This window comes from Fructilactobacillus florum 8D, from assembly GCF_000512295.1.
In the GTDB taxonomy this organism is placed as follows: domain Bacteria; phylum Bacillota; class Bacilli; order Lactobacillales; family Lactobacillaceae; genus Fructilactobacillus; species Fructilactobacillus florum.
In genome coordinates, this window is the sequence record NZ_ALXG01000049.1 from 1 (window position 1) to 57671 (window position 57671).

Annotated in this window: 55 protein-coding genes (1 of these 55 running past the window's edge); 48 read left to right on the plus strand and 7 right to left on the minus strand. The window is 43.0% G+C overall.

The annotated features are described in order from the left end of the window. Nucleotides 1-30 precede the first annotated feature (30 nt). Together B808_RS05895 and B808_RS05900 are read right to left on the minus strand one after the other, a co-directional pair. A complete protein-coding gene (locus B808_RS05895; RefSeq protein WP_035422497.1) occupies nucleotides 31-735 on the minus strand; it encodes a type 1 glutamine amidotransferase in 705 nt (234 codons plus the stop codon). After that, nucleotides 735-2087, minus strand: coding sequence for a Mur ligase family protein (locus B808_RS05900; protein ID WP_035422498.1), 1353 nt, complete (start codon nucleotides 2085-2087; stop codon nucleotides 735-737). The genes B808_RS05895 and B808_RS05900 overlap by 1 nt, the downstream gene beginning before the upstream one ends. A 173-nt stretch (nucleotides 2088-2260) precedes the next feature. On the opposite strand from B808_RS05900, the gene B808_RS05905 reads away from it, so the two are divergent. The 22 genes from B808_RS05905 to B808_RS06010 all read left to right on the plus strand — a co-directional run bounded on the left by B808_RS05905 (nucleotide 2261) and on the right by B808_RS06010 (nucleotide 21345). After that, nucleotides 2261-2875 carry a thymidine kinase gene (locus B808_RS05905; protein WP_035422500.1) on the plus strand — a complete coding sequence of 205 codons (615 nt, stop codon included), beginning with the start codon at nucleotides 2261-2263 and terminating at the stop codon, nucleotides 2873-2875. A gap of 1 nt (nucleotide 2876) precedes the next feature. Beyond that, a complete protein-coding gene (gene prfA, locus B808_RS05910) occupies nucleotides 2877-3983 on the plus strand; it encodes a peptide chain release factor 1 (RefSeq protein ID WP_009166509.1) in 1107 nt (368 codons plus the stop codon). Further along, nucleotides 3964-4824: a peptide chain release factor N(5)-glutamine methyltransferase gene (gene prmC, locus B808_RS05915; RefSeq protein ID WP_009166510.1), complete on the plus strand. Its 861-nt coding sequence runs from the start codon at nucleotides 3964-3966 to the stop codon at nucleotides 4822-4824. Before prfA ends, prmC begins: the two co-directional genes overlap by 20 nt. 14 nt (nucleotides 4825-4838) lie before the next feature. Further along, complete coding sequence (locus tag B808_RS05920; protein WP_009166511.1) at nucleotides 4839-5858, plus strand: L-threonylcarbamoyladenylate synthase; 1020 nt, start codon at nucleotides 4839-4841, stop codon at nucleotides 5856-5858. A gap of 46 nt (nucleotides 5859-5904) precedes the next feature. After that, complete coding sequence (gene glyA / locus B808_RS05925) at nucleotides 5905-7146, plus strand: serine hydroxymethyltransferase (protein ID WP_009166512.1); 1242 nt, start codon at nucleotides 5905-5907, stop codon at nucleotides 7144-7146. A 59-nt stretch (nucleotides 7147-7205) separates the two neighbouring features. Continuing rightward, nucleotides 7206-7832: a uracil phosphoribosyltransferase gene (upp, locus tag B808_RS05930; protein WP_009166513.1), complete on the plus strand. Its 627-nt coding sequence runs from the start codon at nucleotides 7206-7208 to the stop codon at nucleotides 7830-7832. A 219-nt stretch (nucleotides 7833-8051) separates the two neighbouring features. Next, a complete protein-coding gene (gene atpB, locus B808_RS05935; protein ID WP_009166514.1) occupies nucleotides 8052-8762 on the plus strand; it encodes a F0F1 ATP synthase subunit A in 711 nt (236 codons plus the stop codon). Nucleotides 8763-8777: 15 nt separating this feature from the next. After that, a complete protein-coding gene (atpE, locus tag B808_RS05940) occupies nucleotides 8778-8990 on the plus strand; it encodes a F0F1 ATP synthase subunit C (protein WP_009166515.1) in 213 nt (70 codons plus the stop codon). Between the two features lie 39 nt (nucleotides 8991-9029). After that, nucleotides 9030-9545: a F0F1 ATP synthase subunit B gene (gene atpF / locus B808_RS05945; protein WP_009166516.1), complete on the plus strand. Its 516-nt coding sequence runs from the start codon at nucleotides 9030-9032 to the stop codon at nucleotides 9543-9545. Beyond that, the gene (gene atpH, locus B808_RS05950) at nucleotides 9532-10077 is read left to right on the plus strand and encodes an ATP synthase F1 subunit delta (RefSeq protein ID WP_009166517.1); all 546 of its coding nucleotides are present in this window, start codon (nucleotides 9532-9534) and stop codon (nucleotides 10075-10077) included. Before atpF ends, atpH begins: the two co-directional genes overlap by 14 nt. A gap of 29 nt (nucleotides 10078-10106) precedes the next feature. Further along, a complete protein-coding gene (atpA, locus tag B808_RS05955; protein ID WP_009166518.1) occupies nucleotides 10107-11633 on the plus strand; it encodes a F0F1 ATP synthase subunit alpha in 1527 nt (508 codons plus the stop codon). 20 nt (nucleotides 11634-11653) lie between these two features. Then, nucleotides 11654-12568 (plus strand): F0F1 ATP synthase subunit gamma, encoded by a 915-nt coding sequence (locus tag B808_RS05960; protein ID WP_009166519.1) that lies wholly within the window; start codon nucleotides 11654-11656, stop codon nucleotides 12566-12568. A 22-nt stretch (nucleotides 12569-12590) separates the two neighbouring features. Next, nucleotides 12591-14000, plus strand: a complete 1410-nt coding sequence (gene atpD / locus B808_RS05965) for a F0F1 ATP synthase subunit beta (RefSeq protein ID WP_009166520.1) — start codon at nucleotides 12591-12593, stop codon at nucleotides 13998-14000. Nucleotides 14001-14012: 12 nt separating this feature from the next. Continuing rightward, nucleotides 14013-14438, plus strand: a complete 426-nt coding sequence (locus B808_RS05970) for a F0F1 ATP synthase subunit epsilon (protein WP_009166521.1) — start codon at nucleotides 14013-14015, stop codon at nucleotides 14436-14438. Nucleotides 14439-14621: 183 nt separating this feature from the next. After that, nucleotides 14622-14849: a DUF1146 family protein gene (locus tag B808_RS05975; RefSeq protein ID WP_009166522.1), complete on the plus strand. Its 228-nt coding sequence runs from the start codon at nucleotides 14622-14624 to the stop codon at nucleotides 14847-14849. Nucleotides 14850-14870: 21 nt separating this feature from the next. Beyond that, the gene (gene murA / locus B808_RS05980; protein ID WP_009166523.1) at nucleotides 14871-16145 is read left to right on the plus strand and encodes a UDP-N-acetylglucosamine 1-carboxyvinyltransferase; all 1275 of its coding nucleotides are present in this window, start codon (nucleotides 14871-14873) and stop codon (nucleotides 16143-16145) included. 64 nt (nucleotides 16146-16209) lie between these two features. Beyond that, nucleotides 16210-17244 carry a rod shape-determining protein gene (gene mreB, locus B808_RS05985; protein WP_009166524.1) on the plus strand — a complete coding sequence of 345 codons (1035 nt, stop codon included), beginning with the start codon at nucleotides 16210-16212 and terminating at the stop codon, nucleotides 17242-17244. An 8-nt stretch (nucleotides 17245-17252) separates the two neighbouring features. Beyond that, entirely contained in the window at nucleotides 17253-17522 is a 270-nt protein-coding gene (gene yidD / locus B808_RS05990) for a membrane protein insertion efficiency factor YidD (RefSeq protein ID WP_009166525.1), read from the plus strand. 4 nt (nucleotides 17523-17526) lie between these two features. After that, nucleotides 17527-17742 (plus strand): DUF2969 family protein, encoded by a 216-nt coding sequence (locus B808_RS05995; RefSeq protein ID WP_009166526.1) that lies wholly within the window; start codon nucleotides 17527-17529, stop codon nucleotides 17740-17742. A gap of 24 nt (nucleotides 17743-17766) precedes the next feature. Then, nucleotides 17767-18963 carry an FtsW/RodA/SpoVE family cell cycle protein gene (locus B808_RS06000; RefSeq protein ID WP_009166527.1) on the plus strand — a complete coding sequence of 399 codons (1197 nt, stop codon included), beginning with the start codon at nucleotides 17767-17769 and terminating at the stop codon, nucleotides 18961-18963. 119 nt (nucleotides 18964-19082) lie between these two features. Then, the gene (locus B808_RS06005; protein ID WP_009166528.1) at nucleotides 19083-20216 is read left to right on the plus strand and encodes a D-alanine--D-alanine ligase family protein; all 1134 of its coding nucleotides are present in this window, start codon (nucleotides 19083-19085) and stop codon (nucleotides 20214-20216) included. Nucleotides 20217-20454: 238 nt separating this feature from the next. Further along, entirely contained in the window at nucleotides 20455-21345 is an 891-nt protein-coding gene (locus tag B808_RS06010; protein WP_009166529.1) for a helix-turn-helix transcriptional regulator, read from the plus strand. Nucleotides 21346-21388: 43 nt separating this feature from the next. Here the strand turns inward: B808_RS06010 and B808_RS06015 are convergent, their stop codons facing one another. The 5 genes from B808_RS06015 to rpsD form a co-directional block, all read right to left on the minus strand. Next, the gene (locus B808_RS06015; protein ID WP_009166530.1) at nucleotides 21389-21877 is read right to left on the minus strand and encodes a universal stress protein; all 489 of its coding nucleotides are present in this window, start codon (nucleotides 21875-21877) and stop codon (nucleotides 21389-21391) included. A gap of 61 nt (nucleotides 21878-21938) precedes the next feature. Then, entirely contained in the window at nucleotides 21939-22226 is a 288-nt protein-coding gene (locus tag B808_RS06020) for a hypothetical protein (RefSeq protein WP_009166531.1), read from the minus strand. A 4-nt stretch (nucleotides 22227-22230) separates the two neighbouring features. Then, the gene (locus B808_RS06025) at nucleotides 22231-23505 is read right to left on the minus strand and encodes a replication-associated recombination protein A (protein WP_009166532.1); all 1275 of its coding nucleotides are present in this window, start codon (nucleotides 23503-23505) and stop codon (nucleotides 22231-22233) included. 12 nt (nucleotides 23506-23517) lie between these two features. After that, nucleotides 23518-23970 (minus strand): YueI family protein, encoded by a 453-nt coding sequence (locus tag B808_RS06030; RefSeq protein WP_009166533.1) that lies wholly within the window; start codon nucleotides 23968-23970, stop codon nucleotides 23518-23520. Between the two features lie 95 nt (nucleotides 23971-24065). Beyond that, nucleotides 24066-24671, minus strand: coding sequence for a 30S ribosomal protein S4 (gene rpsD / locus B808_RS06035; RefSeq protein ID WP_009166534.1), 606 nt, complete (start codon nucleotides 24669-24671; stop codon nucleotides 24066-24068). A gap of 326 nt (nucleotides 24672-24997) precedes the next feature. Here rpsD and ezrA point away from each other — a divergent pair, with 326 nt between their 5' ends. The 26 genes from ezrA to alaS form a co-directional block, all read left to right on the plus strand. Beyond that, nucleotides 24998-26713, plus strand: a complete 1716-nt coding sequence (ezrA, locus tag B808_RS06040; RefSeq protein ID WP_035422502.1) for a septation ring formation regulator EzrA — start codon at nucleotides 24998-25000, stop codon at nucleotides 26711-26713. Nucleotides 26714-26759: 46 nt separating this feature from the next. Further along, entirely contained in the window at nucleotides 26760-27905 is a 1146-nt protein-coding gene (locus B808_RS06045; RefSeq protein WP_009166536.1) for a cysteine desulfurase family protein, read from the plus strand. A gap of 22 nt (nucleotides 27906-27927) precedes the next feature. Continuing rightward, on the plus strand, nucleotides 27928-29151 hold the full coding sequence (gene thiI, locus B808_RS06050) for a tRNA uracil 4-sulfurtransferase ThiI (RefSeq protein ID WP_009166537.1): 1224 nt from the start codon (nucleotides 27928-27930) through the stop codon (nucleotides 29149-29151). Nucleotides 29152-29435: 284 nt separating this feature from the next. Then, on the plus strand, nucleotides 29436-32099 hold the full coding sequence (locus B808_RS06055; protein ID WP_035422503.1) for a valine--tRNA ligase: 2664 nt from the start codon (nucleotides 29436-29438) through the stop codon (nucleotides 32097-32099). 70 nt (nucleotides 32100-32169) lie between these two features. Further along, nucleotides 32170-33459, plus strand: coding sequence for a bifunctional folylpolyglutamate synthase/dihydrofolate synthase (locus B808_RS06060; protein ID WP_035422504.1), 1290 nt, complete (start codon nucleotides 32170-32172; stop codon nucleotides 33457-33459). A gap of 118 nt (nucleotides 33460-33577) precedes the next feature. Continuing rightward, nucleotides 33578-34582 carry a rod shape-determining protein gene (locus B808_RS06065; protein ID WP_035422537.1) on the plus strand — a complete coding sequence of 335 codons (1005 nt, stop codon included), beginning with the start codon at nucleotides 33578-33580 and terminating at the stop codon, nucleotides 34580-34582. 60 nt (nucleotides 34583-34642) lie between these two features. Beyond that, complete coding sequence (mreC, locus tag B808_RS06070; RefSeq protein WP_009166542.1) at nucleotides 34643-35488, plus strand: rod shape-determining protein MreC; 846 nt, start codon at nucleotides 34643-34645, stop codon at nucleotides 35486-35488. A gap of 12 nt (nucleotides 35489-35500) precedes the next feature. Next, nucleotides 35501-36031 (plus strand): rod shape-determining protein MreD, encoded by a 531-nt coding sequence (gene mreD, locus B808_RS06075; protein WP_009166543.1) that lies wholly within the window; start codon nucleotides 35501-35503, stop codon nucleotides 36029-36031. Between the two features lie 5 nt (nucleotides 36032-36036). Next, entirely contained in the window at nucleotides 36037-36714 is a 678-nt protein-coding gene (locus B808_RS06080; protein ID WP_009166544.1) for a septum site-determining protein MinC, read from the plus strand. 2 nt (nucleotides 36715-36716) lie between these two features. Beyond that, nucleotides 36717-37514: a septum site-determining protein MinD gene (gene minD / locus B808_RS06085; RefSeq protein ID WP_009166545.1), complete on the plus strand. Its 798-nt coding sequence runs from the start codon at nucleotides 36717-36719 to the stop codon at nucleotides 37512-37514. Between the two features lie 57 nt (nucleotides 37515-37571). Continuing rightward, nucleotides 37572-38834: an EF-P 5-aminopentanol modification-associated protein YfmF gene (gene yfmF, locus B808_RS06090; protein ID WP_009166546.1), complete on the plus strand. Its 1263-nt coding sequence runs from the start codon at nucleotides 37572-37574 to the stop codon at nucleotides 38832-38834. Continuing rightward, nucleotides 38827-40116, plus strand: coding sequence for an EF-P 5-aminopentanol modification-associated protein YfmH (gene yfmH, locus B808_RS06095; protein ID WP_009166547.1), 1290 nt, complete (start codon nucleotides 38827-38829; stop codon nucleotides 40114-40116). The genes yfmF and yfmH overlap by 8 nt, the downstream gene beginning before the upstream one ends. Before the next feature lie 63 nt (nucleotides 40117-40179). Beyond that, a complete protein-coding gene (locus B808_RS06100; protein ID WP_009166548.1) occupies nucleotides 40180-41073 on the plus strand; it encodes a helix-turn-helix domain-containing protein in 894 nt (297 codons plus the stop codon). Nucleotides 41074-41135: 62 nt separating this feature from the next. Continuing rightward, nucleotides 41136-41717: a CDP-diacylglycerol--glycerol-3-phosphate 3-phosphatidyltransferase gene (gene pgsA / locus B808_RS06105; protein ID WP_009166549.1), complete on the plus strand. Its 582-nt coding sequence runs from the start codon at nucleotides 41136-41138 to the stop codon at nucleotides 41715-41717. Nucleotides 41718-41732: 15 nt separating this feature from the next. Then, nucleotides 41733-42986, plus strand: a complete 1254-nt coding sequence (locus B808_RS06110) for a competence/damage-inducible protein A (protein WP_009166550.1) — start codon at nucleotides 41733-41735, stop codon at nucleotides 42984-42986. A 117-nt stretch (nucleotides 42987-43103) separates the two neighbouring features. Continuing rightward, nucleotides 43104-44660 carry a ribonuclease Y gene (gene rny, locus B808_RS06115; RefSeq protein WP_035422505.1) on the plus strand — a complete coding sequence of 519 codons (1557 nt, stop codon included), beginning with the start codon at nucleotides 43104-43106 and terminating at the stop codon, nucleotides 44658-44660. Between the two features lie 87 nt (nucleotides 44661-44747). Continuing rightward, nucleotides 44748-45557: a TIGR00282 family metallophosphoesterase gene (locus B808_RS06120; protein WP_035422506.1), complete on the plus strand. Its 810-nt coding sequence runs from the start codon at nucleotides 44748-44750 to the stop codon at nucleotides 45555-45557. Nucleotides 45558-45570: 13 nt separating this feature from the next. Then, a complete protein-coding gene (mutS, locus tag B808_RS06125) occupies nucleotides 45571-48141 on the plus strand; it encodes a DNA mismatch repair protein MutS (protein WP_009166553.1) in 2571 nt (856 codons plus the stop codon). 2 nt (nucleotides 48142-48143) lie between these two features. After that, nucleotides 48144-50033, plus strand: a complete 1890-nt coding sequence (mutL, locus tag B808_RS06130; protein WP_035422508.1) for a DNA mismatch repair endonuclease MutL — start codon at nucleotides 48144-48146, stop codon at nucleotides 50031-50033. Nucleotides 50034-50051: 18 nt separating this feature from the next. Continuing rightward, the gene (gene ruvA, locus B808_RS06135; protein WP_009166555.1) at nucleotides 50052-50648 is read left to right on the plus strand and encodes a Holliday junction branch migration protein RuvA; all 597 of its coding nucleotides are present in this window, start codon (nucleotides 50052-50054) and stop codon (nucleotides 50646-50648) included. 9 nt (nucleotides 50649-50657) lie between these two features. Then, nucleotides 50658-51668, plus strand: coding sequence for a Holliday junction branch migration DNA helicase RuvB (ruvB, locus tag B808_RS06140; protein WP_009166556.1), 1011 nt, complete (start codon nucleotides 50658-50660; stop codon nucleotides 51666-51668). A 54-nt stretch (nucleotides 51669-51722) separates the two neighbouring features. After that, entirely contained in the window at nucleotides 51723-52088 is a 366-nt protein-coding gene (yajC, locus tag B808_RS06145) for a preprotein translocase subunit YajC (RefSeq protein ID WP_009166557.1), read from the plus strand. A gap of 79 nt (nucleotides 52089-52167) precedes the next feature. Next, entirely contained in the window at nucleotides 52168-53265 is a 1098-nt protein-coding gene (gene dinB / locus B808_RS06150; RefSeq protein ID WP_035422509.1) for a DNA polymerase IV, read from the plus strand. Between the two features lie 65 nt (nucleotides 53266-53330). Further along, nucleotides 53331-54290, plus strand: coding sequence for a DHH family phosphoesterase (locus B808_RS06155; protein WP_009166559.1), 960 nt, complete (start codon nucleotides 53331-53333; stop codon nucleotides 54288-54290). Between the two features lie 5 nt (nucleotides 54291-54295). Further along, nucleotides 54296-55657, plus strand: a complete 1362-nt coding sequence (locus tag B808_RS06160) for a DEAD/DEAH box helicase (RefSeq protein WP_009166560.1) — start codon at nucleotides 54296-54298, stop codon at nucleotides 55655-55657. 253 nt (nucleotides 55658-55910) lie between these two features. Next, on the plus strand, nucleotides 55911-57671 hold the 5' portion of the coding sequence (gene alaS / locus B808_RS06165; protein WP_035422510.1) for an alanine--tRNA ligase. It continues 897 nt past the right edge of the window; 1761 of the gene's 2658 nt are visible here — the first part of the coding sequence; the start codon lies at nucleotides 55911-55913; its stop codon lies beyond the right edge, outside the window.

A 57671-nucleotide genomic window follows, 5' to 3' on the forward strand; every position in this document is an offset into this window, starting at 1 on the left:
CTTCCTGTTAGCTAACAGGAAGTTTTTTTATTAATATCCAGAAATTTGAACCTGGTTTTTCATTTCCGTAAAGTCTGTATCAGGATATTTGGTTTCTAACGCTTGAAACATCATATGGACAGCAAAGTTACCATTGCGAGCCATAATGGGACCGTGAAAATAAGTGCCAGTAGTGTTTTTGTAGACAGCTCCTTCGGTTCCGTCGGTTCCATTATTTCCATAGCCCTTAAGAACCTTTCCTAATGGGTGCTCATTTTTACCCAAATAAGTAACTCCTTGGTGATTTTCAAAACCATGATATTCTTGACCCGTGGCAGCATTTTTAATGAGAATATCACCGATAAACCGATGTTCATGTTGCTGTTCGGTATAGTGATTCATAGCACTGATTCCTGGAAGCTTACGTCCTTCGGCATCAACGTAGTACTTTCCTAGCATTTGGTAGCCACCACATACCGCTACGAGGGGTTTGTTTTGTTCAATAAATTTAATTAGTTCCTTTTTTTTGGTTTGTAAATCTTTAGCAACAATACTTTGTTCAAAATCTTGTCCACCACCAAAAACCGCAAAGTCATATGCATCTGCCTGAAAATCTTCCTCGAGGCTAACTACTTTTGAAGTAACGGTGACTCCGATTTGTTTAGCATAAAATTGCAAAACTAGGATATTACCAATATCTCCATAAGTGTTCATTAGATCACCATATAAATGGGCAACCCGAATTGAGAATGACATTATTTTTTCACTCCTTTGATATAACCTTTTTTAGTGAGGATTGCGCGGACCTGCATCATGGCGGTGTAGGTAGCTAAGATATAAACTTTTTTAGTAGGCATATTAGGAATATCTGCTACTACTTTTTCTAAGTCCGGTTGAATGCGATGTTGTTCAGCTGGCACTCCAGCAACTTGCAACCGTAAAGTAATGTCTCGATAACGTTTGCCACCGGTTTCAAACTGTTTGATGTTCATATTAGGGAGCCGTTCGAACTCGCCGTCCCAGATCCAACTGGTATCGATACCGTCAGCGTAGTTGGCATTTAAGAGGCCAATAAATGAAAAGGGTTCCGATTCGGTTGCGAGGAGGTCGATGACCTGATTAGTTCCAACCGGATTTTTAACCAAAATGATAGTGACTTCTTTGCCAGCAACATTAATTTCTTCCTGACGACCAAAGATTCGTTGGTTAGTCTCAAAAGCATGTTTAATCTGAGTGGGATTAATTCCGACTTCGCGACCAACTGCATAAGCAGCTAAGGCATTATAGATATTGTAAGTTCCACCAATTTCAATTTGATAAGCATGGCCATCAATCATAAATCGCGAGTTAGTTGGAGTTTTTGCACTGATTTCATTCACGCTAAATTTAAGGTCCGGTCGTTTGAAACCACAGTGCGGACAGAAGTAATCTCCCAAGTTGGCATAGGTGATGTAATGAAAATGGATAATGTGCTGACAAACGGGACATAGGACTCCATCAGTATTTGGAGCAGCTTTCCGGTCGTCTGTAGCCGCTTGGTGCTTAATTCCATAGTAAACTTGTGGATTAGGTAAATCTTTGGAGTTAAAGATGGCCTCATCACCGTTAGCAACTACCAATGCATCAGGAGCCAGTTTGATACCGTCGATGATTTTTTGGTAAGTAGTGTAGATCTCGCCGTAGCGATCAAGTTGATCTCTGAAGATGTTGGTTAGGACAAACATTTTCGGGCGTAATTGCTCGACAATTGGCTTGACATTGGCCTCGTCAACTTCAAGAACCGCAATTCCCTTTTTACCAGCAGTAGGCCGGCTGCTTTCTAGAAAAGTAGAGACAATTCCTTGTACCATATTTGAACCAGTTTTATTGGTCAAAACCTTATCATATTTTTCTTGGAGGACTTGGACAATCAAAGCGGTCGTTAACGTCTTTCCGTTTGTTCCACTGACAATGATGACGTCATAGTTTTTGCCTAGTTCATGCAAAACATCTGGGTCAATTTTGGTTGTGATTTTACCGGGTAAGGAGCTTCCACCCCCCATAAAATTATGCAGAAACCAATATGAAGATTTTCCTGCCATTGTTGCTAGGTTACTTTTAAGCGACATGGGTGTTTCACTTCCTTTGCTAGGATTAGTAGAGTTCAATTATGTAAGATTTTAGCATAAAACCCGACTTACGCCTAAAAAAGCATTTGTAGAACTAGTAAAAAATAATCACTGCACGAACTGGGCAAATTAGCTATAATAAAACAGGAATGAACATAGAAAAAGGTGATATTTTGGCACAACTTTTTTTCCGCTATGGTGCGATGAATAGTGGCAAGTCGTTTGAAATTATCAAAGTGGCACACAATTACGAAGAACAAGGGAAACTGGTTTTTTTAATGACCAGTGCGCTTGACACTAGATCGACCGCAGGGATGATTGAATCACGAATTGGTCCCAAACGTCGAGCCTATTCCTTAGCACCAACAGCAGATGCCTATGAGATTATTGCTAATGCTCAAGAGCAGCACCACCAACGTGGTTCACATTTAAGTTGTGTTTTGGTTGATGAAGCCCAATTTTTAACTGAAAGCCAGGTCAAAGCTTTGGCGCGCATCGTTGATCAGCTGGACATCCCCGTCATGGCTTTTGGATTGAAAAATGATTTTCAAAATCAGTTATTTTCTGGTTCGCGGGCATTATTGTTGTATGCAGATAAACTAGAAGAGATGAAGACCATCTGTTGGTTTTGCGAGAATAAGGCAATTATGAACCTACGAGTCCATGACAATCGTCCGGTTTACGTTGGGGAACAGGTCCAGGTTGGAGGTAACGAAGCATACTACCCAGTTTGTCGCAAACATTACCAGGCTCCACCCCTCACAATAAATACCCCCAAAGGAGAATAGTATGGCTGATGATCAGACTAAACAAATTTACGACAAATTACAGTCCGTCTCTGATCGCTATGACGAATTAAATGAATTAATTAGTGATCCTGAAGTGATCGCTGATACGGAACGTTTTATGAAACTGTCCAAAGAAGAAGGAAGTTTGCGAGAAACGGTTGAGACTTACAACCGCTATCAGCAAGTGACGAATGAATTAGCGTCAGATCAGGAGCTTTTGCAAGAAAAGCTGGATGACGAGATGAGTACCATGGTAAAAAGTGAGCTTGCTGAATTGGAAACAGCCAAGACCGACTTGGAAAATCAGTTGAAATTATTGTTAATTCCAACTGATCCAAACGATGAGAAAAATATCATCATGGAGATTCATGGGGCTGCTGGTGGCGACGAAGCTAGCTTGTTTGCTGCTGATTTATATAATATGTACGTTAAATATGCCGAAAAGCAGCATTGGCAAGTTGAAATTATTGATGAAGCCGATACTGAAGTTGGTGGATTTAAAGAGATCGTATTGATGATTACTGGTTCAAAAGTGTATTCCAAGTTGAAGTATGAAAACGGAGCACACCGAGTGCAACGGGTTCCAGAAACCGAATCAGCTGGGCGGGTTCATACTTCAACGGCAACCGTGGGTGTGATGCCTGAAGAAGAGGATGTTGACATTCAACTTGATCCAGCAGATATCCGTACGGATGTCTATCGTTCTTCAGGAGCCGGTGGACAACATATCAATAAGACCTCTTCAGCTGTTCGAATGACCCACCTGCCAACTGGAATTGTTGTAGCGATGCAGGATGAACGTTCTCAACAACAGAACCGGGCCAAAGCTATGAAGGTCTTAAAAGCACGAGTCTACGATTATTACAAACAAAAAGAGGAAGACCAGTATAATGCCCAGCGGAAGTCGGCTGTGGGAACGGGAGATCGCTCCGAGCGAATTCGAACTTATAATTTTCCACAAAATCGGGTCACTGATCATCGAATTGGTTTGACCCTCAATAAACTCGATAAGATTTTAGATGGCGATTTGGACGAAATTATCGATGCATTGATTGTTTCTGATCAAGCCGATAAATTGGAACATTTAAATGACAATCCCGAAGCTTGATTTTCCGGTAACTGTTTTTTCGGCGTTGAAATGGGCTACAGCCTCCTTACAACAGAGTGGACAGCAACCAACCGCTGCTAAAGAACTGCTTCAGGGACTTTTGGGCTGGAATTTAACCACCTTAGTGGCTAATTATCGGACCCAGTTGTCAGCAACCCAGCGGGATCATTTTGAACAGGTCGTGCGCCAGGCTTGTCAAGGACAACCAGTCCAGTACATTTTAGGGCAGGCGCCTTTTTATGGGCTGGAATTGCAAGTGAACCCGGCGGTTTTAATTCCTCGTCCTGAGACAGAAGAGTTAGTTGATTGGTTGTTGCATGATTATGGGACTAGTCGTCTTCGACTGCTCGATTTGGGAACGGGGAGTGGAGCAATTGCTTTGGCTTGCAAACATGAACGGCCGAATTGGCAGGTGCTGGGCAGTGATATTTCAAAAGCAGCTTTGCAGGTGGCCCGTCAAAATGCCACTGCCCTAGGATTGGATGTGACTTGGCAAGAAAGTGATTTGTTTCAAACCTTGCAAGGTCAACGGTTTGAAGTTGTTATCAGCAATCCGCCCTACATTGCTAATTGTGAGCGCACGGTAATGGACCAACAGGTGTTAGACTACGAGCCCAGCCAGGCGTTGTTTGCTTCTCATCACGGATTGGCCTTTTACCAGCGCATTGCTAATGAGATTGCCACTTACTTGACAAGACCTGGAACCCTCTATTTAGAAATTGGTTATCGGCAAGGGGTCGCTGTCCAAAGGTTATTGCAGCAGGCTAATCCAACGGCGCAAATAGGGTTGCAGCAAGATTTGGCAGGTCATGATCGGATGATTAAAATGAAGCTGAGATAGGAGCAGGTCTAAAAATGGAGACAAAGATTTATACCGCACAAGAATTATCAGCTGCCGCAGCTCAACTACGAGCAGGTGAGTTGGTGGCGTTTCCGACCGAAACTGTTTATGGCTTGGGGGCGGATGCCACTAATACGGCTGCCGTCAAAAAAGTATACCAAGCCAAAGGGCGTCCGAGCGATAATCCGTTGATTGTGCACGTAGCTGACGTTGAAACAGTGACTCAGTATGCCGCAACGCTTACGCCAACGGTTAAAAAATTAATGGATCAATTTTGGCCTGGGCCCTTGACAATTATTTTGAAATTAAAACCGCAAGCGCTTGCGGAAGTTGTAACTGGAGGACTATCTACGGCTGCTTTTCGTAATCCCCGACAGCCCCTGACCAATGCATTGATTAAGGCTGCCGGCGTTCCCCTGGTAGGTCCATCAGCTAACACTTCGGGAAAACCAAGCCCAACGACAGCGGCACATGTCTATCATGATTTGCACGGTAAAATTGCTGGAATTCTCGATGCAGGACCCACGGAAGTTGGAGTTGAATCGACGGTTTTGGATATGTCAGCAAAGACGCCAACGATCTTACGACCAGGAGCGGTTACACGTGCTGACTTACTGCCGCTTCTTGGCGAAGTCTTAGAGCAACAGCCACTGGTTGGCAAAACGGAGATTCCGAAAGCACCAGGAATGAAATATACGCACTATTCACCTGCAGCGGCAGTTCAGATCGTCGATGACGATCAACAGTGGACTCCAGCCACTGCTTGGATAGCAACCCAATCCGACCCAGTGGGGGTTCTTGCGACTGAACAACAAATTAACATGCGAAAATGGCCGAAGAATGCCCACGTTATTTCTCTGGGGACTGATATTAATACAGCGAGTCAGCGTTTATTTGCGGGATTGCGCCAATTTGATTTGCAGCCAGAGATTAAACACATCTTAGTAACCGCCTTTCCTCGGACGGGACTGGGTGATGCTTATATGAATCGCTTAGAAAAAGCGGCTGGTCAGAAACATTTTATTTCATTATAATTATTGTAACTACAATTGCTAGAGTTTATGAAATGAGGTTAGGACTATGGCATATGATTATCAAATCGATGATCCCGAATTATGGGATGCCATCACAGCAGAAAAGCACCGACAAGAAGATACGATCGAACTAATTGCGTCAGAAAACATTGTTTCGAATGCGGTTCGTGCCGCTCAAGGTTCCGTCTTAACCAATAAATACGCTGAGGGGTATCCAGGCAAACGTTACTATGGAGGCTGTCAAAATATTGACGTCGTGGAAAATTTGGCAATTGAGCGTGCCAAGGAGTTGTTTGGAGCTGAATACGTTAACGTCCAACCGCACTCGGGCTCTCAAGCAAATGAAGCTGCTTATGCGGCATTTTTAAAACCGGGTGATGTGATCTTGGGGATGGATCTTAATGCTGGGGGACATCTGACGCATGGTGCGAAAGTTAGTTTTTCAGGTCAGATCTATCAGTCCTATGCCTACGGATTGAATCCGCAAACGGAACGGTTGGATTATGAAGCCATTGCAGCTCAGGCTAAAAAAGTGCATCCCAAAATGATTGTAGCAGGGGCATCTGCCTATAGTCGGACAATTGACTGGTCAGCTTTTCGCAAGCTTGCCGATGACGTGGGGGCCTACCTAATGGTTGACATGGCCCACATTGCTGGCTTAGTTGCCACTGGACAACATCCAAGTCCCATTGGGATTGCAGACGTGGTGACCACTACAACCCATAAGACGTTGCGTGGTCCACGGGGTGGAATGATTTTGTCAATGGCTAAGTTCGGAGCAAAAATCAATTCAGCGGTCTTTCCTCGCACGCAAGGTGGTCCTTTGGAACATGTCATTGCGGGGAAAGCAGCAGCTTTTTATGAGGCACTGCAACCTGATTTTACGGCTTATACAAAGCAAGTGATCGAAAATGCTCAGGCAATGGCCGATGAATTTGCTAAATCGCAAGAAGTTCGAGTCGTTTCTGGAGGGACGGATAATCACCTGCTGACCATTGATTTAACGAAGACAACTCTTAATGGAAAAGAGGCACAGACGCTCTTAGATTCAATTAATATCACTACTAACAAAGAGGCATTGCCAAATGAGCAACGTAGTCCGTTTGTTACTAGTGGGGTACGCTTGGGAACCCCAGCCATTACATCACGTGGATTTAACACAGCTGATACCCGCTTGGTTGCTCGCTTGATTATTCAAGCGGTTGAACACCCAACTGATCAAGCTGGTTTAGCTGAAATCAAGCGGTCAGTACACCAGCTATGTGCTGCCCATCCGATTACGAGATAATCGGTATGCAACCTGTGATACAATTACTAGCAGTTTAGAAAGAAAGGGGAGTGGTTTGGTTGATTAAGTTTCACGTAATGGATCATCCGTTGATCCAACATAAACTAAGCATTATTCGAGATAAAAATACCGGAACCAACGAATTTCGCGAGGTCGTAAACGAAATTGCTAACTTAATGGCCTTTGAGGTTACAAGAGATATGCCATTGAAGGATGTTGAGGTGGAGACCCCCATGGGAAAAGCCCGAACCCAAAAATTAGCTGGGAAAAAGGTGGCAGTTATTCCAATTTTGCGGGCTGGAATTGGAATGGTTGATGGCATTTTAGACTTGATTCCAAGTGCCCGGGTTGGTCATATTGGGATGTATCGTGATGAGAAGACGTTTGAACCTCATGAATATTTTGTAAAGCTCCCTTCAGATATTGAAGAACGGGAGGTATTGGTTGTTGACCCGATGCTAGCCACAGGAGGTTCGGCCATTATGGCAATTGATGCTCTGAAAAAGCGCGGTGCCCAAAACATTAAATTTGTGTGCTTAGTAGCAGCTCCAGAAGGAGTCCAAGCCCTAGAGGCGGCGCATCCGGATGTTGATATTTACGCAGCAGCACTTGATCAAAAACTTGACAATGGATACATTGTTCCGGGATTAGGCGATGCAGGTGATCGCCTGTTTGGAACAAAATAATTTTCTAAGGTAGAATCTTGTGATTCTGCCTTTTTATAAATGCACTCAAGTCACTGATTTTGCAAAATAATTGCTTTGTGTTTTCTGCGATTTGGTGGTATCATTCTCATTGAATTTTAGGTTTGTCTTTTTCAAGTCGAATCTAAAATAATTGACTAGTAGCATGTGAATTTGCGTGCTGCTCAGTTACTAGCTAATTGGCAAAAGAGGTGATAAATAGTGGAGGCAACTCGTACTTTTCAATTTTTAGGGCTGACTTTTAACGTTGGGAACATGATTTCCGGTGTGATTGTAGCCGCGATTGTTTTAGGGTTGGTGTTTATTTGTTCGCGTCATTTACAAATGAAACCCAGTGGCAAGCAGAACTTACTTGAGGCAATGGTTGATTTTACAAATGGAATTGTTAAATCAACCCTGCCAAGTGGTTCAACGCGCAGTTATGGTTTGTGGGCCTTTACCTTATTCTACTTTATCCTGATATCCAATTTGCTAGGATTATTCCTACATATTGAGGTCGGTGGAGTGGTCTATGTTAAGAGCCCAACTGCAGATCCAATTGTAGCGATGTCATTTGCACTAATGTCACTGCTACTGGCCCAGTATTCAAGTGTGAAAAAATTGGGGTACAAGGGTCATTTTGCGACATATATGCAGCCAATTTCTTTTTTGTTACCAGTTAACTTAATGGAAGAGTTGACCAACTTCTTGACGTTGGGAATCCGGGTTTACGGTAATATATTTGCCGGTGAACTGTTGGCAGGACTAATTGCTAAATTAGCCTTTTCTGGTGGAATTTTGACCTTTGCGGTCTCAGTACCGTTAGAGTTGGCTTGGCAAGGATTCTCGGTCTTTATTGGCTGTATCCAAGCGTATGTTTTTGTAACGTTATCATGTGTTTATGTTTCTCAAAAATTATCGATTGAGGAATAAAAAGGAGGACTAACAATGGGAGCTATTGCTGCTGGAATTGCTATGGCTGGTGCCGCAATTGGTGCTGGGATTGGTGATGGAATTTTAATTTCAAAAATGCTTGAAGGGATGGCCCGTCAGCCTGAACTTAGTAACACCTTGCGAACGAACATGTTTATTGGGGTTGCCTTAATCGAAGTTATGCCAATCTTGGCCTTCGTTATTGCTATGCTAGTAATCAACAAGTAATAGCGGCGCCTTAATTAATTACAAAGGAGGTGTCAATAGATGTTTACACATTTGATTGTTGGAGCAACTTTTAACATCGGTGATGCACTTTTTTATGCAGTGCTCTTTATCATCTTGATGTGGATAGTTAAACTGGTTGCTTGGAAGCCCATCACGCAACTGATGCAAAATCGAGCTGATAAGATTTCGTCTGACATTGACTCAGCCGAGACAGCTCGCAATAATGCGGCGGCGCTTGAAAAAAAGCGGCAGGCTGCCTTACAGCAGTCCCAGGCTGAGGCAAGTGATATTATCGCTCAGGCGCAACAGTCTGGTGATAACCGACGTGCAGAAATTATTAGTACTGCGCAGGCGGATGCCCAAACACTGAAAGCTAATGCTCAAAAAGACATTCAACAACAGCAACAAGATGCATTGGTTAATTCCAAAAATAATGTCGCAGACTTATCTATTGAGATTGCTTCCAAAATCATCCAAAAGAATCTTACTGCTGCCGATCAAAAAGCTTTGATTGATTCTTACATTGAAGGGTTGGGTAGTCATGAGTCTAAGTAAACTAGACGTTGCCAAACGCTATTCTAAGGCATTATATGAAACCTTGAGTGCTAACAATCAAATTTCAGCGGGGCAAGCCGATTTAAATGCATTAAAGTCGGTTTTTACAGCTAATCCAACCTTGGTACAAGCATTAACGAGTGTTGGCTTAACTCATTCACAAAAAGTAGCACTTTTAAACCCCCTGCTGACAGCAGCTGATACCCCATCTGTTTCTAAAATGGTGCAGATGTTGTTTGATTATGGTCGTATTGATGATTTGGTTGCGGTCGTAGATCAATTTAATGATCGCTATAATGACGAACACGGCATTGTCCGGGCCACGGTAGCAACGGCGGTGCCACTGGATGCTCTGCAACAGGCTAAAATTGCACAAGCGCTTTCAAAACGGCTTCAGGTGCAGCACGTTAACCTAGATGTCAATGTCGATCCAAGCCTAATCGGTGGCTTAGTAGTACATTCGGCGGGAGTAATCTTTGATGGTAGCGTGCGGACAAAGATTCAACAAATGCGACAGTTGTTGCTGTCTTGAGATCCAGATATTAAAGAGGTGAAACTTTTATGAGCATTAAAGCTGAAGAAATCAGCGCACTAATTAAGAAACAATTAGACGGTTACCAAGATGAGTTAACGGTTGCAGAAACAGGGATTGTTACTTACATTGGTGATGGTGTTGTTCGAGCTTATGGTCTTGATAATGCGCTGTCTGGAGAACTTCTTGAGTTCCAGAACGGCGTTTATGGAATGGTTCAAAACTTGGAAAGCAATAACGTTGGGATTGTAGTGCTTGGTGATGATACCGGGATTCGCGAGGGTGATTCTGTCAAGCGAACTGGGCGCATCATGGAAGTTCCCGTCGGAGAAAATTTAGTTGGTCGTGTGGTTAATTCTCTGGGTCAGCCAATCGATGGGAAAGGTCAGATCACGACAGAAAAAACTGCTCCCATTGAACACAAAGCACCTGGAATCATGGAACGCAAATCAGTTGACCAACCGCTACAAACCGGAATTAAAGCGATTGATGCGCTAGTTCCGATTGGTCGGGGTCAACGAGAACTAATCATTGGGGATCGAAAGACCGGTAAAACTTCGATTGCAGTTGATACGATCCTTAATCAAAAAGATCAAAATATGATTTGTATCTATGTAGCCATTGGTCAAAAAGATTCAACCATTAAGCAACAGGTTGAAACTCTTCGGCGCTTTGGAGCCTTAGATTACACCATTGTTATCACGGCAGGACCATCAGAGCCAGCACCACTGCTCTATGTTGCTCCTTATGCCGGGGCGGCCATGGGTGAGTATTTTATGAATAAGGGTCGCGATGTCCTGATTGTTTTTGATGATTTAACGAAGCAGGCCAATGCTTATCGGGAACTCTCCTTGATTTTACGACGGCCACCTGGTCGAGAAGCTTATCCAGGAGATATTTTTTACACCCACTCGCGGTTATTGGAACGAGCAGCTAAGCTGAATGATAAACTTGGTGGTGGCTCAATGACAGCGCTCCCAATCGTCGAAACTCAGGCGGGAGATGTATCAGCCTACATTCCAACCAATGTGATTTCCATTACTGATGGTCAGATTTTCTTAAATTCAGACATGTTTTATTCTGGCGACCGCCCAGCGATTGATGCGGGAACTTCCGTATCTCGAGTTGGTGGTGACGCTCAGATTCCAGCTATGAAAAAAGTTGCGGGGACCCTGCGAATTGACTTGGCTTCTTATCATGAGCTCGAATCTTTTGCACAATTTGGGTCTGATCTTGATGAAGCTACGCGCAGTAAGCTTGATCGAGGAGCCCGCACCGTTGAGGTTTTGAAGCAAAAATTGCATGATCCAATCCCGGTAGAAAAACAGGTATTAATTCTTTACTGCCTTACCCATGGATATCTTGATAAATTACCGGTGGATGACGTTTTACGTTTTCAAACCGAACTTTTCCATAATTTTGATGATTCCCATGCTGATTTGTTACAGCAAATCAAAACAACTGGGAAGTTACCTGATGAAGATGCACTGAAAGCAGCTGTTTCATCATTTATGGAGCTTTTTAAACCTTCGACACCTGCTAGTGCAAAGCAATAAGTGAAGGGAGGTTATGAAACATGGCCGCTTCAATGAATGAAATTAAGCATCGGATCGCATCGACCAAGAGTACGCGCCAGATTACTGACGCAATGCAAATGGTTCAGACGGTTAAGCTAAATCAGATTCAGGGACAGACCAAAACGTACAATGAATACGTGGCGAAGATTAAAGCCGTTGTGATGCATCTTGCAGAAACACACATGCTTGACAAGCAAAAGCCAAAACAACCGCAAACCGGACCGACTAAGACCGGCTATTTGGTAATTACCTCTGATCGTGGGATGGTTGGTAGTTATAACAGTAACGTATTACGTGGAACGAATAATTTCATTAAATCCCATACACCTAACAAAGATAATTACGTATTAATGGCCGTTGGTAGTACTGGTGCTGATTTTTACAAGAAAAATAACGAAAACGTTGTTTATGAATATCGGGGCGTTTCTGACATTCCAACCTTTACCGAGGTAAAGGAAATTGTGAAGACAGTAACTCAGATGTATGATGACGGTGTTTATACCGAACTCTATGTTTGTTACGAGCACTTTGTAAACCGAGTTCGGGCCGATTTTGTAACAGAGCGTCTCTTGCCCATGGATCGTGAATCTGTAGAGGAAAGTATGCAAGGAGCTAATGGCGCTGGATCCAATGTTCGTGCACAGGTTTTGTCGGCTGAGTACGAAGTTGAACCAACTGAGTCGGAAGTTTTACAGTCAATCTTGCCACAGTATGCCGAGAGTCTGGTCTATGGAGCAATTTTGGATGCTAAGACTTCCGAACATTCTTCGAGCTCGATGGCAATGAAATCAGCTACAGAAAATGCAGATGATTTAATTTCTAGGTTACAGTTGACCTATAACCGGGCTCGGCAAGCAGCCATTACGACAGAAATTACTGAAATTACAGGTGGTCAAGAGGCTTTGAATCACTAAAGATAGGAGGGATTAGCACATAATGAATACTGGTAAAGTTGTCCAAGTAATTGGTCCAGTTGTTGATGTTGAATTTCCTCTCGATGGCGATTTGCCAAAAATTAACGATGCATTACGTGTACAAAAAGGCAATGATCAGGTTTTGGTGACTGAAGTAGCCTTGGAACTTGGTGACGGTGTGGTACGAACGATTGCCATGGACGGAACTGATGGTTTACAGCGTGGAATGCAGGTTGATAATACTGGAGCTCCAATCGAAGTTCCGGTTGGTAAGGAGACCCTCGGTCGAGTATTTAACGTCCTTGGAGAGACGATTGATGGTGGACCTGAATTTGGACCAGAAGCAACTCGGTGGGGAATCCATCGGGATGCCCCCAAATTTGATGATATTAATCCGTCTGCCGAGGTTCTTGAAACTGGAATCAAGGTTATTGACTTATTAGCGCCCTATATTCGGGGTGGAAAAGTTGGATTATTCGGTGGAGCTGGAGTTGGTAAGACCGTTTTAATTCAAGAATTAATTCATAACATTGCCCAGGGGCACAACGGAATTTCCGTGTTTACCGGAGTCGGTGAACGAACCCGTGAAGGTAATGATATGTACTTTGAAATGAAAGGTTCGGGTGTTTTGAACCAGACCGCCATGGTGTATGGACAAATGAACGAGCCACCTGGTGCACGAATGCGGGTCGCCTTGACCGGTTTGACGATTGCCGAATACTTTCGTGATGAGGCTGGTAAAGATGTATTGCTCTTTATTGACAATATTTTCCGCTTTACGCAGGCCGGGACGGAAGTTTCAGCCCTCTTAGGCCGGATTCCATCGGCGGTTGGGTATCAACCAACTTTAGCAACCGAAATGGGGCAGCTACAAGAACGAATCACTTCCACTAAAAAGGGTGCCATTACCTCGATTCAAGCGGTGTACGTGCCAGCTGATGATTATACTGATCCGGCTCCTGCAACAACTTTTGCGCATTTGGATGCTACGACTAATCTGGAGCGTTCGCTGACTCAACAAGGAATTTACCCAGCGGTTGATCCGTTAGCTTCTACTTCTTCAGCGGTTGATCCAGAGATTATTGGAGAAGAGCACTTTAATGTAGCCAGTGAAGTTCAGCATGTTTTACAGCGGTATCGTGAGTTGCAAGATATTATTTCAATTCTGGGAATGGACGAATTGTCGGATGAAGAACGAACCATTGTTGGTCGGGCTCGTCGGATTCAATTCTTCTTGTCACAACCATTCTCAGTTGCCGAGACCTTTACGGGGGTTGCTGGAAAATATGTTTCTGTTAAGGATACCGTAGCTGGCTTTAAGGGGATCTTGGATGGTCAATACGACTATATTCCCGAAGATTTCTTTAGAAACTGTGGCCCCATTGAAGACGTTGTTGATAAGTACAAGGCTAGTCAACAAGCTAACCAGTAAGGAGGGATCTAATTGGCTGATAAAGCAGTATTAGCAGTTAGTATCGTTACCCCTGATGGTGAAGAATATACCAATCAAAACGTTGAATTAGCAGTTGTGCAAACTAAATCTGGGGATTTAGGAATCATGCCTAATCATATTCCGGTCATTGCGGCTTTGAAAATCGCACCGGCTATCTTCAAATTTGGGGATCAACAATCTGATATTCTTGCAGTTAATGGTGGTTTCATTGAGTTTTCAAACAATGAGTTGACGATTGTCGCTGATAGTGCGGAACCCAAGAATAAGATTGATGTAAATCGGGCTGCCAATGCTAAGGAACGGGCCGAACATGAACTCGAAAAAGCTCGTAATTTACATGATACTGATACGATGAATCGAGCTGAAGTAGCACTGCAACGGGCTTTAAACCGAATTAACGTTGCAAATCGCAGATAGGGTTTGCAATTGGACTAAAAAACACTTTCGTTAGGAATCTGATCAATGTTTAGCAGGTTCTTACAACAAAAGTGTTTTTTTGCTGTAGTTGGGGTTATTTCAGCGAGGGGCACTATCGCTAAACTCGGACAAGTGATTGATACTATGCTAAAATGAACGTTAGAAAAAGTGGAGGAATCGGCAATGAATGTATTTGGAATGCAGGCGTTAATCGGGGTTATTTGTCAGTTGTTTTTCGTAGGAATTGCTTTTTGGGCCATTCAGGGAATTCATTTTGAACGATTTTTACCCATTCAGGAACGCCAAGGAAAGATTTTAATTGTTTTATTAGCAATCGTGATTGGATTTACCTGCAGTTCATTTTTCCTCTCCTTTATCGACAATCTTAGAAATTTAACGTTATTATTTTAAGGCGATTAGGAGAAATTAATTATGGATAAAATCGTGGTGCAAGGTGGTCATCCTTTGACGGGAACCGTGAACGTTGAAGGAGCAAAAAATGCAGTTTTACCGATTTTGGCGGCCGGAATTTTGGCTAGTAGCGGTCAAACAAGTCTGACAAATTGTCCTATTTTGTCAGATGTATATGTGATGAATGACGTATTGCGAAGTTTACAGGTTCACGCAGATTTTGAAGAGGCGCAGCATCAGATTACTTTGGATGCGACTGGTCAGCTAAATTTTGAAGCACCATTTGAATATGTTTCGAAGATGCGAGCTTCCATTGTCGTCTTAGGACCACTCTTAGCCCGCTTAGGGCATGCTCGAGTTGCATTACCAGGTGGTTGTGCAATTGGTTCACGTCCGATTGACATTCATTTGCGGGGCTTTGAAGCGATGGGAGCGCAAATTGAACTTCATGAGGGATATGTTGATGCCACTGCTCCTGATGGACTTCATGGAGCTATGATTTATTTTGATTTTCCAAGTGTGGGTGCAACCCAGAATATCATGATGGCTGCGACTTTAGCTGCTGGTAAAACGGTGATCCAAAATGTTGCCCGTGAGCCCGAAATCATTGATTTAGCAGAATTGTTGACTGAAATGGGAGCTAAAATTACTGGAGCTGGGACGGATACGCTCGAAATTGAGGGGGTAGCAGCGCTCCATGGAGCTAACCATCGAATCGTCCAAGACCGGATTGAAGCAGGAACTTTTATGGTTGCTGCGGCGCTAACTAAGGGGAATGTGCTTGTAAAAGATGCCATCAGTAATCATAATCAGCCATTGATTGCTAAACTACGAGAAATGGGAGTTACGGTGACGGCAGAAGCAACTGGTCTACGGATTATTGGGCCAGATGAACTTTTACCAGTCGAGGTTGAAACGGCTCCCTATCCAGGATTTCCCACGGATTTACAACCCCAGATGACGGTTTTGCAGTTGGCTGCGAACGGAGTTAGTACCTTAACTGAGAATGTTTTTGAAAATCGGTTTATGCATCTAGATGAGCTTCGCCGGATGAATGCAAAATATGAAATTAAGGGTGATAGCGTAATTTTGCATGGCCCGACGAAATTTGAAGGGGCTGAAGTTGCAGCCACTGATTTGCGTGCCGCTTCGGCGTTGGTTTTGGCTGGTTTGGTTGCTTCAGGAGAAACAGTTGTGACCAACCTACAGTATTTAGACCGCGGTTACTATCAATTGGAACAGAAACTTAGTAATTTGGGTGCCAATGTTAAGCGGATAAACGATCCTCAGGACTAGGAGGGATTGTTTTTTCGCTATGGTATAATGGTCTTGAGTAATTTTTAATGGAGGTAAATTTTAAATGGCTGAAGATATTGGGATTGATTTAGGAACGGCCAATGTGTTGGTGGCTGTTACTGGCAAGGGTGTTGTTTTGAACGAACCGTCGGTTGTTGCCGTGGACACCAAGACAAACAAGGTCTTAGCAGTAGGTAAAGAAGCCTACGAGATGGTTGGTCGGACTCCAGGAAATATCAAAGCAATTCGCCCATTAAAAGATGGGGTCATCTCTGATTTTGACATTACGGAAGAGATGCTGACTCATTTTATTAGTAAACTAAATGTAAAGGGATTTGTTTCAAAACCCAAGGTAATGATCTGTGCACCAACTAATATTACGAATATTGAGCGTAAAGCAATTATTGAAGCAGCGCAAAAAGCAGTTGGTGGCGAAGTTTTCTTAGAGGAAGAACCCAAAGTTGCAGCGGTCGGGGCCGGAATGGATATTTTCCAACCAACTGGTAGTATGGTTATTGATATTGGGGGAGGAACTTCTGATATTGCTGTAGTTTCATTAGGTGACATTGTCGCTAGCAAATCGCTTAAGATTGCTGGAGATGTGATGAATCAAGATATTATTGACTACATGAAACAACACCATAAGATTGTAGTGGGTGAGCATACGGCGGAAAAAATCAAAAAAACGATTGGAACTGCTAAAGCTTCTAGTTCAAATGACCAGCATATGGATGTACGGGGTCGTGATGCGGTCACGGGGATGCCAATTTCGGTTACGATTACTAGCAAAGAGATTGCAACGGCGTTAGCTGGAACGATTGAGCAAATTGTGAACGGGGCTAAAAACGTCTTAGAAACCATTCCACCCGAGTTAGCAGCTGATATCATTGATCGCGGTATCATGTTAACCGGTGGTGGCTCGATGCTAGCGGATCTTGATCAAGTAATCTCTGATGAATTAACCGTTCCAGTGGTGATTTCTGAGGATCCCTTAGAAAACGTCGCCAAGGGTGCGGGGGTTCTTCTAGACCATATGAGTAAAAGCCAGCCTCAAAAACAACGACGCCGATTCAATTTATTTGGAAATCGTAAAGCTTAGGTGCACTTTTGCAACCAATATTAATTAAATTGATTTCTTGGTATCAAACGGCTATTTCGAAACGAACACCAGCTCGTTGCCGTTATTTTCCAACTTGTTCGAACTACGCTCTGACAGCGATTAAACGGTTCGGAGCGTTGCAAGGGAGCTTGATGGCAAGTGCACGGGTTTTACGTTGTAATCCATTTGTGCACGGTGGTTTTGATCCCGTACCGATCACCTTTAGTTTATGTTCAGAAAAAACCCGCCAAAAACGTAAAAAGATGAAGGGAAATTAGTTTAATGTCCAAAAAAGAAAAAAAGATTGAGGTTCGCGTGCTTGCTGACCCAAACCAAGAAAACCAACAATTGGTGCAGATTAAAAATGAGACAATTGGGGTCATCACACAGCAAGCGGATCGTTTTGATTGTGTGGTTGGCGATCGTCATTTTCATGAAAAAACTAGTGCGGCAGCGCTGCAACAAGTGGTAAGTGAATATAATCTGCATCAACGTTAACCAGCATATTAAGGGGTGTTCAGTTTGTTTCGAAGAGGATCAGTAACAACTGATAATCGGATTGATTGGAGCATTATTTTTTGTGTGCTAATGCTGGCCTTGATTGGGCTAGGCTCAATTTATGTCGCCGCTTCGCATGACACAGGAACTACTTCAGTGGTTAAAGCAGTTGTTTCACAATTGATTTGGTATGCGATTGGGACGATTGCCATCGTAGTGATTATGCAATTTGATTCCGAGCAGCTCTGGAAACTGGTTCCGTATGCCTATGGGGTGGGACTGTTTTTATTGTTTGCCGTATTATTTTTGTATAGTCGTTCGTATTTTGTGCAAACAGGAGCCAAAAGTTGGTTTGCAATTGGACCGTTTACTTTTCAACCTTCCGAAATTATGAAGCCGGCCTACATTTTGATGGAGGCCAAGGTCATTACGGAACATAATCACAACCAGCCGGTTCACACGATCAGGGGGGACTGGAAGTTAATTGGTAAGCTGCTCTTGTGGACCTTACCGATTGTCATACTATTAAGATTACAAAATGATTTTGGTACGACCGTAGTATTTTTGGCGATCCTTGGGGGATTGCTCATTGTTTCCGGAATTAGTTGGAAAATCTTAGGACCGGGGATTCTATTGTTCATAGCAATGGTCGCAACCGCGGTTGCATTGGTGGCCACTAAACCGGGACGGGTATTTTTAGGTCATTTGGGATTTCAGGATTATCAGTTTGCAAGAATTGACAGTTGGTTACATCCAGCTTCTGATTCTAGTAACCAGGGCTTTCAATTGTGGCAAAGTATGAAAGCAGTTGGTTCTGGGGGATTAACCGGGACGGGTTTTAACGTCTCAAAGGTATATGTACCTGTACGAGAATCCGATATGATTTTTTCCGTGATGGGAGAAAATTTTGGTTTTGTTGGTGGCACGTTATTAATTCTACTGTACTTCTTATTAATCTATGAGATGATCAAGGTGACTTTCCAGACTAAAAATGTCTTTTATGCTTATATTTCTACTGGTGTCATTATGATGATTTTGTTCCATGTGGTTGAAAATATTGGCATGAGCATTGACCTAATTCCCATGACAGGGATTCCATTACCATTTATTAGCCAAGGAGGATCTGCTCTGATTGGTAACATGATTGGAATTGGGCTAATTATGTCAATGCAGTATCATAATCAAAGCTCGATGTTCAGTACCGAAAAACAATTTTCTTAAAAGTAACCGCTCTAGATTGAATTGATCAATTTAGAGGGTTATTTTTTTAATGCGTCTTTTGTGGTGGGGTGGTATACTTAGGGTTCTAGAATATGCGAATGGTAAGAAGGAGAAAAGCAATGACGAACAAATTACATGTAGCATTAATTTTTGGGGGCGACTCGTCCGAACATGATGTTTCAAAGCGATCAGCTCATAATATATATGATGCTATGGATCAGAATAAGTATGATGTGAGCCTCTTTTTAGTGACTCGTTCAGGGATCATTTTGAGTGATGCAGATTCACGCAAGGTGTTTGCTGGTGAAAGTGAAGAACAGGTGATTGCTAATGCCCAGCAGAAACCAGCTGATTTCCCCCTAGCTCCGATTATGGAGCTAAACAGCGTAAAAAAGATTGATGTCTTTTTCCCCATTATTCATGGTAATTTGGGGGAAGATGGAACCATTCAGGGATTATTGCGATTGTTAAAGACTCCGTACGTTGGTAGTGGAACAATGGCTTCTGCGATGGCTTACGATAAGGATATTACGAAAAAATTATTAAATGAATGTGGAGTTCGTAATACCAAATATGTTTTGATTACGGCGGCTAACCGGCGTCAGTGGGATTATCAGCAGCTGACGGAGCACTTGAATTCAACAACCCTCTTTCTCAAACCGGCTCGCCAGGGCTCTTCCATTGGGATTCATCAGATTAATAATCAGGATCAATATGAAGCAGGACTCGAAGATGCTTTTCGTTACGATGATAAGATTCTGATTGAGGAAGCAATTGAAGGTCCAGAAGAAGTCGAGATTTCGATTCTTGGCAATGAACATCCCCAGGCTTCCAAATTAGGAGCAATTAAGGTACCAAAGGATGATGGTTTTTACACCTATGATAATAAGTTTGTGGATGCTAGCCAGGTTGAATTCACCATTCCAGTTCAATTGCCAGATGAGGTAACCGCAGAAATCACGGAAATGGCGCTTAAAGCATACCGAGAACTCGAATTAAAAGGGATGGCCCGGATTGACTTTCTTGTTTCCAAAAACCTGACACCTTATTTTGGTGAAGTAAATACACTTCCTGGATTTACCAATATTTCACTATATCCACAACTCTGGGAGGCTTCTGGGATTAGTTACTCAGAATTAATTGATCGATTGATTCAGCTGGCTCAAGATGAGTTTGTTCGGCAACAAAAGCTTCTGCATGATTTTAAACCGTTAAAACAAGGGGACCAAAAGAAAGTCTACCGATCAAGATAATGAAATGTTTTTCAACCAAAAAAACCACTGTCTGCTGATAGTGGTTTTTTTAATAATCAGAAAGAATAATTACATCAAAGACCAAAGGCTTGGCGTAGTTATCAATAGCCAGGTTTACTTACCAAAACACATTGACATTAGTTTGAGTTACTTTCATAATTTTTGATGGAAAAATTATTTATAATTTTATAACTTTTATTGCCATCTGGCTAATTTATGCAGAAAGGAATTAAAAATCGTGCTTTTACCCTCACCAGCAGTGTTGCAACGTTTAGGAAAATTAGTCAGGCAACACCGCCAAGAACTACACATGTCACAAGCAGAATTGGCAAAAGGGATTTGTACTCAGACGACAATCAGTGCACTTGAGAATAATGGCTGCTTTAATAAATGGACGATTGTGCCTGTCTTATTGGAGCGGCTTCAAATCAAACTGCAAGAGTTAGAAAAGGAAACAAATTATCATTATGGGGTTCGGCAACTAAATCAAATCGAGCTGGACTTGTTAACCTATCGGTTTCATCGAGCCCAACGACGGTTAATCCAGTTGAAATTTGAAAATTTAGAGGGGACCTTACTGCGGGCACGTTATTGGTGCGCTCTAGGATTTTGCCAGTTGTTTACTGACGGATCTTTAGATGATGCAACCATGAATTTTAGTCAAGTACTACAAAATCAGCAAAAGATTATTGATCAACTGCTGTTAGGCTGGAGCCATTTTGGAATGACAGTTGCTTATCAGCGGCTGGGTTTTTCCAAACAAACTCACCGATCGATTACGCAAGCAAGCCGATATTTAGAGCTCAGTTTTACCAGTTTGAAAACGCAACAGGAATTATTTGATAGCATTCGGTTGTCGGTTTCGATTGTTGCGTTTGCGCTGCAACTACAAGAACCGCAACTGGCCCAGCGTGAATGTCGGTTAGCTCTCCAGTTGTTACAGCAACAATACTCGGATTATGGCTTGTCTGAGCTTTACTATTTAAGTGGGTTGAGCCATCGGCTGTTGGATCAGCAACAAGGCGCTCAGACTGATTTGTCAAGGGCAGCGGGACTTGATTTTTTACCAACAGCAGTTAATCTAAAACACCTGCAGCGTAAATTATCCAAGCTTTGTTGTGAAAGTTAAAATAAAATCCGCTTAGAAATCACTCTAAGCGGATTTTTAACAATTATTCGACTTTTTTACTAGCTTGTTTGGCAGAAATGGAATCACCCTTCATCGTCGTCCGGACGACGAGTACATCGCACTGGGCATTTCTAGTTACATACTCAGTGACCGAACCGACTAGTAGGCGGGCAACCGCATTCAAGCCAGTTGCTCCAATCATAATGAGATCAGTTTGCATTTGCTTAGGCAGATCCTTGGCGATAATCGTTTTAGGAGCACCATACTCAATCGAATAATCACCTTGCTGGATCCCAGCAGCATGGGCTTCTTTTACATATTTTTCTAAACGTTCTTTGCTTTCGCTAGTGACATCGTTGATAATTTCGGTGTCGAAACTAGAAATATCCTGAAAAGTTCTTGTATCGATGGCATGGACAATGTGTAAATGAGCATTGTTACGTTTTGCCACGGCGATGGCTTTCTCAAAAGCAGCTTCAGCGCCGTAAGAACCATCAACAGGAACCAAGATGTTCGTGTATTCTTGTAACATGATTAATCACCTCACTATTTAATACCATCAGTGTAATGCAAATTTCGTGGCTTTACCACAATTATTTTTTGTTCATAAATTGAATAATTAAAAGTTCCGGAACCACACAACCAATACAGCCCAGGATCAAGACAATGAGAGTTAAACTGGTACTCTGCAATAGGGCAGCCAAAATTCCGATGACAGCAATCAACAAGAGGGCACTGCCACTGATTTTTAAAATTTGTTGGAGGGCTGGCTGGTTCTGCGGATAAAATAATAAAAATGATTTGTTTTGGTGAGTAAGAAAAAAGATGCCGTTAGCGGCTAATAAAAATGAAAATAAAAACACAAGAGCATTTAAAGCCATCTTTTTATTCCTTTCGCTGAGCTGCTCGCAATTTTTGATATTGAAGCGCTAATGCTTGTTCAAATTTACCATTTTGTTTCGGTTTGTAGTACTGATCGTTTTTGATGCGGTCAGGTAGGTACTGTTGGGCGACCCAGTCGTTTGGAAAATCATGTGGATATTGATAACCGACATGTCCCAACTGCTTAGCGCCCTGAAAGTGCGTGTCTCGAAGATGAGCGGGAATCTCACCGTAGTCCCCATGCTTAATGCGCTCGGTGGCTGCTTGAATCGCTTGGATCCCAGAGTTTGATTTTGGTGACAAGCATAGTTCAATAATGGTGTCTGCAATTGGAATCCGAGCTTCTGGTAATCCAATCCGATCACAGGTGGTAACTGCTGAGACGGTCCTTGCAGCCGCAGCGGGATTGGCCAGACCAATATCTTCATATGCGATCACTAACAGCCGTCTAGTAAGGGAGTTGATGTCGCCAGACTCTAATAACCGAGCGGCATAATGTAAAGCAGCATTGACATCGGAGCCGCGAATTGATTTTTGAAGAGCTGACAAAACATTATAGTGAGCATCTCCATTTTTATCTTGGGTTAGGGCTTTTTTCTGTAGGCAAGCTTCGATATCTGCCAATTGCAGATGAATTTTTCCAGTGTTTGTTTTAGGGGTTGATTTAGCCGCTAATTCAAGGGCATTTAGAGCGCTACGGAGATCGCCGTTAGTACTGTGAGTCAAAAAATTTAGAGCCGCTTGATCTAACTGGATGGGTTCTTGACCAAGCCCTTTTTCCTTATCTTGGAGGGCGCGCATGACTGCTGTTTCAATGTCGTGGCTTTCAAGCGGATGAACTTGAAAAATTTGAGTACGGGAACGAATGGCGGGACTAATATTGATGTAGGGATTTTCAGTCGTTGCGCCAATCAAGATGATTTGACCGCTTTCTAATAAGGGTAATAAAAAATCTTGCTTCGCTTTATCTAATCGATGAATTTCATCAAGCATTAAAACCACCGTACCACTGAGTTTTGCCTCTTCAGCAACGATCTGTAGATCTTTTTTAGTGTCAGTGGCAGCATTTAAGATGCGAAAGGCATACTTTGATGAACCGGCAATGGCACTAGCAATACTAGTTTTTCCCGTTCCAGGTGGTCCATATAAAATCATGGAAGACAGTAATTTAGCGGTGACCATCCGATTAATAATTTTACCAGGCGCCACTAAGTCTTTTTGACCGACGATTTCTTCTATCTTGGTAGGTCGCATGCGGTAGGCAAGGGGTTGTTGCATAAAAGTCCTTTCTTATTTATGAAATAAACGTTGCCAAATTGATTTATGGGTAGCAGGTTGCGCCGAAGCCGTTGTGGTAGCGGAAGCTTTAAAGGCAACTTCAGCTAGATTAATGGCATGATCTGCAGCAATTACAATTGCATTTTTATCAGGAGCAATTGCATAAATTTGATCAGTTTTGAGGGTGAATTTAACGTTATGCGTTGTTGCTAATTTCAGGTAGGGGGATTGTTGCTCAGGGGAAAGGTTTCCATTGATGAGCATGACATAGTCTGGATGATCATTAATTACCTGTTCAGCGGCGGCTAAGGCTTGGGGATTGGTTATCTGACTGACTGTAATTGTGAGAGCAACCCGTTCTCGAAAAGTTCCCAGATAGGTTCGCTGCTCGTCGGGATTGATTTTGGGAGTTGTCCCATTCATTGATTGTTCTAACCGATTTTGAACTTCATCTGCGTCTGCCATAATTATTAAGCTCCTTTGAGGTGGTTTTCTTAATTGTATCATTAACAACAAAAAAAGCGGACTCGATTGAGAGCCGCTTTTTTGCTGAGTTCGACTTACCGGTTGTAGAATTCAACCACTAGCGAAGTATCAATATTAGCGTTAAGTTCATCAGGCTGAGGGAAGCGAGTCAATGAACCTTCGAGCTTATCAGCATCGAAAGAAACAAAGGCAGGGCGACTAATAACGTCCTTAACTGCTTCTTGGATGATGTTAAGATTCTTGGATTTTTCTCGAACGCCGATAACTTGGCCAATCTTCACTTCATAAGAAGGAATATCAACTCGTTGACCATCGACGGTAATGTGACCGTGGTTTACCAACTGTCGTGCTTGACGACGAGTAGTTGCTAATCCCAAACGATAGACAACGTTATCTAAACGCCGTTCCAACATAATCTCAAAGTTATCACCATGTCGGCCTTCTCGAATCTTACCAGCAGTTAAGAATAGAGAGTAAAACTGCCGTTCGGTTAAACCGTACATGTAACGCATCTTTTGCTTTTCCCGAAGTTGTAAACCGTATTCGGAAATGTTTTGGCGCCGACCTTGACCATGAACACCAGGAGCATAAGGACGACGTTGTAATTCTTTTCCAGTACCTGAAAGTGAGATACCTAATCGCCGAGAAATTCTCCAGCTTGGACCTGTATAACGAGACATAAAAAAATCCTCCAATAAATAATTTGGAGTAAAATAACCAATGTACACTTAGTATTCGTGCATATCGCTTGGGATGTTCACCACAGCAGCCGATGTGGGTACTAATCAAACTATCGGGTTGGATAGCAACGACATGTTGACGACCTTACCATGTACTGCTGCATTATTTTACACATTTACAATTTTATAATTACAAACAATAAAAGTCAAATAAGGGCTTGAAAACCGAGTTGATTTAAAACTATCTGCTGGTTGACGGCGGATTTATGATATAATCGGCATTAAAGTAGTAACTCAATATCTTTATTAAGTAAGGTTGGGAAAACATGCTAAATGTAATTATTGGGATTCTAGTGATTATTGTCATTATCTACCTAGCAGTTGTGATCTATCAGCGTCGTTCTCTGAAGCAGGTAACGGCAATGGAAGGGGAACTGAATCGGTTGCGCAAGTCACCGGTTGTTCACGCCCTTCATCATGGACAGCAACTGGGATTAACCGGTCCAGCCGCTCAACAAGTTCAACAGGAGATGGCCCGATACGAACAGCTATCAAAAAAACAGTTCCCTAAGATTAAACAAGAGCTAGCTCGCACACAGCGGGCAACGCGTGGGCTCAATATTTTGCAGACGCGTGATGACTTGGAGCTAGTTCGTGGCGACTTGGAGCAGGCAGCTCATGAATTAGACGAGATTCAGGCCACGGTTACGCAGATAGAGGCAGTTCACGAAAAGCACCGCCAAGCGGTATCTGATTTAGAGCAACGCTATCAAAAGCTTCGCAAAGAGTTATTAACTAAAAATGCTGCGTTTGGTCCGGCCATTGATGCACTGGAGGGTAAACTATCGCAGCTGGAAACGGCCTTTTCTGATTTTTCCCAATTAGCTCGGGATGGTGAACAGGAGGAGGCTGAGCCCAAACTTAACACGTTGGAAACGGAGACAAGTGAGCTAGAAGAGCTTGTTAAGCAGTTGCCGGCGTTGTATCAGCTCAATCACGACCAGTTTCCCAAGCAACTAGCAGAGATTTCTGATACTTATCAGCAAATGAAGCAAGCTGGATTTGCCTTTGTGGATGATGATTTTTTGGCAACCATCCAATCACTCCGACAGTTGATTGCAGAAAACAATGAGAATATCAAGCACGTGGATCTTGAAGTGATTAAAGATCAGGATGATGAGCTTGAAAATGCAATTAATAGTCTGTACGATCGTTTGAGTGTTGAGTTGGATGCCAAAAAAATAGTTGATCAGAAGTCACCAGTACTGACCGATTTTATTGCTCATGCTCAAAATCAAAACCAGCTGTTGGTAGCAGAACTGGATAAACTTAGTCATAATTACACTTTAGAGCATGGGGAACAAGCAGCTGCACAAAAGTTTGCACAGCAGTTGCAAGCAATTAGTGATCAGCACCAGCAGGATTTGCAAGCAATCGCTGAAAAGCAGGCGATCTATTCGCAAATTTCAAATCGGTTGGAGCAGGCACAACAGGAGCTCACACAGATTGAAAAACAACAAATTGCCGTGAATGATTCCATTGCGGACTTGAGCCAAGAAGAACGAGATGCGCAACTGGCATTAGATCATTTGACTAATGATTTACATGGGATTCACCGGCGCATTGAAAATTATAATCTTCCGGGGATTCCAGATGATTATATTGATTATTTTACGATGGTTAGTGATGAATTACAGCAGTTAGAACAAACAATGAAGCAGGCTAAGCTCAGCATGGACGATGTTGGTAAACAACTTCAACAAATTCGTAAGGATCGGGACAGTTTACAAGAAAAGACCGATGATTTACTCGACCAAGCTCGATTAGCAGAACAGGTCATGCAGTATGCTAATCGCTACGCTACTAGCCAACCAGACATTGCAGAGGCTCTCAAGCAAGCTAAGCACTTGTTTGAAATTAATTATCGTTATCGCGATAGTTTAGCAACGATGGTAAGTGCACTTGATAAAGTAGAACCGGGAGCTTACCGGCGCTTAGAAAACAATTATTATCGCAACAAGCCAACGACCACCAATAGTTAAGCAAGCCAGGCTGATTAGCCTGGTTTCGTTTTGAAGTGAGGAAAATATGATTTATTTTGATAATAGTGCTACCACCAAAATTGCTCCCGCAGTTCTTCAAACTTATCAGCAAGTTAGTGAAAAGATTTGGGGAAATCCTTCTAGTTTACATGATTTTGGTGAACAAGCTCATCAATTGTTGCAACAGGCTCGGGCTCAGATTTTTGATCAGTTACACCTACATGCAGGTCAAGTGTATTTTACCAGTGGCGGTACGGAGGGAGATAACTGGATTATTAAGGGAACGGCGTTAGCAAAAGCTTCCTTTGGGCGGCATATCATTACAACCCAGGTCGAACATGCAGCAGTTTTAGAATCAATGCACCGATTAGAGCAGTTCGGGTTTGAAGTAACCTACCTTCCGGTTGATAAAACTGGTCGGATTCGACCAGCGGATTTGCAAGCAGCGCTTCGTTCTGACACGATTTTAGTTTCAATTATGGCGGTTAATAATGAGATGGGGGCTGTACAACCGCTACTAAGCGTTGCTAAAATTTTACAGCAGTATCCTAAAGTTCATTTTCATGTGGACGCCGTTCAAGCGCTAGGCAAGCAACTGGATCAGGTGGTCTTTAATGATCGCCTTGATTTCGCCACCTTTTCCGGACATAAGTTTCATGCGCCACGAGGGGTTGGTTTTATCTATGCTCGGAATGGACGGACTCTCGTACCATTACTTGATGGTGGTGGCCAAGAAATGGGGCAGCGCAGTGGCACAGAAAATTTGCCAGCGATTGCGGCATTATCCAAGGCGGTTCGATTGTTAAAAACGAATGAAGCTGCTAAAGTAACACAACAACAAGCAATTCGGACGTGCATTTACCGCCACCTGCAAACCTTTTCTAAAGTGGTTTTGATTTCTGGTTTGTCAGATGAATTTGCACCACACATCTTGTGTTTTGCGATTCGCGGAGTTAAGGGAGAAACGGTTGTACACGCCTTAGAAGAACAAGGTATTTATCTCTCAACCACTAGCGCTTGTTCTTCGAAAAAAGGTCTTCCTTCCACTACCTTAGCAGCAATGCATTTGGATCCGGATGTGATTAACGGTGCCGTTCGGATCTCTCTAAGTGATCAAAATGAACTGGAAGAAGCCCACCAATTTAATCGAGTCTTTGATGGATTGTACCAGCGGTTCGCAGCATTAAGTTAACTAAAAGAAAGGAAGAATTGAGTTGAAATACAGTGAGATCATGGTTCGCTACGGTGAATTATCGACGAAGGGAAAAAATCGGCGTGACTTTATTCGGCAGCTGGGTAAAAATACACACCTAGTTTTGCGAAGCTTCCCGACTCTAGAAATCCAACCACGGCGTGACCGTATGCACATTATTTTGCATGATGAACCGGTTAAACCAGTTATGCAAGCCGTAAGCAAAATTTTTGGAATTGAAACATTTTCACCAGTGGTAAAGCTAACTGCGAATGCTTCTTTAGCGCAAATTCAACAAACGGCGTTGGAGTTGGTGCAAGCAGAATTTAAACCTGGGAAAACATTTAAGGTTGCTACGATTCGGCAAAATAAAAAATACCCACTAAATACTTATGGGGTTGACGATGGGGTCGGCGGCTATCTTACCGATCAGATTTCCGGATTAAAGGTTGATTTGCACGATCCAGATATTACTGTACGAATCGAAATTCGTTTAAATGGAGTTTACTTATCTTGTCAAACCATTGCTGGAGCGCTAGGATTGCCAGTTGGAACTGGTGGGCGGGGCACTATGATGATGTCTGGTGGCATCGACTCTCCCGTTGCGGCATATATGGCCATGAAGCGGGGCGTTAAGATTGATATGATTCATTTCTATAGCCCGCCGTATACCAGTCCCCAAGCACTAGCTAAAGCTAAGGATTTAACGGTCAAACTAGCCGAATTTGGTGGTACCATTGATTTTATTCAAGTACCCTTTACGAAAATTCAAGAAGAGGTCAAAAAAGCAGTTCCAGCCGGGTATCTGATGACCATTCAAAGACGGTTAATGTTAAAGCTAGCAGCAGCTATTACAATTGATCGCCATTGTAATGCAGTTTTTACTGGTGAGTCACTGGGACAAGTTGCTTCTCAAACGATTGAGAGCATGCGGGTAATTAATGAGGTTACTAATCTACCAGTGTTGCGACCATTGCTGTCGTTAGATAAAACAGAAATCATAAAAATTGCTCGAACAATCGATACCTATGATTTATCCATTCTTCCATTTGAAGACTGTTGTACAATTTTCACGCCACCAGCCCCCAAAACCAAGCCAGATTTAACTAAGACTTTGGAATATGAGCAGCGGTTAGATCTTGATGGACTGCTTTCTGAGGCGTTAGCTGGGATTGAAATCAAAAAAATCAACGTGGGTGATGACTATTTGAATGGTGAACAGGATGTTTTTGCAGAACTCTTATAGTAGTTGACACTGAACGGTAATTTGCGTATATTTAGAACAGATTAATGGCTTTGATCAAGAGGGTTGACTGGTTGATTTTTAGCGAAAGGGTGATGGTGAGAGACCCTGATTTCAGTCTGAAACTGGTTACTTGGGAGCTGTCAAACAATCGTTTTGCTTTGACCGGGTTTCGACCGTTATTCGAACTAGAGTTGGGATTAGCTGATAATCCAATTTAGGTGGTACCGCGAGCATTCGTCCTATTCTTAGGAAGAATGCTTTTTATTTTTTACGAGGTGAATGAAATGACAAAACCAGATGAGATGGCAACTAAGTTTGATCCCCAAACAGTTGAAGCGGGGATGTATCAGCATTGGCTTGATGAAGACGTTTTTAAACCAAGTGGTAATCCAGCAGCCAAACCATATTCAATTGTGTTGCCGCCCCCTAATGTAACCGGCAAACTGCACTTAGGTCACGCTTGGGATACGACTTTGCAGGACATGTTGATTCGGCAAAAGCGGATGGAAGGTTATGACACCCTCTGGATTCCAGGAATGGATCATGCTGGAATTGCCACCCAAGCAAAGGTAGAAGCAATGTTACATGAGCAGGGGATCTCTCGGTATGATCTCGGGCGAACTGACTTCATTAAACAAGTTTGGGCATGGAAGGATAAATTTGCACAAACGATTCATGAGCAGTGGGCTAAATTAGGATTATCGCTGGACTACCAACGAGAGACCTTTACCTTGGATGATCAAGTTTCCGCAGCAGTTCGCAAAGTTTTTGTTACGTTATACAATCAGGGGCTGATTTATCGCGCCAAATATATTATTAATTGGGATCCACAGGCTCAAACCGCGTTATCAGATATTGAAGTGGTACATCAAGATGACCAAGGGGCCTTTTACCATGTGAAATATCCATTTACAGATGGAACTACTTTTAACGGCAAACCATACATTGAGATTGCTACCACGCGACCAGAGACAATGTTTGGTGATACTGCTGTTGCAGTTAATCCAAGTGACTCCCGGTATCAAGAATTGGTGGGCAAGGAAGTAATGGTGCCGCTAGTCAATCGGAAGATTCCGATTATTGCAGATCACTATGTTGATCCTGAATTTGGTACAGGAATGGTTAAAATTACGCCAGCCCATGATCCAAATGACTTTAAAGTTGGAAAACGTCATCAACTCGCAGAAATTAACACCATGAATCCAGATGCAACTTTGAATGAAGCTGCTGGAAAATATGAAGGGATGGAACGGTTTGCTGCCCGAAAAGCGATTGTTGCTGACTTGCAAGCTGCTCATGTGCTATTATCCGTTGATCCGTTGGTTCATTCGGTGGGGCATTCTGAACGAACGGGAGTTCAAGTTGAAGCACGACTTTCAACGCAATGGTTCGTTAAAATGAAGCCGTTAGCGGAGGCAGCACTTGCTAATCAAAAGACGGATGATGCAGTAAACTTTGTTCCAGAGCGTTTTGAAAACGTTTTTAATCAATGGATGGAAAACGTGCATGATTGGGTTATTTCCAGACAACTCTGGTGGGGACATCGGATCCCGGCTTGGTATCATAAGAAAACGCACGAAATTTATGTGGGGGAACAGGCCCCCGATGATCCAGAAAATTGGGAGCAAGATCCCGATGTTTTAGATACGTGGTTTTCATCAGCACTCTGGCCGTTTACGACCCTAGGCTGGCCTGATACCAGTTCTGATTTTGAACGGTATTTCCCCACAGAAACGATGGTTACCGGTTATGACATCGTGTTCTTCTGGGTTTCTCGGATGATTTTTCAAAGTCTGCATTTTACAGGAAAGCGACCATTTAAGAATGTGTTACTGCATGGGTTGATTCGTGATGAACAAGGACGCAAAATGAGTAAGTCCCTTGGTAATGGGATCGATCCGATGGATGTAATTGAAAAGTACGGAGCGGACGCCTTGCGTTGGTCGTTGTCGACAGGAACTACGCCTGGTCAAGACGAGCGGTTTAGTTACGATAAGATGGATGCTTCGTGGAAATTTGTCAATAAAATCTGGAATGCCAGTCGTTATGTGATTATGAATCTCGGAGATTTGCAACAACCACAGCTCCCAGCTGCATCAGATTGGAATCTTGCGGATCGTTGGATTTTAGCACGACTTAACCGAGTAATTGGATTAGTTAGAACCAATTACGATAAATTTAATTTTGGTGAGGCGAACCGAGCTCTTTACGATTTCATTTGGAATGATTTTTGTGATTGGTATATCGAGATGAGCAAGGAAACGTTGACTGGTGACGATGAACAAGCTAAGCAAAATACTAGAAATCTACTGGCTTATATTTTGGATCAAACGTTGCGTTTGTTACATCCAGTGATGCCTTTTGTCACAGAAAAAATCTGGTTAAGTATGCCCCACACCGGTCGTTCATTGGTGGTAGCTGCTTATCCAGATCAGCAGCAACGATTTGTTAATCAAACAGCTGAGGATGATATGGAACACTTGATTGAGGTCATTAAAGCGATTAGAAACATTCGTGCTGAGGCCAATGCCCCACTGAAGCGTCCCGTTGACATTTTGATTAAAACTGATAATGCTAAGTTACGTGAGGTTTTACAAACGAATCGTGAGTATTTGGATCGCTTCGGTCACCCTCAAAAGTTAGTCATTGCAGATCAGGTAACGGTGCCAGACTTAGCAATGACTGCCGTGGTTACTGATGCAGAAATTAGTATTCCGCTAGCTGAACTGGTAGATTTAAAGGAAGAAGCTACGCGGATGCAAAAGGAAGTTGCTGAATTTACAGCCGAAGTGCAGCGCTCCAAACGAAAATTGGACAATCAGCATTTTGTCGAGAATGCGCCGGCAGATCTTGTGGCGGAGGAACGTCAAAAACAGACCATCAATCAAAATAAATTGGTGGCTGCTGAGCAACGGTTAGCTAAGATTAAGGCTGCCATTGCGAACTAGTCGACAGACCATTACAATAAGCCTAGCAGAAAGTTGCTAGGCTTATTTTTAGTATCAGGAGGATTTGCTCATGATTAATGATTACCAAGCAGCGCTTGCTTATATCCATGGGCGTCCGCGATTACAAAAAGACAGCAGTCAGCGGCGGATTGGACACTTGCTAGCGCAGCTGGGACATCCAGAACATAATGTTCGGACTGTCCACGTCGTGGGTACTAATGGGAAAGGTTCAGCGACGGCCTATTTATCCCGCTTACTGGCAGCAGTTTCGTTGCGGGTGGGTATGTATACCTCTCCTTTTTTACATCGATTTAACGAACGAATTGTTTTAAATGGGCAACCGATTCGTGATGACCAACTGGTAACACTGGTGCAAAAAATCAAGCCAATGATTGACGAAACCGAACAAACTGAGCAAACCTTAATACCCACTGAGTTTGAAGTGATTACGGCGCTGATGTATGAATATTTTGCTGAGCAGCGGGTTGATGTAGCCGTGGTTGAAGCTGGGATCGGTGGTCGTTCGGATTCGACAAATGTCTCTGATCAAGCAATTTTGACGATGATTACAACGATTGGAAAAGATCATATGAACTTACTTGGCCAGCACCTGGAGACGATTGCTGCCAACAAGGCTGGGATGATTCGTCCCAACGTTCCAACGGTTTGTGGTCAGCTTCCCCAAGCAGCGCTTGCGCCGATTATTCAGCAAGCGACAAGTTGTCGGAGTCGGTTGTTTTTTGCGCAACGTGATTTTTTGGTTCAGCCCCTAGGGTTACACCAGTTTCGATTTCAGAACCGCTCCGTCTGTTTAAGCGAGCTTGACACTAAGATGTTAGGCGATTTTGAAATGGAAGATGCAGGGATGGCTATCCAGGCTTTTTGGGTATTGAATGAACAATATCAATGGTTAGAGCGAGCACAGGCTGCTGCTTTGATTTATCAAGAAGTTCCAAAAGTGCGCTGGGGTGGAAGGCTTGAATTGGTACAAACTGATCCGCCGGTCCTGATTGACGGTGCTCATAATGTGCCGGCAATCAAGCGGGTTATTCAAGCTGTACAGCAATTTAATTACCAAAGCTATGAAGTAGTTTTTTCGGCATATGCTGACAAAGAAGCTAGTAAAATGTTGGAAGCGGTTCAAAAATTGCCAGCGGTTCATATTACCGTTACTAATTTGACGGATACCGAGCGGGCCACGGCGCCACTTAAATCTCAGCACGGGATAACGTATCAGGCCAACTGGCAGGCAGCCCTTAAATTAGCCCTGGTTAATGCTGATCATCGTCGTGATTGCGCGGTCTTAGTAACCGGCTCACTGCATTTTATTTCTCAAGTACGAACTTGGTTTTTGGGGTAAAGACCGCTGATTTGGCGACTGAAAAACAACCTAGCGTGATAAACATAATCAATAGCAATATGGTATACTGAAATTAATCATATGAAATTTAATAATTAAAGATAAAGGGATGAAAGCTTTGTTTGGATTAGGGACTAAAAATATCGGGATTGACTTGGGGACTGCCAATACACTGGTATATGTGGACGGCAAGGGAATCGTCTTGCGGGAACCATCGGTTGTTGCTCGGAACAATCACAGTGATGAGATCGTTGCAGTTGGTGATGAAGCAGAAGCAATGATTGGCAGAGCACCTGCCAGCATTGACGTAATTCGACCTATGCGTGACGGAGTAATCGCCGATTACGATACCACCGTGGCCATGTTGAAGTACTACATTGAAAAAGCACTCGGGGGACGTGGAAGCAAGCCATATGTAATGGTTTGTGTTCCCAGTGGGATCACAACGGTGGAAAAACGGGCGGTAATTGATGCTACCCGAGTAGCTGGGGCTCGTGATGCTTATGTGATTGAAGAACCGTTTGCCGCTGCGATCGGTGCCGGACTGCCCGTCATGGATCCGACCGGAAGCATGGTTGTTGATATTGGCGGAGGGACGACCGATGTAGCTACCATCTCGTTAGGTGGCATTGTTTCTTCTCGCTCGGTGCGAATGGCCGGAGATAAATTAGATGATTCGATTGTTTCTTACATTCGTAAAAATTACAATCTATTAATCGGAACGCCAACGGCTGAAAAATTAAAAGTTAAGATCGGTTCAGCTTCAATGGACGCCGCTAAAAAGCTGGGTAATGAAACTGTGCGAGGTCGTGATCTATTGACCGGCTTACCACGAGCAGCAGAGGTCTCTGCTGAAGCAGTTGCTGCTGCAATTCATGACGATCTACAAGAAATTATTACGACAATTAAAGAAACTTTGGAATCGACCTCTCCAGAAATTTCAGCTGATGTGGTTGATCATGGAATCGTTCTGACTGGCGGCGGTGCGTTGATCCAAAATCTAGCTGATATTATTTCAGATGAGACGCAAGTGCCGGTGACGGTAGCGCAAGACCCGTTAGACTGTGTTGCTAAAGGAACTGGTGAATCGCTCAAGAGCATTGAAGTAATGCAGAAAAAATAGTTTTAAATAGGCGGGGGCTCCCCGCTTATTTGTTTTATTATCGATTGTCAGGGGATGCTTATGCGTAAGTTTTTTTCGAGCCGGAACCTAGTTATTTTAGTAATTTGCTTGGTGTTGAGTATTGGATTAATTAGTGCGACGGCCGCAATGCGCTCTAGACGGGCGCGACCAACGTTGATTCAGCGAGTTAGCAATGACGTTGCTGGCTTTGGTAATACCGTGTTGAGTGTGCCTGCTAATGGAGTGGGAGGCTTCTTTTCCTCCGTTAGAGATTTATTGAATACCTATCAGGAAAATAATTATTTAAAATCACGGGTGCATCGACTAAATTCTACAGAAGTTCAGAATCAAGCTTTAAAAAGTGAAAATCAACAGTTAAAAAAGCAATTAAAATTAAATGCCACACTAACCGATTACAATAAAATTAACGCAACAGTGCTTAATCGGACTCCTTCAAATTGGCAACAGCAGTTAATCATTAATAAGGGTTCACTAGCTGGAGTGAAGAAAAACATGTCAGTAGTAGTTGATCAAGGGTTAGTTGGTCGGATTAGTGAAGTAAATGCTACAAACAGTAAAGTTGAATTAATTACCGATAGTGGTGATGACGCAAGTCGGTTTGCTGTTCAGGTAGCTGGCGAAAAGCAGACCATTAACGGGCTGATTTCCGGTTACAACAATGCGAACAGCGAGTTGGAAATGGGGAATCTGACCGCTAACGACAAGATTAAAAAAGGAACCCCGGTTATGACGAGTGGCTTGGGAGGAATTACTCCAAAGGGACTCTACGTTGGAAAAGTTACCAGTGTTTCTGGAACAGCTGGCGGGACTGCTTCCCAGATTAATATTAAACCAGCCGCTGACACGAAAACCATTACCGCTGTTACCGTGATTGAAAAGAAATAAGAGGGACAGTAAATGAAGAAGCAGATTAGGCAACAACTGTTATTTCCAAGCGGTTTGATCCTCGCCTTCTTTTTGGAAGGAATCATTATGAAACTGTTTTCGTCCAGTTTAGCGGGAACGTTCCCAATGGTTCCCTACTTAACGTTACTGTGGTTGATTGACGGAACTTTGTTTTGGGGTAGTCAACACGCTCGCATGTTATACTGGGCGGCTTTTTTGATGGGAGCTTGGTATGATTCCTACTTTATTGGGGTTATCGGAATTTACATGTTTATTTTCCCTTTGGTAGTTTATGTAACACGGTTGTTGTTGGTCTATGTTGATGAAAATTTGATTGGTGCTACGATGATTTATCTAATCGATATCATCATTGTGTTACTATTGGGATATGCAGGTGGTCGCATTGGTCATCTAGTTTATTTTTCTGGGATTCATTTTATGGCTTTTGCCTTTGGGCCGACGCTCGGCTTAAATCTGATCCTCTTTTTAGTGCTGTATTATCCAATCAAAAGATTGTTTGAATTCATTAATAATAGGAGTTAGAACCAATGAAAAGTGTTGTATTGAAGGGAACACAAACGGGTTTTCAGGTGACGATTAACGATGAGGCCGATTTTAAGGTGGCCAAAGCAGAGCTGGATGAACTCCTACAACAATTGTCACAAGCAAACGATTTTAAGCCGGGGCAACAAGTAGTTTTTGATATTCTAACTGGTAATCGGGCGCTTTCAGCTGACCAAAAGCAGGCTCTACGCGACTTAGTACAACAGCATGGTGATTTTATAATCAATCAGTTTACTGCTAACGTAATGTTAAACGATGAGGCCTACCATCTTCGTGATGAAAATCGGGTAACAATCATTGATCAAACCATCCGAAATGGCCAAGATTTGCGAATTAAGGGCGATGTCTTATTTTTGGGTCACATTCATCAAGGTGGTAAGCTGATTACTAACGGTAATCTCTTTAATATGGGAAAAGTTGAGGGGATTGTGCAGGCCGGTTTTCCGGTTGATGAAAGCAAGCTGTTGATTGGTCGGTTCCAAGATGCCCAACAGGTGCGAATTGGCGAGCAAATTGAAATCTTGGCTGATGAGGCAACCGCTGTGGCGACAGATGAGCAAACGGTTATTTATGTTAGTGATTTGCACAATATTGCTTATAGCAATTTAAATCATATTAAAGAAATTAGTCCCAAATTCTTTAGTCGCATTGGAGGAATTTAATAATGGGTGAAGCAATTGTAATTACTTCCGGTAAGGGCGGGGTTGGTAAAACCACAACTTCAGCAAACGTTGGTACAGCGCTGGCATTGATGGGTAAAAAAGTCTGTTTGATGGATTTGGATATTGGACTACGTAACCTAGACGTCGTATTAGGGCTAGATAACCGGATTATGTATGATATTGTGGATGTTGCCAACGAACAAGTGCCTTTATTTAAAGCACTAGTTAAAGATAAACGCTTTGATGACAATCTCTATTTATTACCGGCAGCGCAAAATACTGATAAAACAGCCTTATCCGAAGAACAGGTCAAAGAAATTGTGGCAGAATTGAAGCCAAAATTTGACTTTGTGTTAATTGATTGTCCAGCTGGAATTGAACAAGGATTCTTGAACTCGGTAGCGGGAGCAGATAGTGCGATTATCGTGACCACCCCCGAGATTTCAGCTGTTCGTGATGCGGATCGAATCGTTGGTCTGTTAGAAAAGCATCCCCTTCAAGAAGCGCCCAAGTTAATTATTAACCGGATTCGTCCAAATATGATGACGAGCGGAGATGTAATGGATATTGATGAAATTACTCATCATTTGGGCGTCGAACTGCTGGGGATTGTGATTGATGATGATAGCGTAATTGCAACTTCCAACCATGGAGAACCAATTGTGTTGGATCCCAATAACCAAGCTTCTCAGGGTTATCGAAATATTGCTCGTCGGCTGGTTGGTGAGACGGTTCCGTTAATGCAAATTAAGGAAAGTCATGCTGGCCTGTGGACGCGGATCAAACAGATTTTTAAATAATAATTGTTACTTTGATTCCTTTGGATTTTTCCGAGGAATTTTTTAATGGAGGTTTTTATGGAATCCCCGCAAACCTTGACTACGCATCTTGCCTTTAAAAATATCCCAAAATTTAAAAATATAACCATCATGGTTGATTTGGTTGCCCCGCTGGCAGTTGGAGAATTAGCGCCCCGGGCTGTTTTGGCCGAAATGCTGGATAATTATACGGCTATTTATGATTCAAAGCTTAAGGTAGCTCGGCATTTGGCGGAGTTATTTGGAGCGCAGTTCGGCGTGTCCGTTTTAAAAATGGGAGCACTGGCAGTAATTCGATGTTATTTTGTGGTGGCAAATGACGCTTATTTACCACAAAAAATTGATAGCTTAAACCAAGCAATCGCTTTTTTACAAACTGATATTACGGAGCCGCTTTTAGACCACAGTACTTTTCCCGCCCCTTTGATTCGCCTACACCGTCAAAACTTAGCTGCTGAAGTAGCGACCCTGACTGATCAAAAACGTTTGTATGCGAAATATCGTTTGTTACAGCTCTACTATGGAGCTACTACGGGGCAAGCGCACTTAATTACGGGAACTCCGGCTGAACTAGCCGCTCAGACGAGTATAACGGTCATGACAGCCTATCAACAAATGCGCCAACGGGATGCCAGTTATGTTTCAATTGTCGGACCACTGACTATTTCGCAACAACGCCAGTTACGGCAGCAATTTGCTTTTTTGGATCATGCCCAACCAGTTATGCATCCCTACGCAGCTCGAACAATTACAAAGGTGGTAGAACAAACGGAAACTGCCAAACAAGAGCAGTCACAGTTGGATTTAGCGTTTGCATTCCCAGTTCAAGTCGGAGATTTCGACTATCGAGCAGCGTTGGTTGCTAGCATGTTACTCGGGGGCTCGTCTTCAGCACTTTTGTTTCGAGAGGTTCGTGAGCGAGCCAGTCGGGCTTATTATATCAATAGTCAATTTCAGGTTTTACAGCAAGTTTTGTTAGTTGAAAGCGGAATTGATGCTGAGCATGTCGCTGAAGTCCGCCAATTAATCGAAGAACAGGTCGAGCGACTTAAAACGGGGAACTATCCCGAAGAATTATTACAGCAGGCGCAACAAAATTTGTTGGCAGAACGACAGAGTGGTGATGATAGTAAACGAGTGTTGGCGAATCGCCTTTTTTTACAAAGTTTATTAGCAACGAAGCAAACTACTTCTGATTTTGAAAGCGAAATCAAACAGGTTGATAAGGCTGCAATTGCGGCTGTTTCCCAAAAATTAACCTTGCAGACCGTTTATTTCTTAAGGGGTGAGGGACATGGTTAGCCATTTTTATCCAGAATTTAACACCACGGTGGTTAGAAAAACTCTGACTAATGGGCTGACGGTAATTTTAAATAATAAGCCGGGCTTTGCTACGACTTACGCCATGGTCACGGCCAATTTTGGAGCTGCTGATCGCTGGATTAATAGCGATGATGGACTGAAACGGGTGCCAGCCGGACTAGCTCATTTCATTGAACATAAATTATTCGACAAACAGCAGTACGATGTGGGAAACCGTTTTGCAGAATCAGGGGCTGACAATAATGCCTTTACTAGTTTTTCGCAAACGAGCTATTTGTTTTCTGCTACGTCAGCCATTAACGAAAACCTGGCCATTTTGGCTGATCTGACCTTGAATCCTTATTTTGATGAAGGCAAGGTTGCTAAGGAACAAGGAATTATTACCCAAGAAATTTTAATGTATCAGGATGATCCTAATTCACGGCTATACTTTGAAACGCTTGCCGGACTTTATCCAGAGACGGCTTTAAGTGATGATATTGCTGGAACTTCCGCTTCAATCCAAAAATTAACGCCCGCGTTGTTATATCAGACGTATGCGCAGTACTATCAACCGCGCAATCTGCAGTTAACCATTGTGGGTGATTTTGCTGAAAATAAGCTAGAATTAGCGCCTTTTGCCGTGCACAGAGCTGAAAATCCAGTGATTGACCAACACCAAAACCAGCAGTTACGGCAAGCTAGACGAGCGGAATTTGCTAGCGGAACAACGTTGGCCAAACAGAAATTCACCATGAAACTTCAGCGGCAAAAGGTGGCCCTTGGATTTCGTGGGCGTCAGCCCAAGCTTGCTAAACCTGAACTAGTTCGCCAAGATTTAAAGCTCAATTTCTTTTTAGATGCCGTTTTTTCTGAGGATAGTGCGATTTATCAGCAGCTTTATCAAACTGGGGTAATCGATGATACCTTCGATTATCAATTTGTAATCGAACCAGACTATCAATTTGTATGGTTAGCTGCAGATACTAATCAACCCCAGGTGGTAGTTAAAGAGTTAACCAAAGTATTGCAGCGAGCACTCCAGCATCCAGAGCTATTGACAAAAGAATTTGCGTTATTAAAACGAGAAGCTTTTGGAGAGCAGCTAACGCAGATGGATTCTGTGGCGGCACTTGCTAACCAATTAGGAAGTTTTACTGATGGGTATTTAAACATCTATGACGAAACCCGCTTGATTGGTGAACTTTCTTTTGCCGAAATGATTACAAGTGCTCAAGAATTTTTTGCAAATGCGCAAACTTCACAAACAATTATTGCTTAGATTATTTTTTTGCCTCTGATTGATATGTTATACTGATAATAAATAAGAGGCGGAGGTTTTTGGATGGCTGAAGATAAGCAACAAGCACAAGTCAGTGTTGGAGCTGAATTAAAAGCAGCTCGTACTAAAGCAAACCTATCAATTGACGATGTACAAAAACAAACGAAAATTCAAAAGAAGTATCTAGTTGCAATGGAAAACGACGATTTAGAGGCCTTACCTGGGAAGTTTTATGTCCGGGCGTTTGTACGCCAATTTGCCAATGCAGTTGGACTTTCTGGTGATGAGTTAGTTAATCGTTATCAATCAACCGAACAAGCTCCGGTTCAAGTTGATGAACGAGTGACCCCGCCACGACCTGAAACAGAGCAACACGGAGGTAGTTCAACTGCGTCAAGGGTTAAGCCGGCTGCGTTAAAAGATCAAAAAAATCAACAGCAGCGTCGCCATTATCTACCCCTAGTTGGGGTAGTAATCATCATCATATTTGTCGTTGGAATTGTGTGGGTGGCAGTTGGGCAAACTCGACAAGAAAATAGTAATTCGATTCCTTCAAATTCAAAGGTGAAGGTTACAAACGATAACCAAAAAAAGAAGCAGCGGTCCCAGAAGGTTGCGAAGGCAACTAATGCCGATACAAAAGTTACTTTAGTACCAAATAGCACGAGTGATTTTAATGTGCAAGTTAATAATAAGTCATCCGAGTTAGAATTAGCGGCTTCTCAACCAACGACCGCCACGGTGATGGTTGATGGAAAACAAGCTTTTCAGGGGAATTTAGCACCAAATGCTGGACATAATGTTGAGTTACCAATCAAAACGAAGACGGTAAACATCTCCATGGATAACGCCCCAGTTTCATCGATTAAATTAAATGATCAGCAGATTGTTTTGCCAAGCCCTGCAGCGGGAACTGATGCTACAAAACGAGTAATGAATCTTAATTTTAATAAATAATTAATTGAATAACAATCTGATGGAATCAGGTTGTTATTTTTTCTGAAGTGGAGGAAGCCCAAATGAATTTACCGAATAAATTAACCGTTTTTCGGATGGTTTTAATTCCGGTCTTTTTGCTTTTAATGTTATTGCAGATGGGAAGTGTAGTAATAGCAGGGACACGGTTACCAATTAATCAAGGATTAGCTGCAATTGTTTTTATTGTGGCAGCACTCACTGACTTTTTAGACGGGCAGATTGCCCGGCGCCAACATTTAATCACTAATTTTGGCAAGTTTGCTGACCCACTGGCTGATAAGCTGTTGGTTTTAACGGCACTAATTATGTTGATTGGTCCGACGACTAATCGTGTACCTGCTTGGATCGCCGCTGTGATTGTTTGTCGCGAGCTGGCCGTTACCGGATTACGCTTAATTATTGTTGAAAATAACGGTCAAGTGGTGGCAGCAGCTTGGCCAGGAAAGATAAAAACTTTTTTTGAAATGATTGCGGTCGTTATCTTACTGTTAAACAATGTGATCTTTAATAATATTGGAGTTCCGGCGGGGATGATTTGCTTATACATTGCTTTAATTGCGGCAATCTACTCTGGGATTGATTACTTTGTTAAAAACCGATCGGTGTTTGCTGATTCATTTTAGCGAGAAGGGTTAGCAATGAAAGCAGAAATGATTAGTGTAGGGACAGAACTACTATTAGGGCAGATTATCGATACCAATAGTCAATTTTTAGCGCGGCTTTGTGCCGAACTTGGAATTGATTTGTATTTTGAAACCACCGTAGGCGATAATCCTACTCGGCTGCAGCAAGTGATTAATCAGGCTTCCCAGCGCAGTGACTTGGTAATTTTAATTGGAGGACTGGGTCCAACTGCTGATGATTTGACGAAACAAGTGATGGCAACTGAACTAAATTGTCAGTTGGTAACTGATCAAATAGCTCAGGATAAAATCAATCATTTTTACCAGGAAAGTACTAAAGAAAAACCACATGATGCTGATCGGATGGCGCAGTATTTAGCAGGTTCACAGGTTTTTCCAAATGACCAAGGTTTTGCGGTGGGGATGCTGAAAGAAACCAAGAAAACAGCTTATTTAGTCTTACCCGGGCCGCCAGCTGAGTTACAGCCGATGGTTACTAATTATGCTCAAACGGCATTAGCTCAATTAAATGGTTCCCAGCGCTTAATTAAATCTAAGGTAATGCGCTTTTTTGGAATTGGCGAACCCGCCCTTGAAGACCGTTTACAGGTTTTAATCCAAGCGCAAACCACCCCCACCTTGGCGACCTATGCTAAACAAAATGAGATTACACTACGACTGACGGCAACTGGTAGCGATCCTGATCAAGTTGATGCGATGTTACAAGCTCTGTCTCAGCAAGTTTTAGATCTTGCTGGATCATACTTCTATGGATTTGGTGATCAAAATTCATTGCCAGCGGTAGTAGTGGCAGGTCTACGGCAGCACCAGTTGACAGTCACGGCAGCAGAATCCTTAACGGGTGGCTTATTTCAAAGTCAACTAACCGGAATTTCACATGCTTCTGATGTTTTTCCAGGTGGGTTTGTGACATATGCACCACGGGCTAAGGAAGCTTTAGTTGGGGTTGCTTCAGACATCATTGCTAAAAACGGCGTGGTGTCCGAACCAACTGCCATTGCCATGGCATTGGGAGCCCAACGGGTGTTACAGACTGATTTAGCACTTAGCTTTACAGGCGTAGCGGGTCCAGCAGCGCTTGAGGGGCATCCAGCCGGCTTTTTTTGGGTTGGATTAGCACTGCCAACTGGCAAGGTAGTTACAAAAGCAGTTACTTATCCAAAGTCGCGGAACGAAGTTCGTGATTATGCGGTCAAAGTTGGCTTAAAACTAATTTATGACTATTTAAAAGACATTTCTAATAAATAATTTTTTCATCTCCCCAGTTAGTTGACATGCTTGGGTTTTAACCTTAAAATTAAGAGGGTTAGCGGGTTTTAACTAACCATTTTTATGAGTTTAAATCAGTGATACGGAGGGAAAATGATGGTTTTTGCTATTATTACCTGCGCCGCTATCGCTATAATTGTTGGCTTTTTTGTGGGTAAACTAACTCACCAGCGTGCCATTGAAAGACGGCTGGACGCTGCGCATCAAAATGCAAATGATATTTTGCAAAGAGCTGAGCAAGAAGCGCAAAAGAATTTAAATCAAGCACTTGCTGAAGCGCGTGAGCGTGGGAATGCTTATCGGACTAAGATTGAAAAGGGCTTGAAAAAACGGCGCTCTGATATCAAGCGTCAAGAGGATTATTTGTTAAAACGAGAAGAAGCGCTGGATCGAAAGGATCGTTCGTTTGAAAAACGTGATGACAATTTAAATCGTCAAGAAGATAAGTTGAACCATGAGAAACAGTTACTAGACAAAAAGCAACAAGATGCAGAGGCACTTATTGAGAAAAGGCAAACCGAGGTTAACCGAGTGGCAGCGCTGACACAAGCAGAAGCGCGTGATTTGGTTATTTCAGAAACGAAGCAACAACTTGCTGATGTGCGAGCGCAGATGATTAAACAAAATTATGAGTCTGCTAAACAAACAGCTGCCGATGATGCTAAGAACTTGATTGTGGAAGCGCTACAACAGAGTTCGGCAGACATTGTTTCTGAAACCACGGTGTCGACTGTCTCTTTACCAAATGATGATATGAAAGGTCGTATCATCGGACGGGAAGGACGGAATATTAGAACCTTTGAAACTCTGACTGGGATTGATTTGATCATTGATGACACCCCTAATACAGTAGTTTTAAGTGGTTTTAATCCAATTAGACGGACGGTTGCCAAAATGGCACTTGAAAAATTGATTAAAGATGGAAGAATTCATCCAGCTCGAATTGAAGAAATGGTCGAAAAAAGCCAGGCAGAACTTGACCAGCAGATTCAAGAAACTGGTGAGAATGTTATTTTCGATTTGGGTATTCATTCTATGAATCCTGATTTAGTCAAATTAGTTGGTCAGTTAAAATACAAGCTTTCATACGGACAAAGTGTTTTATCGCGATCAATTCAGGTTGCTAAGTTGGCAGCGGTTTTTGCAGCAGAATTAGGTGAAGATGTTACCTTAGCAAAGCGTGCGGGGCTGTTGCATGAGATTGGAAAAGCGGTAAATGGAACCGATGAATCCTATGTGGAAGCAGGCATCGAGTTAGCCAAAAAGTATGGTGAAGATCCAGTAGTGATTGATTCCATTCGCTTGGGACAAGATGATGGCGTCCCTCATAGTATGGTTGCCGAATTAGTAGAGGTGGCCGATCGCATTTCCATCGCTCGCCCAGGAGCAAAACGGGATTCCCTGGAAAACTTTGTTCACCGTCTAGAAAAATTAGAGGCGATTAGTAATAGTTTCCCAGAAGTGAAGAAGAGCTATGCAGTTCAAGCTGGTCGCGAAATTCGAGTAATTGCGCAACCAACTAAGATTTCTGATTCACAGGCAATTGTGTTAGCACGAGAGATTAAAGAAAAAATTGAAGCCGATTTAAACCATCCTGGTCACGCAAAAGTAACCGTGATTCGGGAAGTTCGCTCGGTGTCATATGCTAAATAAGGAAAAAGATTAGCTTACTAGTCTTTTTCCTTATTTATTTTATCCATGGTAAAATAAAACCATCAAATCAGAAATGGCGGCAGACGAATGCAGTTTTTATTTTTAGGTGACATTGTTGGCGAACGAGGGATGGAACTAGTTTCTGAATACTTGCCACGCTTGAAGCACGATTTTAAGCCGCAGGTAACCATCGTAAATGGAGAGAATGTAACCAAGACTGGGCGAGGAATTAGTCATAAATTATTCAAACAATTAATGACAGCTGGAGCGGATGTAGTAACTTTGGGAAATCATGCTTGGAATAACGCCGAGATTTTTGATTTTATTGCGGATACTCCCCAGCTAGTTCGACCATTAAATTATCCTGGTGATCAAGTACCCGGCAAGGGCTATTCCATTTTAAATGTAAACGGTGTTCAGGTTGCCGTGGTTAATTTGCAAGGGCGAGTGTTTATGGAACTCACGGATGATCCATTTCGGTCCTTAGATAAATTACTGCAAGAACCGCAGTTGCAAGCAGTTTCCGTGATCTTTGTCGATGTTCATGCCGAAACGACCAGTGAAAAAAAGGCGCTAGCGCTTTACTTTGATGGGCGGGTAACGGCCATGATTGGGACCCATACGCATGTACAAACTACGGATGCCCAGATTTTACCGCGCGGAACTGCCTTTCTAACGGATGCGGGCATGACCGGACCAGCCGAGGGGGTAATTGGGATGACGTATGAATCAGTTATTAACAAATTCCTAACCGCTCGTCCAACTCGGTTCGCCGTGCAACAAGCAGGAAGCGGAGTGGTTTCTGGTTGTTTAGTTAGCGTGGATGCTAAAACGGGCTTAGCAAAACGAATCCGACCACTTTTAATTAGCAAAGAACATCCTTATCAAACATTGTAATGAAGGTGAGTAGATGGCAGCAAAAACAGCAATGATGGCACAATATCAAAAAATCAAGGATCAATATCCGGATGCATTTTTATTTTATCGCATTGGTGATTTTTATGAATTATTCAATGATGATGCAGTTAAAGGGGCCCAGCTCTTGGAGCTCACGCTAACTGCTAGAAATCATAATGCTGAACATCCGATTCCAATGTGTGGGGTTCCACACCAATCGGCCCAAACTTATATTGATGTGTTAGTTGACAAGGGTTATAAGGTCGCTTTGTGTGAGCAATTAGAAGATCCTAAGCAAGCTCAGGGAATGGTAAAGCGGGCAGTGGTGCAAGTAATCACTCCGGGAACTCAGCTTGAACGTAATTCGAAGACCGCTAAAAATAATAACTATCTAACTGGTCTTACCAGTGATGGGCAGCATTTTGGATTGGGGGCTTTAGATCTTTCAACTGGAGAATTACAGGTGTGTCAGCTGACGGCCACTTTTGAGGTGCTTAATGAGGTTGCTAATCTGAACTCCAAGGAGATTGTAGTAGATGAAACCGTTCCCAAGGAGCTTTTAACCCAGCTAAAACAAATGGGAGTGATGATTTCTTATGCAGATAAAGAAGCAGATCCCATCCCAGTTGAGACGTCAACGTTGCAAACTGAGTTGTTACGCCAAGCAGTCCAGGTACTACTGGCGTACGTTGCTGCGACTCAAAAGCGGAGTTTATCGCATATTCAACCAGCTGTGCAATACCAACCATCTGCTTATCTTAAAATTGATCATAATTCCCAAGCTAATCTCGAGTTAATGCATAACATTCGTACCGGTAAGAAGAGCGGTACGTTGCTCGGGGTAGTTGATGATACTAAGACCGCTATGGGAGGGCGCAAGCTGAAACAATGGTTGGAACGACCGTTACTACAACGTAAGCAAATCGAAGTGCGACAAACGCTGGTACAAGAGTTGTTAGATCACTACTATGAACGAAACGAACTTCGAGAAGCACTAGTTTCGGTCTATGATTTAGAGAGGTTAGCTGGTCGCATTTCACTTGGTGGAGTAAACGGGCGTGATTTAATTCAGCTACAGACTTCTCTGACACAAATTCCTAAAATTAAGCATGTTTTAAATGAGTTAGAGCAAGCGCAGTTTCAAAAGATTCTCCAACGGTTAGATGATTGTCACGATGTTCAGACTGCCATTCAGGTTGCCATTGTTGCAGAACCACCGATTTCTGTAACTGATGGAGGATTAATTAAACCCGGCTACTCGGAAAAACTTGATCAGTATCGTGATGCGATGCAGCATGGTCGCCAGTGGTTGGCTGAACTGGAGCAACAGGAGCGGGCGGCAACTGGGATTAACAATTTAAAAATTAAATATAATCGGGTGTTTGGTTATTTCATTGAGATTTCTAAGGTTAATTTGACCAAAGTGCCGACGGATCGCTATGAGCGAGTACAAACATTAACCAATGCAGAACGGTTTACTACGCCAGCATTAAAAGAAAAAGAAAGTTTAATTTTAGAGGCGCAAGAAAAATCACGTACGCTTGAATATGACTTGTTTACTAAATTACGTGATCAAATCAAACTAGAAATTCCGCGTGTTCAAAAATTAGCGGGCGCGGTTAGTGAGCTGGACGTATTACAAAGTTTTGCGACGATTAGTGAGCAACATCAGTTTGCGCGTCCCCAGTTTAACGACCAAGAAACTTTGCAAATTAATAATGGACGTCATCCCGTGGTGGAAGAAGTTTTAGGGGCGCAACAGTATGTTCCAAACGATGTCGTGATGGGACCAGAGACCGCAATTTTATTAATTACCGGCCCAAATATGTCGGGTAAAAGCACGTATATGCGGCAACTGGCTTTGATAGTAATCTTGGCACAGGTGGGTTGCTTTGTACCGGCAGAAACTGCTACTTTACCGATATTTGACCAAGTTTTCACCAGAATTGGGGCCGCCGATGATTTGATTTCTGGCAAAAGTACTTTTATGGTTGAAATGAAAGAAGCCAATCAAGCTATCCAACTGGCTACGCGGCATAGCCTCATTCTTTTTGATGAACTGGGACGTGGGACGTCAACTTATGATGGGGTCGCCTTAGCCCAAGCAATCATTGAATACATTCATAACCATGTGCATGCAAAGACGCTGTTTTCAACGCATTATCACGAGCTCACCGACCTTGCGAACCACCTGCCTCAATTGCAAAACGTGCATGTAGGAGCAGTTGAAAAGGATGATCAGCTTGTGTTTTTGCATAAAATATTACCAGGGCCCGCTGACAAATCTTATGGGATCAACGTGGCGAAGCTTGCTGGCTTGCCATCACCACTTTTACAACGGGCGCAGGTTATCTTGAATCAACTAGAACAGGAGCAACCGGGCGTAGCCCAAGCAGCAAATCAGGCTCCAGCTAGTGATCAACAATTGCCCCTGTTTGAGATTGGTGATCAACAAGTTAACCCAGCTGTGCAGCAAGTGGTGCAGCAACTCAAACAATTGGATTTGATGGCAAAAAGTCCGCTTTTTGTGATGCAGCAGGTTCACGAGTGGCAGCAACAGTTGCAAAAAAAGGATGGTGATTAACCATGGTGACGGCAATTCATGAACTATCGACAAGGTTAGCCGATCAAATCTCAGCTGGAGAAGTGATTGAAAGACCAGCCTCGGTCGTGAAAGAATTGGTAGAAAATTCGATTGATGCGCAGAGTACTAAGATTGATGTGGTAATTGAAGATACTAATCACCAAGTGATCAAAGTGATTGATAATGGAACAGGAATTGTTCCCGAGCAGGTTGAGTTAGCTTTTCGAAGGTACGCAACAAGTAAGATTAGTCAGTCGGAGGATTTAACCAGAATCCATTCATTGGGATTTCGTGGCGAGGCGCTTCCAAGTATTGCTTCGATTGCAAAAGTAACGATGCAAACTTCTGACGGGATTCATCCCGGAGTTCAGTTGCAGGTGATGGGTGGTCAGCTGGGAACAAAACAGCCAGCTGCCAGTCGACGAGGGACCACGGTGGTAGTTTCTGATTTGTTTTATAATACGCCACATCGGCGTCGTTATTTAAAATCAGCCAATACGGAACTTGCCAAAATCACTGAAACTATTAATCAGCTAGCACTCGGGCATCCGCAAATTGCCATTTCGCTTCGGCATAATCAAAAAGAAGTATTACAAACCGCTGGTCGAGGTAATTTACAACAAGTTATTGGTGGCATTTATAATAATCAGATCTTAAAGCAGCTGCTTGCCGTAGATCGGTCCACGGATGATTTCATCGTTCATGGTTATATTGGCAAACCGGAATTAACGAGAGCTAGTCGAAATTATATCTCTTTGATTATTAATGGTCGTTATGTGCGCAATGCTGATTTGAGTAAAGCTGTGATTGCTGGATATGGCTCTAAGTTGATGGTGGGACGTTTTCCCATGGTGATTTTGGAACTGACAATTGACCCAAGTCGTTTAGATGTAAATGTCCAGCCAACCAAGCAGGCGGTTCGATTGCTTGACCATCAGGAGTTGGGCTTATTTTTAACCGAGACGATTAGTCAGCGATTACAAAAACAAAATCTGATTCCCCAAGCTTTGGATAATAAGGTAGTAAGGACAACGGTCTCTGCGCATAATCAAATGGAAGTCGCTTTAAACCTTACCGAAGCAACACCACCAATCGCTCAGCTACCAGCTACTCCTCAACCAGACCAGCCAGTAAAATTACCACAAGGGAGCGTTGTGAGCGTTCCGATCTTGGTAAAAACCAGTGATGATTTGCAACAACCGGCAGTGCGGGCTTTTCAACAGCGCTACGCTCAAGAACCGGCTGCGGCACCATTTAAAAATCAGCCCACGGCGCTAAAAACCTTTCCCAGTCTGCGTTACTTGGCACAGGTTCATGGAACTTACTTGGTGGCAGAAGGGGACGAAGGCTTGTATTTAATTGATCAGCACGCGGCGCAGGAACGGATTAATTACGAGCGACTCCGCGTTGCAGTGGGCAAAGTGGAAAATTCTGAGCAACCCTTGTTAGTACCCCTAATTTTTGATTATTCTGCAGCTGAAGCGCTTACGATCCAGCAAAATTTAGCGACTTTGGCTAGCATTGGACTGCAGTTAGAGCCCTTTGGTTCTAATAGTTTTGTAGTTCATCAGCATCCAACCTGGATTAAAGCTGGTCAGGAAGAAAGTACGATCCGCGAATTAATTGATTGGGTCTTGGTTCACCGTCAGGTTTCTATAGCAGATTTTCGTGAACAAACGGCCATCATGGCAAGTTGTAAACAGGCCATTAAAGCGAATCACCATTTGGATCAAAAACAGGCAGTGGCATTGTTACAAAGATTGGCTCAGTGTGAGAATCCATACAACTGTCCTCATGGTCGCCCCGTGCTAGTACACTTCTCAAACACTGATTTAGAGACAATGTTTAAGCGCATTCAAGATACACACGATAGTAAAGAAAGTGAATTTTAAAGAAACTGAGGAATCAGCATGTATGAATATTTAGATGGGATTATCACTAGCGTTACGCCAACCTATCTTTCCTTAGAAGTGGCAGGAGTTGGTTATCTGGTTCATGTGGCTAATCCTTATCAGTATGAGGTTGGAGATGCAAAACAACGTTTGTATATTCATCAGAGCGTTTCTGATACAAATATTGCATTATATGGGTTTGCAACCCTTGAAGATAAGCATTTATATGAGCAGTTGCTAAATGTTTCTGGAATCGGGGCCAAAAGTGGCTTAGCAATCATGGCGGGGAATGACAATGATGGGCTGGTTCAGGCCATTCAAACTAGTGATGTTAAGTTTCTGACGAAGTTTCCAGGAATCGGTAAAAAAACGGCGCAACAGTTAATTTTAGATTTGAAAGATAAATTAGCGATTGAGTCAGCTACCGCGGAGCACCCACTCGAGAGTCAACCGGCAAATACTAATCCACAGTTGCAAGACGCACTGAGTGCGCTACAAGCGTTAGGCTTCAAAGATAAACAGCTCGAAATGGTGCAAACTCGGTTATTAGATTTGTCAGAGGTGCAGACGACGGAAGCATATTTACGTGCTGGTCTAAAATTGTTAACAAAGTAAGGTGATAAGATGGCTGATGAACGAATTATTTCTCAAACTGGTGATACTACTGATCAAAATTTAGAGCAGACGTTGCGTCCCCAGTCATTTGCAACCTATATCGGGCAAAATAAGATTAAGGAAGCTTTGCAGGTTTATATTGCCGCCGCCAAACAACGGCAAGAGTCATTAGATCACGTTCTTCTCTATGGGCCACCGGGACTGGGGAAAACGACCATGGCGAGCGTGATTGCGAATGAGATGGGGGTTAAATTGCGAGTTACCAGTGGCCCAGCAATTGAAAAAAGTGGGGATCTGGCGGCTCTTTTAAACGAACTTGCGCCGGGGGATCTTCTCTTTATTGATGAGATTCACCGGCTCCCCAAGGTAGTTGAAGAAATGCTGTATTCGGCGATGGAAGATTTCTACATTGACATTGTTGTAGGTCAGGGACCGGGATCGCATCCAGTTCATTTTTCGCTACCACCATTTACCTTGATCGGGGCGACAACCAGGGCTGGTTTGTTGGATGCTCCGTTTCGAAATCGCTTTGGGATTGTTGAACACATGCAATATTATGCTACCGAGGAGCTTGAACGAATCGTCAGACGTTCTGCTCAGATTTTTAACATCAAGATTACGCTGGATAGTGCGCATGAAATTGCCTTACGATCGCGGGGGACGCCTAGAATTGCCAACCGGCTTTTAAAGCGAATTCGCGACTTTGCGCAGGTTCAGCATAAGCAAGAAATTGATGTGGCAAGCGTTCGTCAGGCGCTCACCGCTTTAGGGGTTGATCCAGCTGGTTTAGATCGAACCGATCTACATTTGTTGGAGACGATGATTGATTTGTATCATGGCGGTCCAGTAGGATTAAATACCTTAGCAGCTAATCTAGGCGAAGAGACTGAAACGATTACAGAAATGGTTGAACCCTACTTGTTACAGACGGGTTATCTAAAACGAACCCCACGCGGTCGGATGGTGACTGAAAAAGGATTTCGACATTTAGGAAGAAAACCACCGACAGCAACGGAATAGATGCTAGGCACTAATTTATAAATCTGTTATAATGACTAAAACGAGGTGAATAAAATGGGACAAATTAGCTCGATTATAATCTTAGTGGTTTTGTTTGGACTAATGTACTTCTTCATGATTAGACCACAAAAAAAACAGCAGCAAAAGCATCGTGAAACCCTTCAAACGATGAAAAAGGGCGATCAAGTTGTTACAATTGGTGGTCTGCACGGAACGGTTGATAGTATTGATCGCGACCAAAAATTAGTGTCTTTGGACTGTGACGGTGTTTATTTACGGTTTAATTTAGGCGCCATTGCGAAGGTCGATCGACCGGTGCCAGCTTCTGACGAAGCTCCGGCAGCCAAGCCAGCTCCTACTAAAGCTACTACTGAGCCAGCAGCAGCTCCAGCTGAAAATGAGCAACCAACAGATAAATAAAGTCTGGAAACGCTTCAGACTTTTTTTTCTTAAACTAATTTAGAACATACGTTCGCAAGAAAGGTCGGCTTAGATTTAAATGCAGGTACAAAAACCCCTTCGAAAAATCATACATGTTGATATGGATGCATTTTTTGCTTCGGTTGTCGAGCGTGAGCATCCAAGCTTGCAAACGAAACCCCTAGTGATTGCTAAAGATCCTAATTTAACCGGTGGTCGTGGAGTGGTTACTACCGCTAATTATCGAGCGCGTCAGTTTGGTATTCACTCCGCCATGCCGGCTGAACAAGCTAGACGACTGTGTCCACAAGCAGTTTTCTTTCAGCCTGATTTTACTTTATTTCGAATGGTTTCTGATCAGATTCATCAAATTTTTCATGAGTATACTGATCAAATTGAAAGTGTTGCCCTTGATGAAGCCTATCTCGACATAACTGACAATCGAATGAACGTTGACAATCCAGTCTGGTTGGCCCATCTCTTGCAAAGTGAGATTTGGGAAAAGACCCATTTAACTTGTTCAACGGGGATTTCATACTGTAAGTTTTTAGCAAAAGAAGCCTCTGACTATCAAAAACCTGCGGGAATGACCATGATTAGCGAGCAGGAGGCGCTGCCATTTTTGAAGCGATTACCAATTCAGCGTTTTCGTGGAGTGGGCAAACAGACTAGCATCAAAATGGAGCAACTGGGGATTAAAACAGGAGCTGATCTTTACCAGTTGTCAGAGGCGCTGTTAATTAACCAGTTTGGTAAGTTGGGTTATATTTTGTATCGGCGGGTACGTGGTATTGATGATCGGCCGGTTATCGGACAGCGTCTGCGAAAATCCTTAGGGAAGGAAGAGACCTTCCGCCATTTTTTGACGGAGTTATCTGCGATGCAAACGGTCTTATCAAGATTAGCGAAAGAGGTTTGCTCGGGATTACAAAAAAGCCAACTACACGGGAAAACATTAGTTTTAAAAGTTCGCTATGCTGATTTTACGACGCGCACTCGGCGGTTAACACGGAGCGATTTTTTCTCAAACGATGTTGATGAACTACAAGAAGCCGCAATGCAGATACTAACCACGCTACCGTCTAAGCCGGGTGGAATTCGGTTATTGGGGCTGACGGTGACAAATTTAGCTAATTTGCATTTTACTAATTTAACCTTGCCACTAGAAGTTAAATAGAAATTGGCTAGTTTGTAAAGATGCGTTATACTGAGATATTGACATTGAAATATGAAGGGAAAACTATGAATAATATCCAAACAGCAATCTTTGCAAAAATCGAGCAGTTCGACACCATTATTATTCATCGGCATCAGCGCCCTGATCCTGATGCCATCGGTTCACAAATGGGATTGGCCGCAATTTTAAGAGCTACTTTTCCAACTAAGCAAGTATATTGTGTGGGAAAGCAGTATCCGGGATTAGCGTGGTTAGGCAAGACCGATGAGATTGATGATGAAACCTATCGCCACGCACTGGTAGTAGTTGTTGACACCGCCAACCAGCCGCGAATCGATGATCAGCGCTACCGCCAGGGGGACGCTTTAATTAAAATTGATCACCACCCAAATGATGATCCTTTCGGAGATTTAATGTGGGTCAATGAACAAGCCTCTAGTGTTTCAGAAATGATTTATGATTTTTATGCAGCCATTGCTGAACTAAAAATGTCTAACCAAGCTGCGCAATTACTCTATACGGGGATTGTGGGTGATACCGGAAGATTTAAGTATCCAGCAACTACCAGCCATACTTTTCAAGTGGCCAGTGAACTGACTAAACACGATTTTTCTTTAACCGCCGTGGCTGAAAAAGAGGATGAAATCGATGTTCCTTTAGCGCACTTATCAGCCTATGTATATCAGAATTTAACGATTTCTGCTGCTGGAGCAGCTTTTGTGGTACTTACTAACCAAATAATTCAGTCACTGGAGCTTGGTGATGAAAGTACGTCAGCGGTGGTTCCGTTACCGGGCAATATTAAATCAGTAGTAGCATGGGCGATTTTTGTCCAGCAAAAAGATCAGAGTTATCGGATCCGCTTGCGGTCAAAAGAACCAGAAATTAATGAATTAGCTAAACGACACGGAGGTGGCGGACATGCTCTGGCCAGTGGGGCGGTTGCCAAAGATGAACATGAAATCAACCAGGTGATTTCAGAACTAAATCAGCTGGTAAGTGATTACCGATCAGAAAGGAATTAACCATTATGGGTGCGACATTTCAAAATTATCATTTGCAACCATTTTTACTGGAAGCCTTGCAAGACCTTGGATTTAAACGACCAACCCCGATTCAAATGAAAGTGATTCCAACCATTCAACGTGGGCAAAGTGTGGTCGGAAAGTCGGCTACGGGTAGCGGAAAAACGCACGCCTTTTTATTGCCATTAGTTAATGCAATTGAACCGGCGAACAAGCAACCGCAAGTCATTATCACAACTCCTAGTCGAGAGCTCGCATATCAGATTTATCATAACCTCCAAGAATTAGTTGGTCACAGTCCTAATCCAATTGGGATTGCTAATTATGTTGGTGGTACTGACAAGGAACGTCAGATTGAAAAACTACAGCGTGATCAACCTCAGATTGTGGTTGGGACTCCCGGACGCTTATTGGATTTAGCTCGTGGTCAACATCTGGCCCTTAATTTAGCTACCAAACTAGTGATTGATGAAGCAGACATGACGTTAGATTTGGGATTTTTGGGTGACGTTGATCAGCTAGCTGCGCGGATGCCAGCAAATTTACAAATGATGGTTTTTTCTGCGACGATCCCTCCCAAGTTGCAACCGTTTTTGCGTAAATACATGAAGAATCCAGTTATTGATGATATCCCGACGGAAACGGTGATTAATCATGACGTTTCAAACTGGTTGTTATCTGACAAAGGTCAGGATCGTAATCAGCTCTTGTACCAGTTGCTTACCATGGGACAGCCATACTTGGCTCTGATTTTTGCAAACACACGTGAGCGGGTTGATCAGCTACAGGGTTTTTTACAAGAGCAAGGGTTGCGGGTTGCCAAAGTGCACGGTGGAATGGAACCGCGGGTACGAAAACGCGTGATGAAACAGATTCAAGCACTAGATTACCAGTTTGTAGTTGCCACTGATTTGGCCGCTAGAGGTATCGACATTCCTGGGGTCTCCTTGGTAATTAACGATGAATTGCCGAGCGATTTGGAGTATTTTATTCATCGAGTCGGGCGAACAGGACGTAATGGGATGCCCGGGACCGCAATCACCATCTATGGTCCAGACGATGATTCTCAGATAACAGCCCTGGAAAAAATGGGGATTAAGTTTACGCCAAAACAGCTTAAAAATGGACAGCTCGTTGATTACTATGAACGTGATCGGCGCGCAAACTATCGTGGTCATCATGATCAATTGACCGGTGCAACGTTGGGAATGATCAAAAAGAAGCAAAAAAAAGTCAAACCCGGGTATAAGAAAAAGATTAAGCAGGCCATCAAACGAACGGATGAGCAACAACATAAAATTGCTGTGCGTAATCAGATTCGTGCCCAGAAGAAGCAAAAAAAACGTAATTCAGAGCGGTATCAGTAATTGACACTCCGGGGTGGCATCGCTATAATTAGTTGTTAATGGGACATGCCTAATGAAAAGACTAGCACTACAGGAAATTGGCTAACTGAGAACCAATGTTGCTAGGTTACGTTTTGGTGCTACCCAATTAGTTTTCGGTTTCCGCGTTATAGGATTAAAGAGGTTAACGACATGACATCGTTGCAAGCAAAGTGGTACCGCGTTTTGGCGTCTTTGCATGCAAGGGTGTTTTTTATTTTGATGGAGGCAGACAATGAAACAACTTAGTAGCGGTGAGCTTCGGCAAATGTTTCTGGATTTTTTTCACGAGAAGGGACACCAGATTGTTCCAAGTGCTTCATTAATTCCAAGAGATGATCCCACCCTGCTCTGGATTAATTCCGGAGTGGCCACGATGAAAAAATATTTTGATGGTTCTGTAGTACCTGAAAATCCAAGAATGACTAGTTCTCAAAAGAGTATTCGAACTAATGATATTGAAAATGTTGGGAAAACCGCCCGACATCAAACCCTGTTTGAAATGCTTGGCAACTTTTCGGTGGGAGACTATTTTAAAGCCGAAGCGATTCCCTGGGCCTATGAATTGTTAACAAGTGAGCGTTGGTTTGGCTGGGATCCAAAACGACTATTCGTTACGTACTACCCGAAAGATCAAGAAACAAAGGCGCTGTGGGAAAAAACAGGGGTGTCGGCTGACCACTTAATTCCAATTAAAGACAACTTCTGGGATATTGGTCAGGGACCTTCTGGCCCCGATTCAGAGATTTTTTATGATCGTGGTCCAGCTTACGATCAACTTGACCCCGATGATCCAGAAAATTATCCTGGGGGAGAAAACGAGCGTTACCTAGAGGTTTGGAACATTGTTTTTTCGCAATTTAATCACACTGCTGACGATCATTATGAACCCTTGCCACGTAAAAATATTGATACCGGGATGGGATTAGAACGAGTGCTTTCAATTTTCCAAGATGCACCGACTAATTTTGAAACTGATTTGTTTATGCCGATTATTAAGAAAACGGCAGCACTCAGCGATCAACGATTTTATGGTAAGAATCAGCAAGACGATGTTGCTTTTAAAGTGATTGCGGATCATATTAGAACCATTACCTTTGCCATTAGCGACGGGGCTTTGCCAGCTAATGAAGGTCGTGGCTATGTTATCAGGCGGCTCTTACGACGAGCAACTGTTAACGGTCGACAACTCGGAATCAAGAGCGCTTTTTTATACCAGTTAGTACCCGTCGTCGGGCAGATTATGCAACAACATTATCCAGATGTTTTACGACAAAGTGAATACATTCAAGGGCTAATTCGTAGCGAAGAGGAACGGTTTAATGCCACGTTAACTGATGGCCTAAACCTTTTGGATCAAGTAATTAATGCGGCTAAGTCACAAAATCATACTGAAATCTCGGGTGACCAGGCCTTTAAGCTTTATGATACTTACGGATTTCCCCTAGAACTAACCACTGAATATGCCAGTGATCATGGGTTACAAGTTGATGCGGCTGGATTTAATGCCGAAATGGAGCAGCAACGAACTCGGGCTCGGAAAGCGAGAAGTGACCAGGGTTCAATGAAAGTACAACGAGACCTACTGCTAGAGATTAAGCAACCTAGTGAGTACGTTGGTTATCAGCAGCTCACGGTTAAAGCGGCGAAACCAGTGGCAATCATTGCTGATGAAGCGATAGTCTCGCAAAGTACAGGAGCTGGAACAACCTGTGAAGTTGTTTTTGACCAAACGCCATTTTATGCTGAAATGGGTGGTCAGGTAGCGGATATTGGTAAGATTTATACGCAAGCTGGGACAGAGGTCGCTGAAGTGGTGGATGTGCAGCACGCACCTAATGGACAAAATTTGCATACGGTTCGAATCAAGGAGCCGCTACAAACCGATCAAACCTACCGCTTAGAAGTGGATCGTGCCTATCACCGGGGCGTTGAACGCAATCATACAGCTACTCATCTGCTTGACCAGGCCTTGCGAACCGTCCTAGGAAACCAC

Excerpts from the sequence above, each read along its gene's own strand:
- B808_RS05895 (WP_035422497.1), bottom strand. The coding sequence starts at position 735 with ATGTCATTCTCAATTCGGGTTGCCCATTTATATGGTGATCTAATGAAC.
- B808_RS05900 (WP_035422498.1), bottom strand. The coding sequence starts at position 2,087 with ATGTCGCTTAAAAGTAACCTAGCAACAATGGCAGGAAAATCTTCATAT.
- prfA (WP_009166509.1), top strand. The coding sequence starts at position 2,877 with ATGGCTGATGATCAGACTAAACAAATTTACGACAAATTACAGTCCGTC.
- prmC (WP_009166510.1), top strand. The coding sequence starts at position 3,964 with ATGACAATCCCGAAGCTTGATTTTCCGGTAACTGTTTTTTCGGCGTTG.
- B808_RS05920 (WP_009166511.1), top strand. The coding sequence starts at position 4,839 with ATGGAGACAAAGATTTATACCGCACAAGAATTATCAGCTGCCGCAGCT.
- glyA (WP_009166512.1), top strand. The coding sequence starts at position 5,905 with ATGGCATATGATTATCAAATCGATGATCCCGAATTATGGGATGCCATC.
- atpE (WP_009166515.1), top strand. The coding sequence starts at position 8,778 with ATGGGAGCTATTGCTGCTGGAATTGCTATGGCTGGTGCCGCAATTGGT.
- atpF (WP_009166516.1), top strand. The coding sequence starts at position 9,030 with ATGTTTACACATTTGATTGTTGGAGCAACTTTTAACATCGGTGATGCA.
- atpH (WP_009166517.1), top strand. The coding sequence starts at position 9,532 with ATGAGTCTAAGTAAACTAGACGTTGCCAAACGCTATTCTAAGGCATTA.
- atpA (WP_009166518.1), top strand. The coding sequence starts at position 10,107 with ATGAGCATTAAAGCTGAAGAAATCAGCGCACTAATTAAGAAACAATTA.
- B808_RS05960 (WP_009166519.1), top strand. The coding sequence starts at position 11,654 with ATGGCCGCTTCAATGAATGAAATTAAGCATCGGATCGCATCGACCAAG.
- atpD (WP_009166520.1), top strand. The coding sequence starts at position 12,591 with ATGAATACTGGTAAAGTTGTCCAAGTAATTGGTCCAGTTGTTGATGTT.
- B808_RS05975 (WP_009166522.1), top strand. The coding sequence starts at position 14,622 with ATGAATGTATTTGGAATGCAGGCGTTAATCGGGGTTATTTGTCAGTTG.
- murA (WP_009166523.1), top strand. The coding sequence starts at position 14,871 with ATGGATAAAATCGTGGTGCAAGGTGGTCATCCTTTGACGGGAACCGTG.
- mreB (WP_009166524.1), top strand. The coding sequence starts at position 16,210 with ATGGCTGAAGATATTGGGATTGATTTAGGAACGGCCAATGTGTTGGTG.
- B808_RS05995 (WP_009166526.1), top strand. The coding sequence starts at position 17,527 with ATGTCCAAAAAAGAAAAAAAGATTGAGGTTCGCGTGCTTGCTGACCCA.
- B808_RS06005 (WP_009166528.1), top strand. The coding sequence starts at position 19,083 with ATGACGAACAAATTACATGTAGCATTAATTTTTGGGGGCGACTCGTCC.
- B808_RS06015 (WP_009166530.1), bottom strand. The coding sequence starts at position 21,877 with ATGTTACAAGAATACACGAACATCTTGGTTCCTGTTGATGGTTCTTAC.
- B808_RS06020 (WP_009166531.1), bottom strand. The coding sequence starts at position 22,226 with ATGGCTTTAAATGCTCTTGTGTTTTTATTTTCATTTTTATTAGCCGCT.
- B808_RS06025 (WP_009166532.1), bottom strand. The coding sequence starts at position 23,505 with ATGCAACAACCCCTTGCCTACCGCATGCGACCTACCAAGATAGAAGAA.
- B808_RS06030 (WP_009166533.1), bottom strand. The coding sequence starts at position 23,970 with ATGGCAGACGCAGATGAAGTTCAAAATCGGTTAGAACAATCAATGAAT.
- rpsD (WP_009166534.1), bottom strand. The coding sequence starts at position 24,671 with ATGTCTCGTTATACAGGTCCAAGCTGGAGAATTTCTCGGCGATTAGGT.
- ezrA (WP_035422502.1), top strand. The coding sequence starts at position 24,998 with ATGCTAAATGTAATTATTGGGATTCTAGTGATTATTGTCATTATCTAC.
- B808_RS06045 (WP_009166536.1), top strand. The coding sequence starts at position 26,760 with ATGATTTATTTTGATAATAGTGCTACCACCAAAATTGCTCCCGCAGTT.
- B808_RS06055 (WP_035422503.1), top strand. The coding sequence starts at position 29,436 with ATGACAAAACCAGATGAGATGGCAACTAAGTTTGATCCCCAAACAGTT.
- B808_RS06060 (WP_035422504.1), top strand. The coding sequence starts at position 32,170 with ATGATTAATGATTACCAAGCAGCGCTTGCTTATATCCATGGGCGTCCG.
- mreC (WP_009166542.1), top strand. The coding sequence starts at position 34,643 with ATGCGTAAGTTTTTTTCGAGCCGGAACCTAGTTATTTTAGTAATTTGC.
- mreD (WP_009166543.1), top strand. The coding sequence starts at position 35,501 with ATGAAGAAGCAGATTAGGCAACAACTGTTATTTCCAAGCGGTTTGATC.
- B808_RS06080 (WP_009166544.1), top strand. The coding sequence starts at position 36,037 with ATGAAAAGTGTTGTATTGAAGGGAACACAAACGGGTTTTCAGGTGACG.
- minD (WP_009166545.1), top strand. The coding sequence starts at position 36,717 with ATGGGTGAAGCAATTGTAATTACTTCCGGTAAGGGCGGGGTTGGTAAA.
- yfmF (WP_009166546.1), top strand. The coding sequence starts at position 37,572 with ATGGAATCCCCGCAAACCTTGACTACGCATCTTGCCTTTAAAAATATC.
- yfmH (WP_009166547.1), top strand. The coding sequence starts at position 38,827 with ATGGTTAGCCATTTTTATCCAGAATTTAACACCACGGTGGTTAGAAAA.
- B808_RS06100 (WP_009166548.1), top strand. The coding sequence starts at position 40,180 with ATGGCTGAAGATAAGCAACAAGCACAAGTCAGTGTTGGAGCTGAATTA.
- pgsA (WP_009166549.1), top strand. The coding sequence starts at position 41,136 with ATGAATTTACCGAATAAATTAACCGTTTTTCGGATGGTTTTAATTCCG.
- B808_RS06110 (WP_009166550.1), top strand. The coding sequence starts at position 41,733 with ATGAAAGCAGAAATGATTAGTGTAGGGACAGAACTACTATTAGGGCAG.
- rny (WP_035422505.1), top strand. The coding sequence starts at position 43,104 with ATGGTTTTTGCTATTATTACCTGCGCCGCTATCGCTATAATTGTTGGC.
- B808_RS06120 (WP_035422506.1), top strand. The coding sequence starts at position 44,748 with ATGCAGTTTTTATTTTTAGGTGACATTGTTGGCGAACGAGGGATGGAA.
- mutS (WP_009166553.1), top strand. The coding sequence starts at position 45,571 with ATGGCAGCAAAAACAGCAATGATGGCACAATATCAAAAAATCAAGGAT.
- mutL (WP_035422508.1), top strand. The coding sequence starts at position 48,144 with ATGGTGACGGCAATTCATGAACTATCGACAAGGTTAGCCGATCAAATC.
- ruvA (WP_009166555.1), top strand. The coding sequence starts at position 50,052 with ATGTATGAATATTTAGATGGGATTATCACTAGCGTTACGCCAACCTAT.
- ruvB (WP_009166556.1), top strand. The coding sequence starts at position 50,658 with ATGGCTGATGAACGAATTATTTCTCAAACTGGTGATACTACTGATCAA.
- yajC (WP_009166557.1), top strand. The coding sequence starts at position 51,723 with ATGGGACAAATTAGCTCGATTATAATCTTAGTGGTTTTGTTTGGACTA.
- dinB (WP_035422509.1), top strand. The coding sequence starts at position 52,168 with ATGCAGGTACAAAAACCCCTTCGAAAAATCATACATGTTGATATGGAT.
- B808_RS06155 (WP_009166559.1), top strand. The coding sequence starts at position 53,331 with ATGAATAATATCCAAACAGCAATCTTTGCAAAAATCGAGCAGTTCGAC.
- B808_RS06160 (WP_009166560.1), top strand. The coding sequence starts at position 54,296 with ATGGGTGCGACATTTCAAAATTATCATTTGCAACCATTTTTACTGGAA.